The organism is Thiomonas bhubaneswarensis (assembly GCF_001418255.1).
Taxonomy (GTDB): Bacteria; Pseudomonadota; Gammaproteobacteria; order Burkholderiales; family Burkholderiaceae_C; genus Thiomonas; species Thiomonas bhubaneswarensis.
Map to the genome: position 1 here is coordinate 1 of NZ_LIPV01000012.1, position 55240 is coordinate 55240.

The window sequence follows — 55240 nt, forward strand, 5'->3', positions numbered from 1 at the left end:
CGTCGGCCGCAGCCTGACCGACCCAGTTGATGATGCTCTGCGCGGTACAGCCGAACTCGCGTGCCAGCTCCGCCGGGGTGCGCCCAGCGTGCACGAGGTCGACCATCTGCTGCCGGAACTCGGCAGGATACGGCGGACGTGACTTGGACATGATGTGGACTCCTTCATCAAAAGATTAGGTGTCCACGAAGCGGGGTCAACTCCAGCCCAACCGTGTTCAACTCGCTAGTTGGTATTACAGGCGGCTGATGGCGATCGGTCAAAGTGGCGGTGGGTCAGGGATTCGAACCCTGGAAGGACTTACATCCTTGCTAGTTTTCAAGACTAGTGCATTCAACCGCTCTGCCAACCCACCTAATTCTGCGAAGCGCTAGGAGTCTGCCAAACGTCGTTAAAGCTACTGCTGAGAGAGTCGTTTTAAGACTTTTTTTATTTCGTTTTTCGCAAATCTGACACCGCCTTAACGCAAGGCTACGAGACCGGTGCAATCGACCACTCTGCCACGCTTCCCTGTGCTTTGGCCCAGCGGTGGAGCCGAAGGTCGCATTCTAGCCAGGACTGGCTTGCGCTCAATCGGGCAGGAACAACTCGAGCGCGTTGTTCAGCATGTCGAAACCCAGCGGAGTCGTCTTCAATCGGGTGGTCGGGTCGACCATCAAGCACTGGCTTTGGGCTGCCTGCAAGGCTCGCTGAATGGCCGACGGCGGCAGGCCGGTGCGTTCCGTGAACAGCTCTGTCGGGACGCCCTCGCGCAGCCGCAGGGCGTTGAGCATGAACTCGAACGGCAGATCGCGGCGTGCCACTTCGACTTCGGTTTCGACAGCGCTGGCGCATTCGGCCTGCTCCATGTAGCGCTGCGGGTGGCGCCAACGTGTCTGGCGCACGATGCGGTGCCCAAAGGTGAGTTTGGAATGCGATCCCGCCCCGATGCCGAGATAGTCGCCAAATTGCCAGTAATTGAGGTTGTGACGGCAGGCATGCCCGGCTGCGGCGTATGCCGAAACCTCGTAACGTTGCAACCCTGCGGCCTCGGCCAGATCGGCTACGGCATGCTGCATGTCTGCGCCAAGGTCGTCGTCGGGCAGGGGCGGCGGCTGGCGGACGAACAGGGTGTTGGGCTCGAGCGTGAGCTGATAGAGCGAGAGATGCGGCGGCTGATGGGCCAGCGCTTCGCGGACGTCGGCCTTGCAGCCCGCCATGTCCTGCCGAGGCAGGGCGAACATCAGATCGAGATTGAAGGTCGCGAAGTGATGCGCGGCTTCGGCCACGGCGTCGTGAGCCTGACGCGCATCGTGCACGCGGCCCAGTGCGCGCAGGGCGTCGTCGTCGAAGCTCTGCACACCGATGGACAGGCGGTTGACGCCGGTCTGTGCGAAAGCCGCAAACCGGTCTCGCTCGAAGGTGCCGGGATTGGCCTCCAGCGTGATCTCGACATCGGCAACGAGGGGCAGCCTGGCGCGCACATCGGTGAGCAGTTGATCGATGGCGTCGGGCGAAAACAGACTGGGCGTGCCTCCTCCGATGAAAACGGAAATGACGCGCCGCCCCCAGACCAGTGGCAAGGCCGCATCGAGGTCGGCACGCAGCGCTGCGAGATAGGCATGCTCGGGAATCGCCCCGCCCGCGCGCCACTCATGCGAATTGAAATCGCAGTAGGGGCACTTCTTGAGGCACCACGGCAGGTGCACATAAAGACTGAGAGGCGGCAGCGACTGGAACTGGAGGGTACCGGGCCGCATGTAGTGCGGCAGAGACTGCGCCGCACGTTGATGCGCCGCGTCGCCTGGCTCGATGGGCGCAGCACCCGCGTCGACGATCGGAATGTGCTTCGGGTTCACCTAGGACGCGCACTTACGAAGAAGCCACCCAGCCCCATTGCGTGCGCAGCAGGGGCAGCAGGGCCTGAAGGGCCTGCCCGCGGTGGCTGATGCGATTTTTTTCGGCGGCATCGCATTGCGCCAGGGTGCGGCCATCGGCCAGGACGAACAAGGGGTCGTAGCCGAAGCCGCCCTGCCCTTGCGCGACATGGCCGATATGCCCGATCAGTTCACCACGAACGATGAGTGGCTCGGGATCGGCCGCGTGGCGCAGCGCCACCACGACGCTGACGAAACGGGCAAGGCGTTGCGTCTGGCCCTCCATGCGCTGCAGCAGCAGTTGGTTGTTGGCGGCATCCTGCACGGCACGCGGCCCTTCAGTCTGCGGTGCGAATCGGGCCGAGCGCACGCCCGGCAGTCCGCCCAGCGCCTCGACGCACAGGCCCGAGTCGTCCGCCAGCGCGGGAAGTCCGGTGTGGAAGCTGGCATGACGCGCCTTGGCCAGCGCATTCTCGACAAAGGTCGGGTGCGGCTCTTCCGCATCGGCAAGATGAAACTCGCTCTGGGCCTGCACATGGCAGCCCAGCGGCGCCAGCAAGGCCGAGAGCTCGGCGAGCTTGCCCGGGTTGCCGGACGCAAGCACGATCCTGCGCTCGACTGGAGTCGAAGAGCCCACTGTCAAATCTCCAGAGCCTGGCGCTGCAGCGCAACGAGTTCGGCAATGCCGCGTTGCGCCAGATCGATCATGCCGTCGAGTTGCTGACGTGTGAACGGTGTGCCTTCGGCCGTGCCCTGCACCTCGATCAACGCCCCGTCGGCCGTGCCCACCACGTTCATATCGGTGTCGCACTGGCTGTCCTCGGCATAGTCGAGATCGAGCCGGTAGTCGTCGCCCAGCAGGCCCACCGAGACTGCGGCCACGAGCTGGCGCATCGGGTTGTGCTGGACGCGGCCCTGGGCGATGAGCCACTGACAGGCATCCCAGGCGGCCACGGCCGCGCCGGTGATGGCCGCGGTGCGCGTGCCGCCGTCGGCCTGCAACACGTCGCAGTCCAGGGTGATCTGCCGTTCGCCCAGCGCGGAAAAATCGAACACAGCGCGCAGCGATCGGCCGATGAGGCGCTGGATTTCTTCCGTCCGGCCCTGTTGCTTGCCGCGCTTGGCCTCGCGCTCGCCTCGGGTGTGCGTCGCCCGCGGCAGCATGCCGTATTCCGCCGTCACCCAGCCCTGCCCGCTGCCGCGCTTGTGCGGCGGCACGCGTTCCTCGACCGAGGCGGTGCAGAGCACGCGGGTGTGCCCGAAAGCCACGAGGACCGAGCCTTCGGCATGATGGGTGAAATGACGTTCGATGGCAATGGCGCGCAGCGCCGAGAGCCCGCGGCCTTCTCGCGCAGGATGGGTATTGTTCATGGATGAGGTAGGAAGCGTTATTTGCGCGCCGCGCCTTGTCGAATGGCGGCGTTGATTTCGGCGATCGAGCGCTCGATGTCGGCCTCGTTCATTTCTTCGACCTGAAGATCGGCCAGCTCGCTCTGGATGGTGGACTTGAAGCCACCTTTCTGCATGGTCTCCGTTTCGATGCGCAGCGAGGTTTCGAGTTCTTCGGGGTCGGCCTCCCATTCGACGCCGAGCGCCGTCACGTTGTCCGAGTCGGCACCGCCTTGTCGCAGCGCCATCTCGACCACTTCGGGGACGGCGTCCGAGAGCACCTGTTGACCGAACTGCCGCACCAGAACCGACTCGGGAATCTGCCCCCACAGGCCATCGGAGCACAGCAGCACGATGTCGCCCCGTCGCATGGCCTGCGGCAAGCCCACCTCGATCATGGGCAACTGCCCCGACCCCAGACAGGTGAACAACATATTGCGCGTCGGGCCGTCCGGCTGCAGCAGGGCCAGACCGTGGATCTGATCTTTCTTGTGCTGTTGTTCGATATGCGAATGATCGCGCGTGCGCGTGAGCATGGCGCCATTGCGCATGAATACAGCCGGGAGTCGCCCACATGCGCCCAGTGCGCGGCGCCGTTTTGCAGCACGCAGACCACCACGGTGGTGCGCGGTGAATCGGTCAGCTTCTGCTCCTGGGCGTAGTGCTGAATCTGCTCGTGTGCGCGAAAGATCGAGCGGCGCAGAAATTCCTGCGGATCGCGCAGCCGAGGCCGGGCCTCTTGCTGAAACAGGTTGGCAATAGTCTGCAACGCCAATTGTGCGGCCACGTCGCCGCGCGGGTGACCGCCCAGGCCGTCGGCCAGCGCGAACAGCGCACTCTCACGCGTATAGCAATATCCCATGCGATCCTGGTTGGTCGCACGGCCGCCGCGGCGGCTGACCTGATACACCGAAAACTTCAATTCCTCTCCCTGTCAGCTGGCTTGCCCCGATCCGGCGTCGGGCTCTGCACGGCCTGAACCGGCGCACCAAAGCGGGTGACGTCACGCACTTTCTGGACTTGCGATTTGGTGTCGTTGACCAGCTCGTCGATATGCAGGCGCAGCTTCTCTCCCATGGTCAGATTGGTGTAGCGCCGGGCATTTTCCGCGCCGAGTTCGCGTTGGAGGTTGAACACACTCTGCGGCCGAGCCATGGCATCCAGCGCCATGCACCATTCGACGATCTCGATCAGATTATCCGAATACACTCCACGCAGCTTGGAGAGCTGCGCCTGCAGCCGGTCTTTCTCCAGGCGCTGTGGAGCCTCATACGGTGGGTAGCCTGTCATGCAGGCGTAGATGCAGGCGCCGATGGCGTAGATATCGGTCCAGGGGCCGAACGATCCTTCGCGCTTGTACATCTCTGGTGCCGCGAAACCCGGGGTGTACATCGGGCGAAAGCGCTTGTCCTGCTGATTGAGCACTTCGCGTGCCGCACCGAAGTCGATCAGGATGGGCTTATTGTCGTCGGTGATGAACACGTTCGCCGGCTTGATGTCGAGGTGCAGCATCTTGTGCTGATGCACCACGCGCAGGCCCTGCAGGATGTCGTCGAACAGCGAGCGGATGGTCGATTCACGAAAGATTTTCTTGCGCTTGAGCTCGCGCGCGGTGATGACGAACTCCTGGAGCGACGCACCCTCCAGGTAATTCATCACCATATAAACCGTGTCGTTCTCGCGGAAAAAGTTGAGCACGCTGACGACGCTCGGATGAGAAATCTGCGCCAGAGAGCGCCCCTCTTCGAAAAAGCTCTTCAAGCCCAGACGATAGAGCGCGAGCTTGTCCGGTGGCACCACCGGGCTCGACTCACCAGGCCCCCGCTCCACCAGCGAGGCCGGCAGATACTCCTTGATCGCCACTTTTTGCCCGTCCGGGCTCAACGCCAGGTACACCACGCCGAAGCCGCCACTGGCCACCTTGCGCACGATGCGATAGCCGCCCACCTGCGTTTCGGGCGCGAGTGGGGCGGGCTTGGTTTTGTGCTGGGTTGCCATGAGGCGAAGACTAGCAGTCTGCGGGCGAGACGAGTGTGGAAAAATACACGCAAAAGGGGATGCGATTGAAGCCAATTTATAGCATGACTGGCTACGGCCAAAAGAGTGCGCAACTGTCGACAGGAGCCAAGATCCATATCGAGTTGCGCTCGGTCAACAGCCGCTTTCTCGACATCGCCTTTCGGCTTCCGGAGGAACTGCGCGGTGCCGAAGCTGCCATGCGGCAATCCATCACCCAGGCGCTGCGCCGAGGCAAGATCGATTGCCGTGCCACGTTCGAGGCACCCCAGAGCACGCCAGCCCTGCCCGACCCGGCCACGGCTGCGCCCTTGCTGGCAGCGGAAGCCGCTCTGCGCGGCATGGCCCCGCACCTCACCCCGCTCTCGGTCGGCGAGGTGCTGCGCTTCATCGGCGGGGCTCAGGAAGAGCATGCCGACGCCGCCGAGATCGCGCAGATCACCGGGCAGGCGCTCGACCAGGCGCTGGCTGCGCTGATCAAAGCGCGTGCCCAGGAAGGTGACCGTCTGCGCGCCCTGCTGCTCGATCGCATCGATCAGATCGCCCAGCATGCCGCTCGCGCCCGGGCCATCGTGCCCCTCGCGGTGGAGCGGCAGCAGGCGCGCTTCACCGCTCGCTGGGAAGAGGCTCTGAGTGCGCTGACCGGCTTGGAAACCAGCGCCGAGACGCTCAACGAGCGCCGCTTGCAGGAAGCCGCCAGTTTTGCCATCCGCATCGACGTCGCCGAAGAACTCGACCGCCTGCAGGCCCACCTCCAGACCTTGCGAGATCTGCTCGACCAAGGCGGCGAACTCGGCAAGCGACTGGATTTTCTCATCCAGGAACTCCACCGCGAAGCCAACACCCTGGGCTCCAAGTCCGCCGCGCTCGAACTCAGCGAAATCTCCCTCGAACTCAAGGTACTGATCGAGCAGATGCGCGAGCAGGTGCAGAACATCGAATAAGCCAGGCTCAACGTGTCCACCCACTTTCCCGGAAATCTCTTTGTCGTCGCCGCCCCCAGCGGGGCGGGCAAGTCCAGCCTCGTCAACGCGCTGCTGGCCGAGGACTCTCGCATTCAACTCTCGGTGTCCTGCACCACGCGGGCGCCGCGCGGCGCCGAGGTCGATGGCGTGCACTACGTTTTCATTGATGCCCCGGAGTTTCAGCGTCGCATCGACGCGGGCGAATTCCTTGAATGGGCCGAGGTGCACGGCAACCGCTACGGCACCTCGAAGCGCTGGCTCGAAAGCCGCATGGCCGATGGCATGGACGTGCTGCTCGAAATCGACTGGCAGGGCGCCGCCCAGGTTCGCGCGCAGTTCGACAATGCGGTGAGCATCTTCATCCTGCCGCCCTCGTTCGAGGAGCTTCGCCAGCGTCTCACGCGCCGCGCCGAAGACGCGCCCGAGGTCATCGAACAGCGGCTGCGCGAGGCTCGCGTCGAGCTGGCGCAGGCGAAGAACTTCGACTTTATAATTGTGAATCAAGACTTTACGCATGCCTTGCGCGATCTCAGGCAGGTCGTGGCCGCCCAGCGGCTACGCTATGCCGCGCAACGCCTTTCCCACCCCGAGGTCTTTCGTGCCCTCGGCATCCTCTGAACTGGAACTCTGACATCATGGCCCGCATCACCGTTGAAGACTGCCTGGAAAAAATCCCCAACCGCTTCCAGCTCGTTCTGGCCGCAACGTACCGCGCCCGCATGCTGGAGCAGGGTCATTCGCCTAAGCTCGAATCGAAGGACAAGCCCGCCGTCACCGCCCTGCGCGAAATCGCCGCCGGTCTGACGGGTATCGAGATGCTGAAAAAAGTACCCACCTGATCGTTGACGATGCCCAGCAGCCCTACCGCCGCCACCGGCCCGAAATCTTCGGCCGTGGGGCGGTCCGTGCCTGCTGCGGGCAAGCCCGAGGCGATCAAGCGGCCGCGGGCGCGCTCCAAGAGCGCCGCCGCAGAACCTGAGCCCGCCTCCGTGGCCTCTGCGGCTCCCGAGGCGAACCTGGATCATCCCAGAATTCCTGCGGCTCCGGCGGCTCTCGAAGAGGGTTCTGCCGCGCGCTATGTGCCGGTGAGTCTGGCGAGCCTGCTGAGCAAGCTGCAGGCCTATCTTCCCGAAGCCGATCTGCAAAAAATCCGCGAGGCCTACCGCTTCGCGGATGCCGCGCACCTCGGCCAATATCGCGCCAGCGGCGAGCCCTACATCTCCCATCCCGTGGCAGTGGCGGAACTGTGCGCCGACTGGAAGCTCGACACCCAGGCCATCATGGCCGCACTGCTGCACGACACTGCCGAAGATAAGGGCATCACCCAGGCCGAACTCATCGAACATTTCGGCCCCACGGTGGCCGATCTGGTCGATGGGCTGACCAAGCTCGACAAGCTGCAGTTCTCCAACCGCGAAGAGAACCAGTCGGAGAGCTTTCGCAAGATGTTGCTGGCGATGGCCCGCGACATTCGGGTCATCCTCGTCAAGCTAGCCGACCGTCTGCACAACATGCGCACCCTGGGCGCGATGGCGGCAGCCAAGCGGGTGCGCATTTCGCGCGAGACGATGGACATCTACGCGCCCATCGCACACCGTCTTGGCCTCAACCTGGTGTACCGCGAACTGCAGGAGCTCGGCTTCGCCAACAGCCACCCCAACCGCTATGCCGTGCTGTCACGCGCGGTGCAGGCGGCGCGTGGCAACCGGCATGGTCTGGTGGAAAAAATTCTTGCGGCAACGCAGACCGCACTGAAAGACGCGCAGATTCAGGCGCAGCTCTTCGGCCGCGAAAAGACGCTGTACTCCATTTACCGCAAGATGCGCGGCAAGCACCTGAGCTTCGCGCACATTCAAGACATCTTCGGCTTTCGCATCCTGGTGCCCGAAGTGCTCGACTGCTATCGCGCTCTGGGTGTGCTCCATGGCCTGTACAAGCCCATGCCCGGCAAGTTCGAGGACTACATCGCCATCCCGAAGGCCAATGGCTATCAGTCCTTGCACACCACGCTGATCGGGCCCAACGGCAACCCGATCGAGTTCCAGATCCGCACCGAGGCCATGCATCGCATCGCCGAAAGCGGGGTGGCCGCGCACTGGCTCTACAAGACGCAGGACGACAAATCGGCGCCCCAACAGGCGCTGACCAACGCCTGGCTGCAGTCACTGCTCGACATCCAGACCGAGAACCGCGACTGGGCCGATTTTCTCGAAACCGTCAAGGTCGATCTGGCGCCCGATGCGGTGTATGTGTTCACGCCCAAGTCGCGCATTCTGGCGCTGCCGCGCGGCGCCACGCCGGTGGACTTCGCCTATGCCATTCACACCAATCTTGGCGACCAGACGGTGGCCGCCAAGGTGAACAACGCCCTGGTGCCCCTGCGCACCGAACTGCGCAGCGGCGACGTGGTGGAGATCATCACGGCACCAACGTCGCGCCCCAATCCGAGCTGGCTGAGCTTTGTGCGCACCGGGCGGGCACGTTCGAAGATCCGACACTCGTTGCGCACCACGCAGCAGGCCGAGTCGATCGAACTCGGCAGGCGCCTCATGCAGAGCGCGCTGCGGCACGAGCATCTCGACCTGGCCGCGCTCGACGACGGGGTGTGGGACAAGCTGCTGCGCTGGACCGGCTTCAAGGCGCGTGACGATCTGTTTGCCGACATCGGCCTGGGCAAGCGGGTGGCCGACATTCTGGCCAAGCGCGTGGTGGCGCTGGTCTCGCCTCAGGATGCGCTTTCTGCGCCGCTGCTCGACACCATCGAGCGCCTGGAGAGCCGCGCCGGACGCGATTCGCAGTCCACCCTGCAGCTCGACGGCAGCGAAGGCATTTCGGTGCGATATGCCACCTGCTGCCGCCCGATTCCTGGCGATGCGATCATCGGCTATCTGGGCAAGGGCGAAGGCCTGATCGTGCATCAGCAGGATTGCGATACCGCCCGGCGCCTGTTCCAGAAGGACCCGGATCGCTGGATCGACCTGAGCTGGGCCGACGAATGCACCCGTCCCTTCGAAACCGGCCTGAGCGTGATCGTGCAGAACACCAAGGGCGTGCTGGCCCGGGTGGCCGCCGCCATCAGCGAGCACGACAGCGACATCGCCCATGTCACGATGGACGAGGACACCCAGCAGGCCACCACCGAGCTGCGCTTCGTCGTGCAGGTGCGCGATCGCAAACACCTGGCCGACGTGCTCCGGGCGCTGCGCCGCCTGAAGTTCGTGGTGCGCGCCAGCCGCATGAAAAATCGCGCCAGCGGAACCGCCGCGTGAATCAAGCGCGCGGCGGGTAAGACACCTCCAGAATGTCCAGCGTGGCAAGCCCCCCCGGCGTGGGCAGGCTCACACTGTCGCCTTCGCGCGCCTTGAGCAGCGCGCGCGCCACCGGGGAAATCCAGCTGATTCTCCCCTGCAGCGGTTCGGTCTCGTCGATGCCGACGATGGTGATGGTGTGCTCGGCGCCCTTGTCGTCGGCATAGCGCACAGTGGCACCGAAAAACACCTGATCGTTGCCATGTTGCAGGCTGGCATCGACGACTTCGGCAATATCGAGGCGCTTGGTGAGAAAGCGGATGCGCCGGTCGATCTCGCGCAGGCGCTTCTTGCCGTAGATGTAATCACCGTTTTCCGAGCGATCGCCGTTCTTGGCCGCCCATGACACGGTCTCGACCACCTTCGGACGCTCGTCCTCGACCAGCGTCTTCAGCTCGGCGCGCAGCCGGGCGTAGCCTTGCGGGGTCAGGTAGTTCTTGCCGCCCGGCGGCAACGGTGGAAGCTGGGCGCCGTCGTCGTCGTCATCGGCGTCCGAGGGCTGTTCGCGGACAAAGGCCTTGTTCATGAGGAGCTCAGTTTATCGATACGCCAGAGCAATCCGCTGGCGCGGCGCGTGACGCGCTCGATCCCTTCGCGCAGGATCTGCACATCGGCGCAGGCCAGGGTGAAAGCCTCTCGTGCGCGGGTGATGCCGGTGTAGATCAGCTCGCGGCTCAGTCCGGCATGGTGCTCGGGCAGCACCAAGACGGTGTGCTCGAACTCCGACCCCTGCGACTGATGCACCGTCATGGCAAACGCCGTCTGCACATCGGCCAGTCGGCTGGGGCTCACCGTGCGCAGCGCCTGTCCTTGCAGAAACACCACCCGCAGGTCATGCCCGGCCATGGGCAGAGCGATGCCCACATCGCCGTTCAGCACGCCCAGATCGGGGTCGTTGCGCGTGACCATGACCGGACGGCCCGCGTACCACGTGCCCCGACAACGGAGCTGACCAAGCGCATCGAGCTGCGCGGCAATCGCCTCGTTAAGGGCGCTCACCCCCCAAGGCCCTTCGCGCACCGCGCACAACACCCGGCAGCGGTCGAAAGCCCGCAGCACACGGCCCGCCCAGTCGTCCCACTTCTGCGGATCTGCGGGCGGCTGCTGCTGCAACAGCTCGGCATAGGCGGCATACCCGGCCGCATGCGCCCGCCCCCTGACAGCCAGCTCGGCGACGATCTGCGCCACCGACACCGCGGGCGAAACCGCCACGGGCAACAGCCGCACGGCAGGGTCGTGGCTGGGCTGCAACAAGCGCAGCGCTGTGTCAGCATCGCCGTTTTGCACCGCAAAAGCGAGCTGACCGATGGCGCCGCCGAAGCGATGGCTTTTGCGCAGCATCACGACCTGCTGCGACAGCAGCGGGCCTTCGGGGTCGATGAAACACGCAGGCAACGCCGTGCCGGCCAGCGCCTCGAGGGCCTGCGACGTCTCGGGGGTGTAGCGCCCCTGCTCTGCCCCGCGACACAATTCACCGAGCACCGCACCGGCCTCCACCGAAGCGAGTTGATCCTTGTCGCCCAGCAGAATGAGGCGCGCGGCAGGCGGCAGGGCTTCGAGCACCGCCGCCATCATTTCCAGATGAACCATGGAGGCTTCGTCGATGAGCAGCACATCGACGTCGAGCAGGTGCGCGGCGTTGCACGCGAACCGGCGGGTATCGGGCCGTGCGCCGAGCAGGCTATGCAGGGTGCGGGCCGGGCCCAGGCTGTGCGACAGATCGCTCATACCCTCTAGCCCAGAGAGCTTGCCGAGTTCGCGGTCGATGGACTGCTTGAGCCGCGCAGCGGCCTTGCCGGTGGGCGCTGCCAGGGCCACTCGCAGCGCCTGAGTGGCTTCGTCCCGGTTCGCCCACAGCAAGGCCAGCAGGCGTGCCGCGGTGTGCGTCTTGCCGGTGCCAGGGCCGCCAGTGATCAGGGTGAAACGTCCGCGCAGCGCCACGGCACAGGCGAGCTTCTGCCAGTCCACCTCATGGTCGGGCGCAGGGGGAAACAGCCGCGCGAGCATGGCCGCGGCCCGCGAAGCATCGAACCCGGTCTCATACTGCAGGCGCTCATGGATGCGCGCCGCCACGGTGCATTCGTCGCGCCAGTAGCGGCGCAGATACAGCCGTCCAGCGCTGACGACCAGAGGCGCGCCCGCATCCTCCTCACCCTCGACATGGACGACCGCGCAGGCGCGGAGCATGGGCATGGCATCGAGCGGCCAAACGACATCGGGCGCCAGGCTGCACGTCGAACCCGCCTGCAGCGCGCGCTCCTTCAAGGCTGCGAGATGCTGCGGCATCTCGTCGAGCATCACGCAGGTGTGCCCGCGTCCCTCCAGATCGGCCAGAATCGCCACGCCCACCACCAACGCCGATGGCATCTGCGGGCAAAGTTCGTGCAGGAAGCGGGCCAGCGCCACATCCAGGCGACGCAACACGCCCTGCTGCGCCCAATCGTGCAGAACCTCGAACACCTCCTGCTGGGTCATGCCGTCTCTCCCTGCCGGGCAAAGATTGCATCGAGGCCTTCGAGAAGGGCCGCATCCGGTGCAAGGTGCACGCAGCCCGAAACGGGCCCGCCGATGCCGCGCAAAAACAGCACCAGCCCTCCTCCGAGGTGAGTCTCGGGGTCGTAGTCCGACCGCAGACGGGCACGCAGCAGACGATGCAGGGCCAGCATGTAAAGCGCGCTCTGCACGTCGTAACGATGGTCGAGCACGGCAGCCTCCAGCGCGTCCTTGGTGTAGTCGGCGTCGTCTGCGCCGAGGGCGTTGCTCTTGTAGTCGAGCACCCAATAGCGCCCGCCGTGGGCAAAGACCAGATCGGCAAAGCCCATCACCATGCCGTGCAGCACGCGCTCGGTCAGCGCGGGACGCGCGCGCCCCGGCAGGATGTGGCGCTGGCATAGGGCGTCGATCTCGGCCGCGCGTGCCCGCGTCACCGGCAGCCAAAACTCCATCTCGGCCAGGGCGGCACCGATCTCGGGTAAGGCCACACCCAGCGGCGGCAGGCGCGTGGCCAGAATCTCGCTGAGCCATTGCAGCAGGTCGTTTGCGCGCGCTTCGTCCCACCCCTGCCCCGCACAGCGTTGCAGCAGGCGTTGCCGCATCTCGGGCGAGGCCAGGTCGAAACCGTTTTCGCCCAGCCAGGCCAGTTGCTCGTGGACGAACTGGCCCATCAGCGCCCCGCGCGGAAAGCGATGACGCGCCGCGGCCGATACGCTCACCGGCTGGGTGAGCGGCTGCGCGGTCCACAGTTCGTCTTGCAGCATGACGGGCACGGCGGTCTGCTGGGTGGAGCGCGGCGTGAGGTCGCGCACCAGCGCCGAGAAGCTGCCTATGCTCCAGTCGCGCTCGAAGGTGGCGTGATAGACCAGCGGCTCGACCAGCGCCGCAGTCTCGCTCGCGCGCTGCAGCCTGCGAAACTCGGGCGACGCGGCGGCATCGACGATGTGCACGGCCGAGTCATTGCCAAAGGTGTCGCGCAGCAGATCGCCCAGCGCCTGGCCCTCGAAGGGCGTCTCGCCGCCGAGCAGATAGCCGATGGCACTTCGGTGCAGCACGCAGGCTTTGGCGTTGCCGATTTTCAATGCACCGAGCCCCACCCACAGCGCATGTCGTGCGCGGGTCAGCGCCACATAGAGCAGCCGCAGATCTTCGCGCAGACGGTCGCGGTCTTCGGTACCGTCGCGTGGCTCCTTGAACGCGGTGGCAAAAGGCAGGAACACCACGGGATATTCCAGCCCCTTGGATTTGTGGATGGTGACCACGCGCACCAGATCGGCCTCGCTCTCCAGCCGTACCACCTGTTCTTCGTTCCCCTCCTCGGTCATCTGCTGCTGCAGCCATTGGATCAGCGCCTGTTCGCCGTCGAGGGTGCTGCTGGCGGTCTGCAGCAGCTCGGCCAGATGCAGCACATTGGTCAGGCGGCGCTCGCCATCGGGCTCGTTCAGCCAGTCTGCGGGAAGATCGAGCCGGTGCAGCATCCGGCGCACCATGGGCAGCACACCCTGGCGCAGCCAGATGCCGTGCAGCTCGGCGAGCAGTTCGAGCCGGTCTTCGAACACGGCATCGTCGGTGGCGAGCGCGGCCATTTCAGGCAGCGAAGCACCCAGGGTGCGGGTGGCAAAAGCGGCACGGGCCAGGCGCCCATCGCGCGGCGCTGCCACCGCCCGCAGCCAGCGCAGCAGATCGGCGGCCTCCGGCGAGGCGAACACCGAATCGCGGTCGGAGAGATAGACCGAGCTCACGCCCCGGCCCTTGAGTTCGTCGCGCACCGCCTGGGCCTCGCTGCCATCGCGCACGAGCACGGCGATGTCGGACGGGCGCAGCCGCACGAAGCCGCCGTCGGCCTGCTCAAACCCCGCTTGCGCATCTTCGAGCAAGGCGACGATGCGCGCAGCGGCGTGCGCAGCGAAGCGCTCGCGGGCCGCGTTCTTCGACTCGGCCTCGGCGTGCACTGCGCAGGTCAGAGCGGGTACCGCGCCTTCGGCGCAGACGAGTCGTTCGGCCCGTCCCTTCGCTGCGACCGCGATGAAGGGCAAGGGGTTGGCATCCTCCGAGTCATCCGCGCGTCGGTAGAGAAACGCGCCCTCGCCTGCGGCCTGCTCGCGTCTGCCGAACAGACGGTTGATGCATCGCACCACCGCCTCGGTCGATCGATGGTTGGTGGCCAGCGCGACATGCCGTCCCTGCGTCGCCAGCCGCGCCTGCAGATAGCTGTCGATGTCGGCCCCGCGAAACGCGTAGATGGACTGCTTGGGGTCGCCGATGAGCAGCACGGCGCTGTCCGCGGCGGGCGTGCCCCTCAGCCCGTAGAGGCGATCGAACAGCCGGAACTGCAGGGCCGACGTGTCCTGAAACTCGTCGATGAGCGCCACCGGATATTGCTGCAGGATGCTCGTGCGCAGCCGCTCGGCGCGAGGCCCGGCCAGCGCGGCGTCGAGACGTTCGATCTGATCTTGAAAGCTGAACTGGCCCGACGCTGCCTTGAGTGCGCGCAGCCTCGTCTCGACCTGCGCTGCGGCATGGTCTTGCATGGCTGCGGCGAGGTCGGGAAGTTCGGCCAGCGCATCGCGCAAGGTCTCGATCGGGCCAAAGACCTCGGGCACGTCGATGGTCTTGCCCTTGTTGCAACCCGCCCGCAGCGCTTCCGGGGTGAGCTTGGAACAGACGTCTGCTTTGAGGTTGGGCTGCGCCAGGGCCGGGTCGTTCGCCCAGCCCTCCAGCGTCTCGAACCAACCGCAGACCTTGGCTGTGGGGTATTTCGTTTTGCTGAGTGGATTGTCCGGGTGCTGCAACAGAGTGCACAGCCAATCGCGCATCTCGAGGATGCGCGGCTTCCACTGCGACTTGAGTTCGCTGGCCTTGGCCTGACGTTGCGAGGCCACGCGCTGCCAGAGCGCCAGCAGCGACTCGTCCGCAGGTGCCTGCCGTGGCGCCACCTCGGGGGCGGCACGTAGCCGCATCCTTCGGGCGGCCTGCACCGTGGCGATGACCGCTTCGACATCGGGCCACACTTCGAGCACGCCGTCGAGGGCCTCGCCTGCAAGGGGATAAACCTGCTGCCGCCAGTAGTCGTGCACCGCCTGTTGGATGAGCGCGTTCTCGTCGGCGACGAGATCTTCGTCGAAGGCATGGCCACTGTCGAAGGCATGTTCGCGCAGCATGCGCTGGCACCACGCGTCGATGGTGAACACGGCGGCATCGTCCATGCCCTGCGCGGCCACGGACAGGCGCCAGGCCGCCGCTTCTCGGGTGGACCCAGGCGGGTAATCGGCCAGCAGGCGCTGCAGATATTCATCGTCGGCCTTCGGCTGCGCTTCGCCCTGAAAGCAGCGCGCAGCCTCGACCAGGCGGCGGCGGATGCGGTCGGTCAGCTCGCGCGTGGCAGCCCGGGTGAAAGTCATCACCAGAATGTTCTCCGGCATGAGCGCACGCGAGAACGCCGCTCCATTTGCGCCATGACCGAGCACCAGACGCAGGTAGAGCGCGGCGATGGTCCAGGTCTTGCCGGTACCCGCGCTGGCTTCGATGAGGCGGCTGCCCTGCAAGGGCAGGCTCAGCGGATCGAGCAAGGGCGTCGTCATGGCGTGTCCCCGTCACCCACGTTCGTATCGTGGACGAACACCGTCGCTTGCTGCGCCCAATCGAACAAGGGCTTGAACAAGGTGGCGGTGTAGGCGGCCAGACGCCCGTCGGCGGCGAGCGCCGCATAGCCGGGAAACATCCGGGCCAGACAGGGTTCTTGTACTTCAGGAGCGTTGTTGAATCCGCCGTCGTAAGCCTGCTGGCCCTTGCCGTCCTTCAGATCGGCCAGCGCGGTTCGGGCGGTGAAGGGCAAGGGCTCGCGCATGCCGTCATGCCAGGCTTGCAGCAGCGCGAGCAGATGCCCGGTCGCTTCATCCTTTCCGAGCGGTGGCACCTCGATGCGCGCATCCAGGCCGACCAGCACACCGCCGACCGAGTGGCCGCAGGAGCTGGCGACGATCTGGCGCACCCAGGCCTCGAGCAGCCGATCCGCCCGCACCTTCCCATCGCCATCGCAGAGTTTCGACGCGCTCAGTTCGAGCCACACCTTCTTCCGACCGCCCGAGCGCAGGCCTTCGAGCCAGTCGTCGATCTGCAGGCCGAACAAACCGAGGTTCAGACGCAACTTGTCAACGGCTTCGGGGTAGGCTTGCGCGAGGGTCTGCCAGCAGGCGAGTGCGGGTTGCACATCGCGCACCAGCGACACCGCGACGCGCTCGCCCAGGTGGCGCATGGGGAGCACCCCGCTGCCCAGCTCCCGCTGGGCGCGTCGCGCCAGCACGGCTTGCGCATCATCGCAGGTGAGGGCATGAGGGTCCTCGATCAGGCGGTCTCTCAGCGCGTAGCGGTCCAGGGGGTCGAGGCTGAAGACCTCATCGTCGTCATGCGTTTGCAGCTCGTCGAACACCACGTCGAGCCTTGCCCGGAAAAAGGTCTTGACCGGGTTTTTCAGAAAGCGGGCCAGCTGCTGCACCGTCAGGGGTTCGGTCCAGGGCTCGAACTTCGGTGACTCTTGCGCGGTCGCAGTCGGCCCAGTGTGAGCCTGCCGCCATTCGCGGGCATAGGTAAAGAGTTGTGCATCGCCCTCGAAATAGCGGCGGCTGAACGGCTGCAGCGGGTGCACCGTGGTGCGCTGCGCGAGCAGGTCGCCCGGCTTGCCATGCGCATCGGCCTCGCCCTGCCAGCCGGCGGCGAGGTAGTCGCGCAGCTGCGCCACTAGCACCGAGGGCGGCTGCTCGGTGTTGTCACGCGCGCTGCGTCCTGCCCAACTGACGTAGAGCATGCGCCGCGCCGAGAGCAGCGCCTCGAGCATGAGATAGCGATCGTCCTCGCGGCGGGCGCGGTCGCCGGGGCGATACTGGCCCGGCTGATGCAGCAGATCGAAATCGCTGCGCGGGCTCTGGCGCGGATAGTCGCCTTCGTTCATGCCCAGCAGACAGACCACCTCGAACGGAATCGACCGCAGCGGCATCAGGGTGCAGAAGGTCACGCCGCCGGCCAGGAAGCGGCCACCCGAAGCGGCTTCATCCAGGCCGCTGAGCCAGGCCTCGCCCAGCACTTCCAGCGGCACTGCTTCATTGAATCCGGCCGAGGCGCAATGCTCGACCCAGCTCGACAGGGCATCGTCAAGACTGGCGCGGGTTTCGCGCTCGCGCAGGTCTTGCGGCTGGCTGATGGCGTCGAGCAGGTCGCGGGCACGCTGCGCCCATTGCAGCGGCGTGGCGCCTTCACGGGCCGTGCGCCACCAGTCCTGCAGCACATCGAGCAGGTCGGCCAGCGGCCCCACCAGCGCGGCGTCCAGCCCACCGATTTCGTCGAAGGGCACGATGCCCGCAAACCCGTCATCCCCCGCGCCGGTGTAGCCCAGCAGCATGCGGCGCAGGCCGAAGCGCCAGGTGTTCTGCTCGCCGCAGGCACCAAGGCCGAGACCGGCGCGCTGCTCGGTATTCAGCCCCCAGCGCACCCCCGCCCCGGCGATCCACTGCGTCAGGCGGGGCCGGTCTTGCGGTTCGATGCCGAAGCGCCGGGCAATGGCCGGTACGTCGAACAGGGCGGCGACTTCGGAGGCCAAGATGCGCTCCTGCGGCAGACGCAGCAGCCAGTCCAGGGCGACGAGGAAGGGCTCGGTCGTGCGCGCAGAAAGGTCGGCGATGTCGAAGGGAATGAAGCGCGCATCGCCCGGTGGATATTGGCCGAACACCGCACGGATAGCGGGCGCAAAGGGGGTGATGTCGGGGGTCATCACCACGATGTCACGCGGCCGCAGAGGTCTGTCCCCCGGCTGCGCCAGCAGATGCAGCAACTGATCGTGCAGGATTTCGACTTCGCGCTGGGCACTGTGCGCGATGTGAAAGACCACCGAACGATCCGCCGCAGGCATGACATGCCGCGGATGTTCGGGCAGGGGCAGCAGGTCGCGGATGGCGGCCTGCACCTGTTCGAGCAGGGTGTCGCCCGGCGCTTCGTCGAACTGATCGAGCCGGGGCAGACCGGGGCTGTCGTTCGCTGAGGCCCGGTCATCGAAGGCATCGAGCTGGCGCATGAAATCGCGCCCCTGACGTCCCCACGCGGCCAGCAGCGGGTGGGCGTGGGCATGCATCGCCTCCAGGCTCACACCAGCCAGGTCTTCGGCACGCAGGGGGCGGCGCCGGGGAGCGTCGCGCAGCAGTTCGCGTCCATCGATGATGTCGGCCCAGTGGTAACGGCAGGGATTGGGCAGCGCGATCAGGACCTGCGCATGGCGCGACAGCGCCACGAGAGCGTCGAGCACCACCGCAGGCAGATGCGAGGCGCCGAACAGCACCACGCGGCGCGGCAGCTTGCCCGCAGCCAGGGGTGACTGCAGGGCCTGCACAAAGGCTCGCTGCACCTCGGCGCGGGTGCCCGCGCGTTCAGCCTCGCTCAGTTCGCCGAGCACGCGGCGCCACAGCCAGGGCTGCCAGCGTTGATCCTCCGGAAGAGGCGTGGTCTGGCCACGGGCATCGATGAGCACGTCGCGGTCGCGCGCCCAGGCGTCGAGCCAATCACCGCGGTAGATCTGATACTGGTCGTAAAGATCGGCCAGCCGTTGCGCCAGTTGCAGCCGCCGCTGCGCACCCTGCCCCTGAAGGTACTGGCGCAGCGGTTGGCACACGGTCTCGTCCGGCAGATCGCCCAATAGCCGCATGAGCCGCCAGACCAGCAGTGGCTTGTCCAGCGGCGACTGCGAGGGCGTGGCCGCACGCCCCAGCACCTGCCGGTAGATGCGCCAGAGAAACCGTCCTGGCAGCTCCACCCTCGTGGCCGCGCAGATGCCGCCGTGTGCGGCCAACGCCATTTTCAGCCACTCTGCGGCGCCATTGCTCTGCACCAGAACGACCTCTTGCTTCAGAGGCGCCAGCGGCTGCCGCGCCAGAACCTCGAGCACCAGATCGCGCAGCCATTCGAGTCGGTTGCCCTGCAGGATGAACAAGCCGGGGGGAAGATCGTCAGTCATGGCAGGAGCGTACAGGAGCAGGACGGCATACGGTAAGGCGGACGATGAGTCTTGCCAATTTTTGCCAAAAGACCTACCCTTGCACCATGAGCACGATGAACATTTCTCTCCCAGACACCCTGAAATCCTTCGTGGACGAACAGGTCAGCCAGCGTGGCTATGGCACGAGCAGCGAGTACGTGCGCGAGTTGATCCGCAAGGACCAGGAACGTCTGCAACTGCGCAGCTTGCTGTTGGCCGGGGCCGCGTCGGCGCCGACGGCACCAGCCGATGTCGGCTACTTTGACGGGCTGCGGGATCGGGTGCGCAATAACCCCAAGGCCGACGCTCGCGGGTGAAAGCCAAGCCTGTCATCCCGCGTGGGCAGGCCCATCGTGATGTGGAAGAGGCTATTGCCCACTATCTGAGTGAGGCAGGCGAAAGCGTGGCGCTCGATTTCATCTCCGCCCTGGAGAAGGCCTACGGCCATATCGGCCGCCACCCGACCACGGGCTCGCCGCGCTACGCCCTTGAGCTCGCCATTCCGGGGCTGCGCGCCTGGGCGCTGACCCGCTACCCGCACCTCGTGTTTTACGTCGAGCATCCGAGTCACATCGATGTTTGGCGCGTACTGCACGCACGGCGCGACATCCCCGCGTGGATGCAAGAGCCCGACGAAGTCTGACGGTCTGTCGCCTGGGTCCTTGACCTCTGCAGATGACGCATCAGGACATTTTGACCCGCATTCGACGTCTTCTAGTATTTGCTATAAGGTATGTTCATGCAGTCGTTCCCGACCAAGCGCAACAAGGCTTCGGTACAAAAACCATGACAACTTCCACCCATATGCCCGACGCCGTGCCGCTGGGCTCAGCCGACGACATGCGCAGCCGCCTGCGTCGCAAGAGCAGGCTCAAGGGCCGTCAGGCCGATCCTGTGTCGATCGCCGAGGTTCAGGCGCTCATCGGTCTTGCCCCCCATCGCCGCGACATGCTGATTGAGAATCTGCACAAGCTCAACGACGCATGGCACGGTCTGCACGACCGCCACCTGGTTGCGCTCGCGCGCGAGATGAACATCCCGATGGCCGAGGTGTTCGAGGTCGCGACCTTCTATCACCACTTCGAGGTGCTGCGCGGCGACGATCGACCGGCCGCGCTGACGGTGCGTGTCTGCAATGGCCTGTCGTGCGAGCTGGCGGGTGCGAAAGACCTGCTGCAACGCTTGCCAGCGCTGCTCGGCACCGAGGTGCGCGTGGTAGCCGCGCCGTGCGTGGGCCGCTGCGAGCAGGCGCCGGTGGCCGTGGTCGGACAGGCACCCGTCGTCCACGCGAAGACGGTGGACGTTCAAGCCGCGGCGCAAGCGCGCGCCGTGCTTCATCGCGCGGCGACCGACGACGCGGTCTTCGACCCTGCCGCCGCCGGCCCTTGCGCGATCACCACTTCGCCTGACGAGATTTCGCCCGCCTACGTTGGCTTTGATGCTTACCGCGCCCGGGGCGGCTACCGGCTCGCGGCGGCGGTTGCCTCGGGCGCCAGGCCTGCCGACGAGGTGCTCAAGGCGATGACCGACTCAGGGCTGCGCGGTCTGGGTGGCGCGGGCTTCCCCGCAGGGCGCAAGTGGAGCATCGTGCGCGACTATCCGGCTCCGCGCCTGATGGCGGTCAACATCGACGAAGGCGAGCCCGGCACGTTCAAGGACCGTACCTATCTCGAGCGCGACCCGCACCGTTTTCTCGAGGGCATGCTGATTGCCGCAAAGGTCGTCGGCATCGATGCCTGCTACATCTATATGCGCGACGAGTACCACGGCTGCCGCGCACTGCTGACCAAGGAGCTCGAACGCCTGCGCGCCGATCCGCCCTTCGAGCTTCCGCTAATTGAACTGCGTCGCGGCGCCGGTGCCTACATCTGCGGTGAAGAGTCTGCGATGATCGAGAGCATCGAGGGCAAGCGGGGCGAGCCACGCATGCGCCCGCCGTACATCGCGCAGATCGGTCTGTTCGGCCGACCGACGCTGGAGCACAACTTCGAGACCCTGTACTGGGTGCGTGACATCGTCGAGCGTGGCCCGGCTTGGTTCAGCGGTCACGGGCGCAACGGCCGCAAGGGGCTGCGCTCCTTCAGCGTCAGTGGCCGCGTGCGCGAGCCTGGGGTCAAGCTCGCGCCGGCAGGCATCACCCTGCGCGAACTCATCGACGAATACTGCGGCGGCATGCTGGCCGGGCATGAGCTTTATGCCTACCTGCCCGGCGGCGCCTCCGGCGGCATCCTCCCGGCCTCGATGGCCGACATTCCCCTCGACTTCGACACCTTGCAGCCGCACGGCTGTTTCATCGGCTCCGCGGCAGTAATCGTGCTGAGCGACAAGGACCGGGCGCGCGACGCAGCACTCAACATGATGCGCTTCTTCGAACATGAAAGCTGTGGTCAGTGCACGCCGTGTCGCGTGGGAACGGCCAAGGCAGCGCAGTTGATGCAAGCGTCGCACTGGGATCATGCAACGCTGGAAGACCTGAACCAGGTGATGATCGACGCATCGATCTGCGGTCTCGGCCAGGCCGCGCCGAACCCGGTGCGCTGTGTGCAGAAATACTTTGCGAAAGAGGTGGTCTGAATGAACGCACCCTCCCCCACATTCGCGCCGCCGAGCACGATCGACTTCGAGCTCGACGGCAAGCCGGTGCAGGCCTTCGAAGGTGAGACCATCCTCGAGGTGGCCGACCGCCACGGCCTGTCGATCCCGCGGCTGTGTTTCAAGCCGGGTTATCGCCCCGACGGCAATTGCCGCTCCTGCGTCGTCGAGATCGACGGTGAGCGCACGCTCGCGCCGAGCTGCTGCCGCGCCCCCGCCGCCGGCATGAAGGTCAAGGCGACCAGCGAGCGTGCCCTCAAAAGCCAGAAGATGGTGCTGGAGATGCTGCTCTCTGACATGCCGACGCAGGGGCACAAATGGATCGGCGACGATGCAACGCTGCAGCACGGCGAGCTGAGTGACTGGGCGCAGCGCATGCAGGTCTCGGTTCGCCCGGCGCTGGCGGCGATTGCGCGCACACAACCCGCGCCTGATCTTTCGCATCCGGCGATGGCGGTCAACCTGGATGCGTGCATCCAGTGCAATCGCTGCGTGCGCGCCTGCCGCGAAGAGCAGATGAACGACGTGATCGGCTACGCTTTCCGCGGGCATGAGAGCGCGATCGTCTTCGACTTGCAGGACGACATGGGCGACAGCACCTGCGTGGCCTGCGGCGAGTGCGTGCAGGCCTGCCCCACCGGGGCGCTGATGCCCAAGAGCCACATCGGTGCGCAGGCGGTCGACCGCAAGGTCGATTCGGTCTGTCCGTTCTGCGGCGTCGGCTGCCTGCTTACCTACAACGTGAAAGACGAAGTCATCGTCAGCGTCGACGGCCGCGATGGCCCGGCGAACCACGGCCGTCTGTGCGTGAAGGGCCGGTTCGGTTTCGACTACGCACACCATCCGCAGCGACTGACCAAGCCCCTGATCCGCAAGCCCGGCGTGCCGAAGAATCCTGACGCGCTCGGCGACCCGACGAACTGGCGCGAGATGTTTCGCGAAGCGAGCTGGGATGAAGCGCTCGATCTGGCGGCAGGCAAGCTCAAGTTCTTGCGCGACACACATGGCCCCAAGGCGCTCGCCGGCTTCGGCTCCGCCAAGGGCAGCAACGAAGAGGCCTACCTGTTCCAGAAGCTGGTGCGCACCGGCTTCGGCAGCAATAACGTCGATCACTGCACGCGGCTTTGCCATGCGTCCAGCGTCGCCGCGCTGCTCGAAGGCGTCGGCTCGGGCGCGGTCAGCAACCAGGTCAACGACGTCGAGCACGCGGGTCTCATCCTCGTCATCGGCTCGAACCCGACCGCCAACCACCCCGTCGCCGCGACGTGGATGAAAAACGCCGCCAGGCGCGGCACGAAGATCGTGCTCGCCGATCCGCGCGTCACCGACATCGGCAAGTACGCATGGCGCACGCTGCAGTTCCGCGCAGACACCGATGTGGCGCTGCTCAACGCCATGATCCACACCGTGATCGACGAAGGCCTGGTCGATGCCGATTTCGTCGCGCGCCGCGCCTCCAACTTCGAGGCGCTCAAGGAGAACGTCAAAGGCTACAGCGCCGAGGCGATGGCGCCGATCTGCGGCATTCCGGCCGAGACCATCCGTGAGGTGGCGCGCGAGTTCGCGACCAGCAAGGGTTCGATGATTCTGTGGGGCATGGGCATCAGCCAGCATGTGCACGGCACCGACAACGCCCGCTGCCTGATCGCGCTGGTCACCGTGACCGGCCAGATCGGCAAGCCTGGCAGCGGCTTGCATCCGCTGCGCGGGCAGAACAATGTGCAGGGCGCGAGCGACGCCGGGCTGATCCCGATGATGTACCCGAACTACCAGCGGGTGGACAACGCGAAAGCGCACGACTGGTTCGAAGCGTTCTGGAACACCCGACTCGACAGCCAGCCCGGCTACACCGTGGTCGAGATCATGCACAAGGCGCTCGCGCCTGACAGCGACCCGCACAAGATTCGCGGCATGTACATCATGGGCGAGAACCCGGCGATGAGCGACCCCGATCTGAACCACGCGCGCCACGCGCTAGCATCGCTCGAACATCTGGTCGTGCAGGACATCTTCATGACCGAGACGGCACTTCTGGCCGATGTCGTGCTGCCAGCCAGCGCGTGGCCTGAAAAGACCGGCACGGTCACCAACACCGACCGCATGGTGCAGATGGGTCGCCGCGCGCTGAACCCGCCCGGCGATGCCAGGCCCGATCTCTGGATCATCCAGGAAATGGCCCGACGCATGGGCCTGGCATGGAACTACCAGGGCCCCGAGTGTGGCGTCGCCGAGGTGTATGAGGAAATGCGGCAGGCGATGCACGAGGCGATTGAAGGCATCACCTGGGAGCGCATCGAGCGCGAGCAGAGCGTGACCTACCCGTGTCTGTCGGCGGACGATCCTGGCCAGCCGACGGTGTTCGTCGACGACTTCCCCACCCAGGACGGACGCGTCAAGCTGGTGCCCGCAGACCTCATCCCCGCCAACGAACGCCCCGATGCCGACTATCCCTTCGTGCTCATCACAGGGCGGCAACTGGAGCACTGGCACACCGGCAGCATGACCCGACGCGCTACTGTGCTCGACGCGATCGAGCCCATCGCCACGGCATCGATGAATGGCGCCGACCTTCAGAGGCTGGGCCTGCAGCCCGGCGACACCATCACCGTCAAATCACGTCGCGGCGAGGTGGTGATCACCGTTCGACGTGACGACGGCACGCCGACCAACGCCGTTTTCATCCCCTTCGCCTACTACGAAGCGGCGGCCAACCTGTTGACCAACCCGGCACTGGACCCCTTCGGCAAGATCCCGGAGTTCAAGTACTGCGCGGTTGCCGTCACGCCCGGCGGCACGCCGGTTCCCACGGTGGGCTATCGCCGCGAAAGCCCATCGCCCGCAGAGGCAACGCCCTTCTAACCAAGAAACCAAGGCTTGCCGCGCATGGCTCTACTGCCTGCAGACCTGCTCGAACCGCTGGCCTACGACGCGGTCGATCTGCCGCGTTCGGCAGGTGCGCCGCGCCTGAGCAGGGCCAAACGCCCGCTGTTGCGCCACATCGTGATCGTCGACGAGCGCGGCAAGCGGCGAACCATCGACATTCCCGCCGAAAGAGCGCTGACCGTCTTCGTCGACAAGCGCGAGCTGGTCACCCTGATGACGCTGGGCGCATGCCCCGAGTTGCTGGTCCTGGGCTATCTGCTCAACCAGGGTCTGATCGCGAGGCACGCCGATGTCGACAGCATCGACGTGGACTGGGACGTGAACGCCGCCGCGGTGAAGACACGCGCGGGCATCGAAGACTTCGACGCCAAGACCGCGCACAGGGTCGTGACCACGGGGTGCGGACAAGGCACCGTGTTCGGCGAAGCGATGGCCGAGGTGGATGCCATCGAGCTGCCTGCGCCGACCGAGGCGCGCATCTCCCATGCCACGCTCGCGGTCGTCCTGGAACAGATGCGTCAGCGCCACAGCGTTCACAAGCAAGCTGGCTCCGTGCACGGTTGCGCCCTCTTCAAGGGCAGCGAGATGCTGGTGTTCGTCGAAGACGTGGGTCGTCACAACGCGATCGACACCATCGCAGGCTGGATGGCCGTGCACGATGTGGCCGGGGGGGACAAAATCTTCTACACCACCGGGCGGCTGACCAGCGAAATGGTGATGAAGGCAGCCAAGATGGGCATCCCGATCGTCGCCTCCCGAAATGGCGTGACGGCCATGGGGCATGAACTGGCGACAAGGCTCGGCATGACCCTGTTCGGCCGGGCGTCGGCTCGACGCTTTCTTTGCTACAGTGGGGCCGATCGCTTCGAGCCCGAAGACGGCGCAGGCGACGTCCATGCACAAGCCGTGGCAGCCTCCGCCTCGCAGTAGCGTTGCAAAGGGAAAGTAGGGACGAAAAAAAGCCCAACCTTTCGAGTTGGGCTTTTCCTCAAATCTCCTGATTTCTCAGGAATGATGGTGCGCCCGGCAGGATTCGAACCCACGACCCCTTGGTTCGTAGCCAAGTACTCTAATCCAACTGAGCTACGGGCGCTAAAGAAAAGAAATTATAGACACACTTTTGCGGGCGCGTAAAGCCCCCTGGTGTTTCGCTTCGGCTTGGCTCTGCCGCGCAGGCACAATGCCCGTCCATGTCAATGTTGCGCATTTTCTCGCTCAGCCTGCTGCTTCTGGCCGCCAGCCGCCTGCTGGGGCTGGTGCGGGACGTGGTGGTGGCCACGCAGTTCGGCCTCTCCGGGCATGCCGATGCCGCATTGGTCGTGTTGTCGTTTCCCGACCTCGCGGTGAGCCTGCTGTGGGGGGCGGCCATTCCTGCGGTGATGGTGCCGCGCATGGCCGGGCGCGATGCCGTGCATATCGCTGCCGAGGGCGCGCGCTGGTCGCGGCTGGCGACCGTGCTCTTCATCCTGGCGGGCATGGTCGTGTGGTGGGGGCAGCACCTGATCGTGCATCTGCTGGCCCCGGGGCTGGATGCGTCTGAAGCCGCTCTGGCGGCGCAGGCGCTGGGGTGGTCCGCCCTTGTCGCCCTGCCCGCGGGCGCGGTGGCCATGGTGGGCAACGCCATGCTGCAGGCGCAGGGGCGGCTGCAATGGCAGTACACGGGGCAGGTGGTGTTCAACCTGAGTCTGATCGGCGGGCTGATCGTTGCGGCGCATACAGGTCAGTTCACCTGGGTGACCCTGGGTGTGGCCGTCGCCGCGCTGGCGCGGCTCGTGCTGATGCGACGGGCCAGCCGAATGGCAACGCCGGGCGCGGTGTCGGGCCAAGTCTGGCCGGACATGGCCAGTCTGCGCGCCCTGGTGCTGGCGCTCGCGGCTTCGGGGCTGACGGTGCTCTACACCCTGGCCGCCCGCGCGCTGATGTCCGATGCCGGGCCTGGGCAGCTCGGCGTGTTTCAGTATGCGCAGCGCGTGGGCGAGTTGCCGCTGCACACGGTGTTCGCCGTCGCCTCGGCGCTGGCGCTCGCCCGACTGAGCGCTGCGGAGAGTCAAGGCGATTCTGCCCGCGCACAGTCGGAGACGCGCCAATGGCTGCAAGCGATGCTGTGGCTCTCTGCCCTCATCGCGCTGGCAGGCATGGTGGCCGCGCCCGGCATCGTCCGGCTGCTGTTCGGCTGGGGCCGGATGACCGCCGAGGCCCAGCAGCAGGTGACCGAGGCGATGCGCTGGATCCTGCTGCTGCTGCCACTGCAGGCAGCGCAACTGGTGCTGGCCACGCGGCTCAACAGCCACCGTCGCATCGCCGATCAGGTGCTGGGTTACGGCGCGGGGCTGGCGGCGCTGGCTGCGGTCGGCACGGTGCTTGCCGCCCAGCCCTGGCGCGGGCTGGCCGCCTACGGCGCCGCCTGGGCGGTGGCGGTGGCCGTGCTGTGGTGGCGACTGGCGCGACATCAGCGCGATGCCCAGTGGCGCAATGCCGCCGTGCTGCTGGGGGTGCTGCTGATTCTCGCCGCCGCGGGTGCGGCGCTGCACGCCGCAGCCCTGCCCTGGGCGGTGGCTCTGGTCGCGGCGGCCTTGCTGTTTGCGGCGGGCGTGGCGGCGCTGCTGCGCTTCGATCCGCTGGGGCGGCTGGTGCGCGATCGCTACACTTCCCGTCGGCTGCGCCGCGCATCCTGACCCTTTCTCACACGATGGACTTCATCCAGATCACCAACGACCCCGACTTTGCCGCTTTTGCCGTGAGCTGTGGCGTGGCGCGCATCATGGTGGACCTGGAGCAGCACGGCAAGCAGGAACGGCAAGGGGGGCTGGGCACCTTCATTTCCGATCACGTCCCGGCCGACGTGCCCAAGGTGCGGCGGGCGGTGCCGCATGCCGATTTGATTGTGCGCATCAACCCGCTGCACCGCGACAGCGGCGCAGAAATCGACCGCGCGATCGCCGATGGCGCCAGCCACCTGATGCTGCCGATGTTCCGCAGTGCCGAGGTGCTCGCCCAGTTCGTTGCGCTGGTGGCCGGACGGACACGCACCATCGCCCTGCTGGAAACGCGCGACGCGTTGCAAACCCTGCCGGAGTGGGCAGGTCTTGCCGGTCTGGACGAGATCTACGTGGGCCTCAACGACCTGCACCGCGAACTGGGGCTGAGCTTCATGTTCGAGCCGCTGGCCGACGGGGTGGTCGATCGCGTCGCGGCGGAGGCGAAGCAGCACGGCAAACGCTTCGGCTTTGGCGGCATCGCCCGCCTCGACGAAGGTCTGCTGCCCGGACGCGTGGTGCTGGGCGAGCATCTGCGTCTGGGTTCGAACAGCGTGATTCTCTCGCGCACTTTCAACCGCGAGCGCATCGAAGCCCCCGACTCAGACTGGCATGGCATTTACGCCGAAGAGATCAGGAGGCTGCGCCATGCCGCGCAGGTGCTGGCGCAGCGCGAGCCTGCGGAGGTCGAGAGCGACCGTCTGCTGGCGATGGACCTGATCCGGCGCGTGGCGCAAACCTTGAACGCGCGCTGAACCTCCGTGGCCAAACGTCTGTTCGACATCGTGCTGGCACTGCTGGCGCTGTTGCTGCTTTCGCCCGTGATGCTCGCCGCCGCGCTGGCCGTGTGGCTGGACTCAGGCCGACCCGTGCTGTTCGCACAGACCCGCGTGGGGCGAGGCACCCAGCCGTTTCAGCTCTACAAATTCCGCAGCATGGTGGTGGATGCGCCCCGCCTCGGTTCTCACTCTACGGCGCAGAACGATCCGCGCATCACCCGCGTCGGCCGCATCCTGCGGCGCAGCAGCGTGGACGAACTGCCGCAACTGTTCAACGTGCTGCGAGGCGACATGAGCCTGGTCGGCCCGCGCCCCGACGTGCCGGCGCAGCGCGGCAACTACACCGAGGAACAATGGGCCCTGCGCCATCGCGTGCGGCCGGGCATCACCGGCCTCGCCCAGGCCCTCTACCGCTCGCGCGCCACACCGCAGCAGCGGCTGCAGGCCGATCTCGACTACGCACAGCATCATGGTCTGCTGGTCGATCTGCGCATCATCGGCCTTACTGTGCTGCAACTTTTCCGGCGCAGTGCCAACTGACTTGCGCACCAAAACACGACAATCCCGCCATGTGTGGAATTTATGGATTTTTCGACCGCTCGGCGCAAAACCTGAGCGAGCAGGCCCTCGCCGCGATGGGCACCAGCCTGATCCATCGCGGCCCGGATGACAGCGGCACCTTCACCGCGCCCGGAGTGGCCATCGGCAACCGCAGGCTGTCCATTATCGACATCGCGGGCGGCCACCAACCCTTCGTGAGCGACGACGGGCGCATCGCTCTGGTGCAGAACGGCGAGATCTTCAACCATGTGGAACTGCGTGCCGAAGCGCAGCGCCAGGGCGTGCGCTTTCAATCCGATCACAGCGACACCGAGGTCTTGCTGCGGCTGTTTGAGCGTGAAGGGCTGGCCTTTCTGCCGCGACTCAACGGCATGTTCGCCATCGCCATCTGGGACGGGCGCGACCCCGAACGCCCCCGACTTCATCTGGTGCGCGACCGCATCGGCGTCAAGCCGCTGTTCGTGCATGACGACGGCCAAGGCATCCTGTTCGGCTCCGAGATCAAGGCCGTGCTCGCCGCGCTGCCAGGGCGCTCCGCGCTCGATCTGCCCGCGCTGCAGCACTACCTCGCCTACAACTACGTTCCACCGCCGTTCACCCTGTTCGAGGGTATCCGCCACGTCATGCCGGGCACGGTGCTGACCGTCGATGGCACCGGCAGCCACACCCACCGCTGGTGGAGCCTGTCCGAGCAGACACCCACGCCGCAGAACTTCACCGCATGGCAGGAAGCCTGTCTCGCCCTGCTCGACGATGCCGTGCGCCTGCGCCTGCGCGCCGATGTGCCCTTCGGCGCATTTCTCTCGGGCGGGGTGGATTCGAGCAGCGTCGTGGCGCTCATGGCACGACACATGCGCGAGCCCGCCCGCACTTTCTGCATCGGCTTTCCCGACCCGCGCTTCGACGAATCGCCCTACGCCCGCGAAGCCGCGCAGCGCTTCGGCACCACGCACCGCGAGCGCATCGTGCAGCCCGACATGCTCGACGACTGGGGCCGCGTGCTGTGGCACTGCGACCAGCCGCATGGCGACGCCTCGTTCATGCCCACACGCGAGGTTTCGCGCCTTGCGGTGCAGGATGTGAAAGTCGTACTCACCGGCGACGGCGGCGACGAGTTGTTCGCCGGTTACGACAAATACGCCAGCTTCCAGGCCGACCCCGCGCTCCGCGACCTGCCCGCCGCCGATTTCGCCCGGCACTATGTCGAGCACACAGGTCTGTTCGGCGAGCAGGCCAGAGCCGCGCTGTTCCAGCCCTGGCTGCGCCAGAAGCTGGCCGATGTGGACAGCGTGCGCGACGTCGCCGCGCCGTGGTTCGAGCAGGCCGCGCACTTCGACCGCGTCAACCAGATGCTGTTTCTGGACATGATGTTGCTGCTGCCCGGAAACAACCTCGTCAAGCCCGACCGCATGGGCATGTCGGTGTCCTTGGAGGCACGCACGCCGTTCCTCGACTGGCGCATGATGGAGTTCGCCTTCCGCGCGCCCGGCGACACCAAGCTCAAGGACGGCGACAAGAAGCATTGGTTCAAGCGCGCGGTCGAACCGCTCATTGGCGCCGACCTCGCGCATCGCAAGAAGCAGATGTTCACCGTCCCCATCGGCGAGTGGTTCCGCGGGCCGCGCAAGGCATGGCTGGCCGATCTGCTGTTCGCCCCCACCGCGCTCGGCGCACAACTGTTCAACGCCGACACGGTGCGCAAACTATTCGACGATCATGTCTCAGGCGCGGCCAATCACACCCGCGAGCTGCGCGCGCTGGCCGCGCTGGAGCTTTGGGCGCAGCAGTTCGAGCCTATGTTGCCGACATGAGCAGCCGCCCGTCCATCCTTGCCGTGGCCTATGGCGGAGGTCATATCGCCATGATGCTGTCGGTGCTGCGAGCGCTACGCACGCGGCTTCCCCATCTCGACATCGCCCTGCTGGCCCTCACCACCGCCGCGCGCGTGGCGCGCGAAGCCGGCGAACACCCGCTGGGCTATGCCGATCTGCTACACCTGCTCTCGTCTGAGGAGCAAGCCCGGGCGCTGACGCTCGGCCGCGCGCTGCTGGAGGGCAACTCGCACCCCGACATTCCCGCGGCCGAAAGCGTGGCCTATCTCGGCATCAACGCCTGGGACCTGCAGCAGCAACTCGGCGCCGATGCCGCGCAAGCGCTGCTCCAAACCCGTGGGCGCCAGGTCTTTCATCCCCTGCATTTCTTTCGGCGCATCGTCGCCCACCTTCGGCCCGTTCTGGTGCTGGCCACCAACTCGCCGCGCAGCGAATTTGCGGCGATCGACGCCGCCAGCGAAGCAGGCATCCCGACCTTGGCAATGCTCGATCTTTTCGCCCTGCCGGGCGATGCTTTCGCCGCGCGCAACCGCTACCCCAGCCGGGTGTGCGTCTTGTCCGATGCCGTGCGCAACAACCTCATCCGCGCTGGTTGGCCGCCCGAGCGCATCGCCGTCACCGGCAATCCGGCCTTCGATGCGCTGAGCGCCCCGCAGATCCGCGCAGCCGGGCTTGAGATGCGCAAGCAGCTAGGCGCTCCGCACAGGCGCTTGGTGCTCCTCGCGCTGCAACCCGAGCCCGCCACGCATCCGGCCTCGCCCGGTCGCGAAGGCGACCCGCATCTGCCCGAGCGGGTGCTGCAGGCCTGCATCGACAGCGTGCGGGCTCATCCCGACTGGACGCTGATCGTGCGCCCGCACCCTTCCCAGCTCGCCCCCGCTCTGCCCGACGACTCGCAACTGCGCCTGTCGCCATCCAGCGAGCCGCTGCACCCGCTGCTGCACGCCGTGGACGCCGTCATCACCGGCACATCCACTGTCGCCCTCGAAGCGCATCTTGCAGACAAGCGCGTGCTGCAACTGCTCGATTCCATCGCCGCGCCCGCCATGCCTTATGTCGCGCTGGGCGTGGCCGACGCCGCCTGTCACCTCAGCGATCTGCCGCAGGCGCTCGCCGCCCTGCTCGCGCTGCCGGCAAAAACGCCCACCACGCGGGTAAGTGCACACGCCGCGGCAGACCAGGTGAGCGAGCAGGCGCTGGCTTTGCTCGCATCCCGCAATCGTCCTGTGCCCTCTGCCCTTGGCCTGAACCCATGACCACCATCGCCACCATCTGCGCCCGCGGCGGCAGCAAAGGCCTGCCGGGCAAGAACATCCTGCCCTTTGCGGGGCTGCCGCTCATTCATCACAGCATCCGCTATGCGCTGCAGCATCCAGTCATCGGCGCCGTTTATGTGTCCACCGACGACGCCAAGATCGCGCAAATCGCCCGCGAAGCAGGCGCCATCGTTCCCTATCTGCGTCCGCCCGAACTGGCGCGCGACGACAGCCCCAAGCTGCCGGTTATCGAACACCTCGTGGCCCATCTCGAAGCGCAGAGACAAATCGTCACCCGCATCGTCGATCTGCAACCCACCTCACCGCTGCGCGCGCCCGAAGACCTCGACGGCTGTCTCGCCCGCGCCGAAGCGCCGGACGCGCCGGGGCTGGTGGTCAGTGTGTTCGACAGCGGCTTCAACCCCTATTTCAACCTCGTCGAGGAGCAGCCCGACGGCAGCGTCAGCATCAGCAAGGGCGGTGGCTTGGCCACCCGCCAGAGCGCGCCGAAAGTCTGGGCGCTCAACGGCTCGATCTACGTCTGGCGCCGCGAAGCCCTGGCTCATGCCGCGCAGCACGGACTGTGGAGCGTGAGCGTGGCCGCCCATGCCATGCCCCCGAAGCGGTCGGTGGACATCGACACCGCCGACGATTTTGCTCTTGCCGAATGGTTGCACCATCGGCAGCCAACATGAACTTAACGTCCGCCATGCCCCGCGACCGCGTCTTTCTCATCGCCGAAGCCGGCGTCAATCACAACGGCCAGCTCGACCTGGCGCTGCAACTCGTCGAAGCCGCCCGCGAAGCAGGAGCCGACGCGGTCAAGTTCCAGACCTTTCGCGCCGAAGACCTCGCTCTGCCCGGCACCGCCACCGCCGCCTACCAGCAGGGCGCCACTGGCGAGACCGATCAGTTCGCCATGCTGCGCAAGCTCGAACTCAGCGCCGAACAGCACCGCATCATCGCCGCGCATTGCGAGCGGGTCGGCATCGAGTTCATGTCCACCCCGTTCTCCGAAGATGCGGTCGATCTGCTGACTAGTCTTGGCGTGCGGCGGCTCAAGCTGTCGTCCGGCGAGATCGTCAATAGATCTCTGTTGACCAAGGCCGCTGCCACAGGTTTGCCGCTCATCCTTTCCACCGGCATGGCGACCCTGGCTGAAGTCAGGCAGGCCGTCGGCTGGGTGCGGGCGGCCTGGGCAGAACGCGGGGGAGACACACCGGCGCTCACCTTGCTGCAATGCACCTCCGCCTACCCCGCGCCCGACGATGCGCTCAATCTGCGCGCCATCGCCACGCTGCGCGACGAAACCGGCCTGCCCACAGGCTATTCCGACCACAGCCTGGGCAACGTCGCCGCTCTCGCTGCCGTGGCGCTTGGGGCCTGCGTGATCGAAAAGCACATCACCCTCGACCGCGCCCTGCCCGGCCCCGATCACAAAGCGTCGAGCGAACCTGCCGAGTTTGCCGCCCTGGCGCGCGACATCCGCCGCATCGAAGCCATGTTGGGCGACGGCATCAAGGCGCCGCGTCCCGACGAGATCGACGTGCTCAAGGTCGCACGCCGCAGCGTGGTGCTGGCCACCGCCCTGCCCGCAGGCACCGTGTTGCAACGCGAACATCTGCAACTGCGCCGCCCGGCCAGCGGCATCCCCGCCGCCGATCTCGACAACGTCATCGGCCGACGTCTGCTCGCCGACGCCGCTGCGGGCACGGTGCTGCAGTGGGCGCACCTTGAGCGCTGAACCGGCGCTAGGAGCCTGTCGGGCTTGGCGCGCGTAAGGCGAAAAATGGGCATGCGGATGCCATGTGGCGGCGCAGGGCCATTTTGCAGCCCGCGATCTTCAAGCCCGACAGGCTCCCAGTCTCCTCCCCGCTTACCCCGCCATGCCAGCCGCCCCGAGAGCTCGGGCCAGATCGTCGATCAAGTCCTGAGGATCTTCCAGGCCGATGGCCAGTCGCACCAGACCGCCGGCATGCGGCCAATGCGACGAGGGCCGCATGAGCTGTACGTCGTAGGGCACGGCCAGACTGACCGGCCCACCCCAGGAGTAGCCGATCTTGAACAGCCTCAGCGCGTCGACGAAGGCATCGATCTGCGCGGCGGTGTAGCGCGGCTGGAAGAGCACGCTGAACAAGCCACCTGCCGCGGTGCAGTCGCGCTGCCAGAACGCATGTCCGGGACTTCCCGGCAGCGCGGGATGAAGCACCTGCGCCACGGCGGCCTGCTGCTGCATCCAACGGGCGATTTGCCGCGCGCTGGCATCGTGCGCGGCATAGCGCAGCGCCAAGGTGTGCAGGCCGCGCAGCACGCGTGCCGCATCGTCTCCGCTCACCCCCAAGCCGAGCCGCATGTGGGTGAGCAGCAGACGTTCGTGCAGGGCGTCGTCGCGGGTGGTCACGCTGCCCATGAGCACGTCGGCGCCGCCGCTCTGATACTTGGTGAGCGCCTGCATCACCACATCAACGCCGAGATCGAAGGGCTTCAGCGCGATGCCCGCAGCCCAGGTCGCGTCGATGGCGGTGAGCACGCCATGCTGCCGCGCCACGCCGATGAAACCGCGCAGGTCGGGCATTTCCATCGTCACCGAACCGGGCGCCTCCAGCCAGAGCAGCTTGGTCTGCGGGGTGATGAGGGCGGCGAGTTCGTCCGGCGTGCAGGAGGCGTCATAGAGCCGGTGCTCAATGCCCCAGGCGCCGAGAAAACACTCGGCGAGTTCGCGGCTCGGGCCGTACACGTTCGACGGCAGCAGCACGGTGTCGCCTTGCTGCAGCAAGGCCAGATCGACCAGTGCGATGGCCGATAGCCCCGAGGGACAGAGCACGCAGTGACGCCCGCCATCGAGCGCGGCCAGTCGCTCTTCGAGAATGAAGGTGGTGGGGGTGCCGTGCAGGCCGTAGGTATAGCCGGCCTTGCTGCGCCAGTCGCGCGCGCGCATGGCCGCCACATTGGGGAAGATCACGGTGGAGGCGTGGTGCACACCCGGCTCCACCGCATCGAAACCGGCTGGCGCCTGATACGGATGATGTTGCAGCCGGGTGGACAGTGCGAGATTTTCGGAGGAAGGCAGGGGTTTTTGGTCTAATTGGGGCTCTTGTTGACTCGACATGGAATGGGCTCCGGGCAGTTTCGATCTTGTTTTCGTGGCCTTGCGCGGGCTGTCACGACTCGCGCAAGACTGTGAGAAGCATAGGCCGATTGCCCGATCCGTTCCGACACCCCTCCTTGGACCCTGACCCTGCGTCTTTGTTGCCCGGCTCATCGTTACCCAACCCCTGTGCCGGGTCTGCCCCCACCGCCCTGCGTTCTGCGCCGCTCTCGCGCCGCGACCGCAACGCCCGCCCGATCTTGCCACGGGGTTCTGAGTGCGTCCGCCGGGCCGTCACGCCGCCTCGTGTTTTCCGTGTTTCGTCCGCCCTGGAGCGCCCGTCATGGAAGTGCTGATTCTCTTCGGCCTGATTCTGCTCAACGGCTTGTTCGCCATGTCGGAAATCGCGCTGGTCACGGCGCGGCGCGCACGGCTGACGGCGCTGGCCGAAGCCGGCAACGACAACGCCCGCACCGCGCTGCATCTCTCGGAGCAGCCCACGCGCCTGCTCTCGACGGTGCAGATCGGCATCACCTCGATCAGCGTGCTCAACGGGATTCTGGGTGAGGCGGCGTTTTCCGAGCCGGTGGCCAACTGGCTGGTCTCGCTGGGCATGCTGCCCAGGTTCGCCGGGGCCACGGCCACGGCCATCGTCGTGGTCGTCATCACTTTTGCCTCCATCGTGATCGGTGAGCTGGTGCCCAAGCGGCTGGGGCAGCTCGCGCCCGAGCGCATCGCCATGGTGATGGCGCGGCCGATGACCTGGATCGCCCGCGCCGCCTCGCCCTTCGTCAAACTGCTGTCGATCTCCACCGACCTGCTCCTCACCCTGCTGCGCGTGCGGCACGACACCATGCCGCAGATGACCGAAGCCGAGATCAACGAGGTGCTCGAAGAAGGCTCCGACGCCGGGGTGATCGAAGAACAGGAACACGAAATGGTGCGCAATGTGTTCCGCCTCGACGACCGCCAGATCGCCTCGCTGATGACGCCGCGCAACGAGATCGAGTTCCTCGACGTCGATCAGCCGCTGGCGGAAAACCTCAACAAGATCGCGCAGTCCACGCACTCGCGCTTTCCTCTGGTCAAGCGCGGGCTGGAGGAAGTGGTCGGGCTGGTCTCGACCAAGGAACTGCTGGGCCGCTTCATCCGCCGCGAAGGCATCGACGATCTGAGCAAGGCCGCCACGCCGGCGACCTTCGTGCCCGAAAGCCTGACCGGCCTGGAGCTGCTGCAGACTTTCCGCCAGAGCGCCGAGCACACCGCTATGGTGATCGACGAATACGGCCAGACCATGGGCATCGTCACGGTGCAGGACCTGATGGAAGCCATCGCCGGAGAGTTCAAGTCGCATCCATCCGAAGAGCCCTGGGCGATACAGCGCGAAGACGGCTCCTGGCTGATGGACGGCCTCATCACCGTGGACGATCTCAAGGCCCGCCTCAACCTCGGCCACCTGCCCGACGAAGAGAAGCAGCGCTACAACACCCTCTCGGGCATGCTGATGCTGCTGCTCGCGCGCCTGCCCGCCACCGGCGACATCGTGCACTGGGACGGCTGGACCTTCGAGATCGTCGACATGGACGGCAAGCGCATCGACAAGGTGCTGGTACAGCGCAAGCCCGAAGAAGCGCCTGACGAATTTTCCGAGCCCACTGACGCGCGCGAATCACGGCTTTGATCGCGCGCCCGGGCGCTGCGCCCAAAGCCTGCTTGTCCCATGCTGCATGACGCCCTGCTGCTCCTGCCCGATTTCACGCTGATCGCGCTCGGGCTGGTGCTGGTGCGCCTGCCCACCCTCAACCGCAGCGTTTGGGACGGGGTGGAGCGTCTGGTGTATTTCGTGCTGTTTCCGGCGCTGCTGTTTTCCACCACCAGCCGTGGCCACGCCAGCCTGAGCGACACCCGCGATCTGGTCATGGCGGGTGCGGCCATGCTGCTCATTGGCATCGCGCTGGCGTATGCCGCATTCTGGGCGCGCAAGGCCGATCGTCGTTGCGTGGCCAGCGGGGTGCAGACGGCATTCCGCTTCAACTCGTACATCGCCCTGGCGGTGGCCGACCGCGTCGGCGGTGCGCCAGCAGTGTCGCTGGTCGCGGTGCTCATCGCGGTAGGCGTGCCGTTGTGTAATCTCGCCGCGGTCTGGGCGCTGGCGCAGCACGCGCAGAGCAACGTCTGGCGTGAATTGCTGCGCAATCCGCTGCTCATCGCCACGGTGGCCGGGCTGACGGTGCATGCGCTGGGCTGGTCGCTGCCCGAGCCGGTTGTGCCGGTGCTCGACCGGCTCGGGCAGGCCTCCATCGCGCTCGGGCTGATGACTGTGGGCGCGGGGCTGCAGTGGCGCGGGCTGCACCGCGAGTTGCCGGTGGGCCTTTGGTTTCTGTCCATCCGCCATCTGCTGCTTCCCTTGGTGGCGATGGCGCTGGCGTGGGGTTTCGCCTTGCCGCCTCTGCAGGCGCTGGTGCTGGTGCTGTTCGCCGCCATGCCCACGGCATCGAGCGCCTATGTGCTGGCCGCACGCATGGGGGGTGACGGCCCTTACGTCGCCGGCCTGGTCAGCCTGTCCACGGTGCTGGGGGCCGTCTCGGTGCCCCTGTTTCTCGCGCTCATGCGGCCCTGAGTCCGGCCGCGGACAATGCCGACGAAATCGTGGTGGCTTACTGACGGCTGACATATACGCCGTGTATCCTTCGTCACTTCCGACGTCACACGAACGAAACTCCCTAATATGTCGAATTTCAATGTCATTTTCTGGCGTCATGCCGAGGCGGAGGACGCTTTGGGATCGACCCAGGGCGACGAGACCGATCTGCGTCGCAACCTTACCAAGCAAGGCCGCCGCGACGCGGCTCAGGTCGCAGGGTGGATCAAGTCGCAACTGCCCAAGCCATGGACGGTCATCTCCAGCCCCGCGCAGCGCGCACGCCAGACCGCGCAACACCTCAACGACTATGCCGGCACCGATGCACGCTTGCGCCCCGACGCCTCGATGGAGGAACTGCTCTCGATCGTGTCGGAGTTTCCGCGCGACGGCGGCGGCCTGATTCTGGTCGGCCACCAGCCCACCCTGGGCCGCGCCGGGCTTTACTGGATCACCGGCTGTGACCAACAGTTTTCCATGCGCAAGAGCGGCCTGCTCTGGGCCGTGGAGCGCAGCCGCGAGGTGGGCATCAAACGCAGCCTGCGCGCATGCATCAGCGCCGATCTGCTCGCGGACTAAAGCGCGCGAACACAACTCGTCAGCACAGTTGCACTGTCACACCAAATTCACAAGACCTTCACTGAACTGTCACCCGGCTTTTCTATCTTTCTTTCCAGATACTCTGGAGGAAAGACCATGTTCGATGACGAACATCCGCATCAGGCTGCGATGCGGGCACCGCATGACCCGGCCCAGACCTGGGCCACCGCGACGAAGGCCGCGCCTGCGCTCACGGTCGCCTGGGCGCGCCATGCGGACGAAGTGCGCGAGGCTCAACGTTTGCGCTACAAAGTGTTCGTCGAAGAGATGGGCGCGCAGATCAAGACCCCAGAGCCCGACCTCGACATCGACCTGTTCGATGCCTACTGCGACCATCTGCTGGTGCGCGACGCCGATGGACGCCTGATCGGCACCTACCGCGCCCTGCCGCCCCATCAGGCCAAGCGCGTGGGCACGCTCTACACCGAAACCGAGTTCGACCTAACGCGGCTCTATCACCTCAAACCGAGGCTGCTGGAAATCGGCCGTTCCTGCGTGCACCGCGACCACCGCAGCGGCGCGGTCATCATGGCCCTGTGGAGCGGCATTGCCACCTACATGCAGCGCCACGGCCTCGATGCCCTCATCGGCTGCGCCAGCATGTCCATGCACTGTGGCGGCCATACCGCAGCCAGCCTCTGGGCGCAGTTGCAGCGCAGCCATCTGGCCGCGATCGAAGACCGGGTGCATCCGCGCCTGCCGCTGCCGGTGCAGCACCTGCGGCAAGACCTCGCGATAGAGCCGCCGCCGCTGCTCAAGGGCTATCTGCGCGTAGGCGCCAAGGTGTGCGGCGCCCCGGCCTGGGACCCGGACTTCGGCGTGGCCGACTTTCCGGTACTGCTGCGCCTGAGCCAGGTCAACCGCCGCTACGCGCGGCATTTCCTCGGCGAGTAACCAGGCGCGAACCTCTATCCTGCCCGCCCGGGCAGCCCATCTGTGGCGTCTATCTCGACGCAACTTTAGCGGGGTCGCGTTGTAACATGCACGCTTTCGCGGCAATGCCACTGCCTCCCCGGGCACGGGCGGACACCTTCGGTGGACCGCGACATCCGCCCACCGGTGCCCATGCCCGCCTCCCTCACCCAACGCAGCCTGCAAGCCGTCTGGCATCCCTGCACTCAGATGCATCGGGCCACGCACGTGCCGCCGCTGGGCATGGTGCGCGGCGCAGGCCCCTGGCTGTTCGATGAGGCCGGAAGGCGCTACTTCGACACCAGCAGTTCGTGGTGGGTCAATCTGTTCGGCCATGCCGACGCCGACATCAACGCCGCGCTCAAAGACCAACTGGACCTGCTGCCGCACGTCATGCTGGCGGGCTGCACGCACGCGCCAGCGGTGGAACTGGCCGAACGCCTGTCGCGACTGACGGGCGATGTGCTGGGGCACTGCTTCTTCGGCAGCGACGGCGCCTCTGCCGTGGAGATTGCGCTGAAGATGAGCTTTCATTACTGGCGCAACACCGGCAGGCCCGACAAGCAGGAGTTCGTCTGCCTGCGCCAGAGCTATCACGGCGAGACCCTGGGCGCGCTGGCCGTCACAGACGTGGCCGTGTTCCGCGATGCCTACGACCCACTACTTATGCGCGCGCACCTGGTGATTTCGCCCGACGCGCGTCAGGCCGTGGCGGGCGAATCCACCGCCGATGTGGCGCGCCGCGCCGTGGCCGCGCTGCGCGCGCTATTCGAGACCCGCGCAGAGCGCATCGCCGCCTTCATCCTGGAACCGCTGGTGCAGGCGGCCACGGGCATGGCCATGTACGACGCGATTTATCTGCGCGAAGTCCGTGCGCTGTGCGACGAGTTCCAAGTGCTGCTGATCGCCGACGAAATCGCCGTGGGCTGCGGCCGCACCGGCACATTTTTCGCCTTCGAGCAGGCCGTGCAGCCAGGTGCTGCCCCCATCTGGCCCGACCTGTTGTGCCTGTCCAAGGGCATCAGCGGCGGCTATCTGCCGCTGTCCGTGGTGCTATCGCGTCCGGCTCTCTACGCCGCCTTCCTCGACGACGACGTCGCCCGCGGCTTCCTGCACTCGCACTCCTACACTGGCAACGCGCTGGCCTGCCGAGCGGCCCTCGCTGTGCTCGACCGTTTCGACAGGGCCGACGTTCTGCAGGCCAACCGCCAACGCGCCGCGCAGCTCACCGAGGCGCTGGCGCCGCTACGCGAAGATACGCGGCTGGAACATGTGCGACAGATCGGCATGATCTGGGCCTTCGACGTGCGCGAGCCCTTTGTCGGCGCGCGCTTTGCCGAGCGTTTTCATCTGGCGGGTCGGGCGCGCGAGCTGCTCATCCGCCCCATCGGCCGCACCGTGTACCTGATGCCGCCGTATGTGCTCGATGCCGCACTGTCGGCCTGGCTGGCACGGCAGCTGCGCGCCACGCTCGACGACGTGCTTCAAGCAAACCATCCCGGTGCTGATCGACCATCTGAACCAGCAGTTGCTTGAGCGCGCCGCCGAGGGCCTACAGCGCCAGCGCCGCACCGCGCACACCGCCTGCGCCCCGCGGCAGCAGGTGAGGGCTGGCGACGGCGCGCCCCCGCGCGACCTGCTCGGCTTCTGCAGCAACGACTATCTCGGCTTGGCCAATCACCCGGCACTGATCGAGGCCATTACCAGCGGCGTCCACCTCTACGGCGCGGGCAGCGGCGCCTCGCACCTGGTCAGCGGCCATTCGCAAGCACACGAGGCGTTGGAGAGTCTGCTGGCGCAATGGATGGCGCCTGCCATTCCCCAAGCCCGCGTGCTGACCTTCAGCACCGGCTATATGGCCAATCTGGCGCTGCTGACTGCGCTGGCTGACGAGCAGGCGACGCTGTTCTGCGACAAACTCAATCACGCCTCCCTGATCGATGGCGCCCGGCTGTCCAAGGCTGAGGTGCGGCGCTATCCGCACGGCGACCTGGCCGCCCTGGAGCGGCAGTTGAGCACCTGCACCACGCCGCTGCGGCTCATCGTCACCGACACCGTGTTCAGCATGGACGGCGACCAGGCCGACCTGCCCGCCCTGCTGGCGCTGGCCGAGCGCTTCGACGCCTGGCTGATCCTCGACGATGCACACGGCTTCGGCGTGCTCGGCCCGCAGGGCCAGGGCAGCCTTGCGCAGGCGGGTCTGCGTAGCGAGCGCTTCATCCTCATGGGCACGCTAGGCAAGGCCGCAGGTGTGAGTGGCGCCTTCGTCGCCGCGCACCCCATCATCATTGACTGGCTGATGCAGACGGCACGCACCGCAGTATTCACCACGGCTTCGCCTCCTGCGCTGGCCCATGCTCTTTTGACCAGCCTTCAGCTCATCGCCAGCGAGGAAGGCGTCCAGCGTCGCGCCAGGCTGCAGCAGCACATCGCCCAGTTGCGCAGCGGTCTGCAGACCTTGATCGCCCAGTTCCTCGAACTCGGCTGGAGTATGGGCGCGTCCGATACGCCTATTCAGCCCCTGATCGTTGGGGACAATGCGCAGGCGCTGAGCCTGTCCAGCGCGCTGGATGCGCAGGGGCTGTGGATTCCCGCCATCCGGCCGCCCACCGTGCCGGTGGGCAAGGCGCGTCTGCGCATCACCCTAAGCGCTGCGCATACTTCTGACGACATCCAGCGCCTGCTTGCCGCACTGCACGAAATTGCACGAGACTTTCGATGAAACAACCGATCGCACCGCGTGGATGCTTCGTCACCGGCACCGACACCGAAGTCGGCAAGACCCGAATCAGCGCCGCTCTGCTGCGCTGGTGCACCGACCAAGGCTGGCGCAGCGCCGGGTTCAAGCCGGTGGCCGCCGGCCTGGAGCAGGTGGACGACCAGTGGATCAACGCCGACGTGCAGGCGCTGCGCCAAGCCAGTTCGGTGCCGCTCGCCGAGGACGAAATCTGCCCCTGCCAGTTCAGAGCCGCCTGTGCACCGCATCTAGCCGCCGCACAGGAAGGGCGGGTCATCGACTTAGACGCCGTGCTGCATGCCGCTAGGCACCTCGCGCGAAAGTCAGACGCGCTGGTCGTCGAAGGTGTAGGCGGATTCGTCGTGCCCCTGGACGCGCAGCGGGATACCGCCGATCTGGCGCAGGCACTCGGCCTGCCAGTGGTGCTGGTCGTCGGCCTGCGCTTGGGCTGCCTCAATCACGCCATGCTCACCGCACAAAGCGTTCAGGCGCGCGGGCTGCGACTGGCCGGCTGGGTGGGTAACACCGTCGATCCGGCCATGCCCTGGAAGGACGACAACTTCGCCACCCTGCAGAAGATGCTGTGGACACGGCATGGTGCGGTCGCTCTCGGCCATGTTCCCCGCCTGCCCGACCCCAGCCCACAGGTCATCCTGTCCCACCTCGACACAGCCGGTCTGCGTCAGGTCTTCGCGCAATGAAGGCGCTGCTGCAGCCGCCACTGGTCGATGCCGCCTTTCTGGCCGACCCCTACCCCACCTATCGGGCGCTGCGCGACGCCGGGCCGCTGCACTGGAGTGAGGAATTCTTCGGCGGTGCCTGGCTGCTGACGCGGCATGCCGACGTCGAAGCTGTGCTGCGCGACACGCGCTTCTCCGCGCAGCGCACTGGCGGCTGGATCAACGACGTGGAGGTGCAACGTGGCGAGTTCGCGCCCTTTCAGCGCCTGTTCTCGCGCGCCCTGCTGTTTCTCGATGCACCAGAACACACCCGGGTGCGCGGGCTGATGCAGGCGGCCTTTCGCCCCGATGCCCTGGCAACGCTGCGGCCGCGCATCGAGCGCATCGCCGACACCCTGCTCGACGCCATCGACCCCGGCGTCCCGTTCGATTTCATGGCCAGCGTGGCCAGAGTGCTGCCGGTGCGCGTGATCTCGATGCTGCTGCTAGGCACGCCGCAGGCTGCTGGCGCGCCGCTGATGCACTGGTCGGACGACCTAGCCGCCTTCATCGGCGCGCCGCAGCCCACCCGCGCCCTGGCACAGCGCGCGCAAGCCAGCCTGCTGGCCATGACCCGTTACTTCACGCGGCAGCTCGACTGCCCGCGCGCCGATCGAGTCGGCACCGAGCCACCGGCCCTGCTCGACGAGCTGCGTCAGGCCCGCGCCCGCGGCGCGCTCAAGGACGACGCCGAACTGCTGTCGCAATGCGCCATGCTGCTGTTCGCCGGACACGAAACCACCCGCAACCTGCTTGGCAACGGCTTGCTCGCCCTGCTCACCCATCCCGAGCAATGGCAGGCCTTGCAGAGCGACCCTGAACGCGTACCGGGCGCGGTGCGCGAACTGCTGCGCTACGACAGCCCGGTGCAGTACAGCGGGCGGCGTGTGACCACGACGCTGACGCTGCACGGCAGACAACTCAAGCGCGGCGATCTGGTGTTACCGCTGATCGGTGCGGCTAACCGCGACCCGGCTCGCCACCCGCACCCCGACCGCCTCGACATCCTGCGCCCCGACCCCGGAGCGCTGTCCTTCGGCTCCGGCACGCACGCCTGCCTGGGTGCCGCGCTCACCCGCATGGAAGCCGACATCGTGCTGCGCCGCCTGCTGCAGCGCTGGCCGCATCTACGACTGGCGCAGGCGCCGCGCCAACTGCGGCGGTGCGCCAACCCGGCCTATCGCGGACTGACTGCGCTACCGCTGCACACGCGGTAGACAGGCCCGGGCACGTTACTCCGCGTTGCGCACCATGCTCTGCGGCCGCACCCAGCGGTCGAAGTCTTCCGCGCTGACCAGGCCCGACGCGAGCGCGGCCTCGCGCAGCGTGGTTCCGTGGTGATGCGCCGCCTTGGCAATGGCCGCGGCTTGGTCGTAGCCGATGTGCGGCGCCAGCGCGGTGACGAGCATCAGCGAACGCTGCATCAACTCGGTGATGCGCGTGCGGTCGGCTTCGATGCCACGCGCCAGATGGTGGTCGAAACTGGTCATGGCGTCAGTCAGCAGACGCAGGCTTTGCAGCACGTTGTGCGCGATCAACGGCTTGAACACATTGAGCTCGAAGTTGCCCGATGCCCCGCCGATGTTGATCGCCACGTCGTTGCCGAAGACCTGTGCGCACACCATGGTGAGCGCCTCGCATTGCGTGGGGTTGACCTTGCCGGGCATGATGGAGCTGCCCGGTTCGTTCTCGGGAATGCGGATCTCGCCCAGGCCGCTGCGCGGCCCTGAGGCCAGCCAGCGCACATCGTTGGCGATTTTCATCAGCGCTGTGGCCAAGGTCTTGAGCGCGCCGTGCAGGAACACCAGGGCCTCGTGGCCGGCCAGGGCGGCGAACTTGTTGTCGGCGCTGGTGAAGGGCAGGCCGGTCTGCCGCGCCAGTTCGGTGGCCACGCGCACGCCGAACGAGGCATGCGTGTTCAGCCCGGTGCCCACTGCGGTGCCGCCCACGGCCAGCGCATAGGCCGGGCCGAGCGCGGCGTCGATGGCCCGACGAGAGATATCGAGCTGGGCGACATAGCCTGAAAACTCCTGCCCCAGCGTCAGCGGCGTGGCGTCCTGCAGATGGGTGCGGCCGATCTTGACGATGTCGGCGAACGCGTCGGCCTTGGTCTGCAGCGTGGTGCGCAGGGCGATGAGCGCGGGCAACAGATATTGCGCCGTCTGCGCGGCGGCAGCCACGTGCATGGCCGTGGGGAAAATGTCGTTGGACGACTGCCCCATGTTCACGTGGTCGTTCGGATGCACATTGCGCGCCAGGCCCACGCTGGCGCCGAGCAGCACCGAGGCGCGGTTGGCCAGCACCTCGTTCATGTTCATGTTCGTCTGCGTGCCCGAGCCGGTTTGCCAGACCGACAGTGGAAACTCGTCGGGATAGCGCTCGGCGATGACCTCGTCGGCCGCTTCGATGATGGCCCGTGCGGTGCGCAGATCGAGCTTGCCCAACTCGGCGTTGACCCCGGCGCAGGCGCGCTTGACCAGGGCCAGGGCGCGGATGAGTTCGCGCGGCATCTGCTCGGTGGAAATGGCGAAGTGCTGCAGCGAGCGCTGCGTCTGCGCGCCCCACAGATGCGCCTCGGACACTTCGATGGGACCGAACGAATCGGTCTCGATCCGCATGCCCTCGGCGGGCTCGATATCCGTTTGGGCGCTACTTGCTTGGTTCATGGCTTTTCTCCCGCTAGGAGTCTGTCGGGCTTGGGGCGCGGAAAGCGAAAAACGGGCATGCGGATGCCATGTGGCGGCGGGTTTGCAGCCCCATAGCCGTAGCGATGGGGCAAAAAGCCGCTGCCGCAGGGCGCCGCAGGGCCATTTTGCAGCCCGCGATCCTCAAGTCCGACAGACTCCCAAGTTTTCCGATGTTGTAGTGCCTGCGGCGCAACAATGCCACCGACGCAGTTGTGACCGCGTCATTCCGTGACAGGCGATGGGTCAGGTTTGGTCATGGTGCTTGCATCTGGATACGCCCGTCAGCTTGACCCAGCTTGGGGCAAACTCCTAGACTGGTTTCAACAAATACGGCGATGGAGTTCGCCAAAACCGCGCGGGGCTGTCCCGTAGCTAATGACTCCTACCTGCCGCAAGACTCGTTGCAGTCTTGCGCATCACGACAGGGAGGAACCATGCGCGGTGACGTCATCTTGCAGCAGATTGCCCAGGTTCTGGCTATTTTGTTGCTCTCCCCGCTGTTGCACGGCTTCATCGCCAAGATGGAAGAGATCGTGCAGCGCGGCAGCGGCCCGAGCCTTTTTCAGCCGTACCGCGATCTGTTCAAGCTGTTGCGCAAGGAAATCGTGGTGCCGCAGACCGCCTCATGGGTGTTCTGGGCGGCGCCGGTGGTGGCCTTCGCCTGCATGCTCACGGTGCCCATCCTCATCCCGGTGCTCACCGACTATCCGCTGCCGCTGTCCGACATGGGCGACATTCTGGGCGGTGGCCTGATCCTCACCCTGGGGGGCTTTGCCATCCTGCTCGCGGGTCTGGACAGCGGCCATCCCTACGGCGGCCTCGGCTCCAGCCGCGAGACCATGCTTTCCATCCTCGCCGAGCCCACGCTCATCATGGTGTTCGTCGGCATCACCCTGCTGGCGCAAGCCATGTTGCCCTTCGTCGTCAATCATCTGCTGGTGGCGCAGCCTGCGGTGTTCTGGAGCCCGGCGCACCTGTTTCTGGTGGCGGCGTTTTTCATTCTGCTGACGGTGGAAACCGAGCGGCTGCCGATCCATTCGAGCATTCACTACGAGATCTACATGATCGGCGAGGCCCGCATCCTCGAATACTCGGGCCCGCTGCTGGCGCTGCTGAAGTGGGCTTCGTGGATGAAGCAGGCCATTCTCTACACCATCTTTCTCAACGTGCTGACCATCCCGTGGGGGCTGTCGACCGAGGGCACGGCGCTGGGCATGCTGGGGGCAACCCTCGCGCTGCTGGGTAAATGGGCCATCGTCGCGCTGCTCATGGTGTTCGTCGATACCGCGCAGTCGCGGCTGCGCTTCTACCGCTATCAGGAACCGCTGGCGCTGTCGTTTCTGATGGCGATTCTCGCCATCGTGGCGCGGCAGGTTTGAGAGATTGTGAACAAATCCGCCATGACCGCTCATCGCGCCCCAAACGCCCCACTCGGCGTTGCAAATGCTCGCCGTGCCGACGGGCACAGCTGTGCTTTGCGCCTTGATTGGAACCTTTCGGACGCGCTGCTCGGCCACGCCGGATTCATTCACAACCTCTGGAGGGCCCAGCCATGCTGATCTTCCACCTCGGCGGCGTGCAGGCCTCGTTGTTCAGTCTGCTGACCATCATCGCGCTGATCCTGGCCTTCGTGATGCTCGGCTCGCACTGGATCAAGAACCACATTCTGGCCTTCGCCGCCGAGTCCTGGGTGATCGCGGCACTGTCGGCTGCCGTAGGCATCAGCGGGCATTACCCCGAGCTGATCTTCATCGCCGCCCTCACCGCTTTGTTCCGCGGCAGCCTGCTGCCGTATCTGCTGCTGCGCATCGTCAACGACCTGAAGCAGAACCGCGAGTTCACTCCCCTGCTGCAGCCAGCGTCGAGCGTGGTGCTCGGCGGCTTTCTGGTGCTGTTTTCCTACGCCGTGGCCGAGAAGCTGGGCATGCGCATGCATCTGGTGGACAACATCGCGGTGCTTGCGCTCACGGCCATGTTCTCGCTTAAGCTCATCGGCTTTCTCATGCTGGTGCTGCGCGCGGAGGCGGTGAGTTCCATCCTTGGTCTGCTGGTGATCGAAAACGGCATCTTTCTCGGTTCGCAGATTCTGGTGCCGGGCATGCCGCTTTTGCTGGAAATGGTGATCCTGTTCGACTTGCTGATCATCGTCTCGACCTTCGGCCTGCTCATCCGCTACCTGCACAAGGAAGTGGGCACCACGAGCAGCCGCGAACTGACGCGACTGGTGGGGTGACGCGATGATCTGGAACGTGCTCTACGCGATCTGGATCGCCACCGCCGTGGCGATGGTGGGCAGCTGGGTCTCGCGCAATAGCCGCGTGGCTGAGGCGCTCAACCTAGCGGCGGCAGTCATCGATTTCGTCCTGGTCATCGTGTTGCTGATCGCCACGCCCGACCAGGGCGCCACCGCGCTGAACCACTATCTGCTGCTCGACGATTTCGGCGTGTGGGTGATGTTCTGCCTGGCCATCGTCTATCTGCTGGCCAGCGTGTACGCCATCGGCTATATGCGGTGGATGCGCGGCGAGCAGGCGCGGCTGCATCGCTTTTACGCGCTGTTCGCGGCGTTCGCGCTGACCATGTTCTTTGCCCCGGCGCAGAACAATCCGGGGCTTTACTGGATCGCCATCGACCTCACCACCATCGTCAGCGCGTTTCTGGTGGGATTTCAGCGCGCGCCCGAGAGCATCGAGGCGGCGTGGAAATACATTGTCATCGTCTCGGCCGGGCTGGGCCTGGCGCTGCTGGGCACGGTGCTGTTCTACTGGGGCGGCACCTTCATTCTCGGGCCGGTGTACGACATGACCTGGGCCAATCTCGCGCTCATCGCGCCCAAGGCCGAGCCGCTGCTGTTGCTGCTGGCCTTTCTGCTGGTGCTGGTGGGTTTCGGCACCAAGGTGGGCCTGGCGCCGATGCACACCTGGCTGCCGGATGCGCACAGCGAAGGCCCGGCTCCGGTGTCGGCCATGCTGTCAGGGGCGCTGCTCAATTGCGCCATGCTGGGCATCGTGCGCTACCTGCAGATCGTCGAGCACACCTCCATCGAGACCACGGCACGCACCGCGCTGGTGGTGCTGGGCGCGTTCAGCCTGCTGGTGGCCGCGCTGTTCATCAGTCGGCAGACCATCGTCAAGCGCCTGGCCGCGTATTCGAGCGTGGAGCACATGGGCGTGATCGCGCTCGGTTTCGGCTTCGGCGGGCCGCTGGGGGTGATCGGCGCGCTCTATCACATGCTCAATCACTCGCTGACCAAGTCGCTGGTGTTCTTCGGCGCGGGCAACATGATGCACGCCTACGAGAGCAAGGAAATCGGCAGCATCCGCCGCGTGCTGCGCTACTTTCCGCGCACTGGCGCGATCTGGCTGGCCGGTGCGGTGGCCATCACCGGCGCGCCGCCGTTCGGGCTGTTTCTGTCGGAGCTCACCATCCTGCGCGGCGGCATGCAAAGCGCCAACCCTTGGGCGGTGTGGTGGATGGGGGTGCTGCTCATCGTCATCTTCATCGGCTTTCTCAACCATTTCCGCGCGATGTTTTTCGGCTCTCGCCCCGAGCATGCACCGCACTTGAAGCTGAAGTTCGTCCACGTCGCGCCGATGGCCGTGGCGCTGGCCGCCATCCTGCTGCTGGGTCTATGGTGGCTGCCGCCGATCTGGGCCCATCTGGCCGCCATCGCCAACCAACTTGGAGGCGTGTGAGATGCGTCATTGCGACACCACCCGCCTGAATCCCGCCGAACTGCCGACAGCGGCCGATAGTCTGCTCACCGCACTGGGCGACGCGCCCAGCGCCCATGGCCGCATGCAGATGGCCTATGCGTGCGGCTGCGCCGACGACAGCGTGGACGTGGTGTATGTGCTCAGCCAGGGCCCCGGCCTGCCTTACAAGGTCTGGCGCGTGCGCCCAGAGCATCACACCCTGCCCTCGCTGGCGAACAAGCTGCCGTTGCTGGGCTGGTACGAACGCGAAATGATGGACCTTTATGGCCTGCGTTTCGAGGGTCACCCCGAGCCCCACCCGCTGGTGCTGCACGAAGGCATGCCGCGAGAGCCCGCGCCGTTGCTCAAGCCTTTTGACCCGCAGGCCGCCGCGCTCGACTTCTCGCCGCAGCCGCCCACCGTGCCCCAGGTGCTCGGTCCGGACATCCAGCGCCTGCCTTTCGGGCCGGTGCGGGCCGACATTGTCGAATCGGCGCAGTTTCTGTTCTTCTACATCGGCGAAGGCATCCTGCACTATCACCCGCGGCTGTTCTACAAGCACCGGGCGATGGAGGCACGGTTCCAGGGCCAATCGCTGCGCTCGGGCGCGGTGCTGGCCGAGCGCGTGAGCGGCATCGACTCGGTGGCGCACGCCCTGGCCTACGCCCAGGCGGTGGAAGGCGCGATGGGCTGGCGCGCGCCCGCGCGTGCGCGGTATCTGCGCGTCATCCTGGCCGAGCTGGAGCGTCTGTACAACCATCTGCACTACCTCGGCCATCTATCCAAGACCACCACCCTCAAGGTCGGCGAGGCCGAGGGGCATTTGCTCGAAGAGCGGGTCAAGCAGATCAATGGCAAGCTCACCGGGAGCCGCTTTCTGCGCGGCCTCATCACCCCCGGCGGCCTGCGCCGCGATCTCGACATTGCCGGTCTGGACAAGGCGCTCGACGCGATCAGCGACGACATAGCCCGCTATCTCGACCGCCTTGAATCCACCCGCAGCTACCTCGACCGCCTGATGACGACTGGGGTGCTGGCGCGCCAGGTGGCGTTCGACCAGGGCGCCACCGGCCCGATCGAGCGCGCCAGCGACCTCGACCGCGATCTGCGGCGCGACCACCCTTACGCCAACTACGAGAAGGTGCGCTTTGCCGTTCCCGTGGAGACGGTCGGCGACGCCTACGCGCGCTCGCGGGTGCGCATGGAGGAAATCCGCGAGTCGCTCGCCATCATCCGCCAGACCATCGGTCGCACCAAACCAGGCGAGGTGCTGCGCTTCGATGTGATGGAAGACGCCGACCTGCGCGGCGAAGGCCTGGGCTGGGTCGAGGCCACGCGCGGTGGGCTGCTCTATGCCGTCCATCTGAGCGAAGACCGCACCCTGCTGCAGCGGGTGAAGATCAAAGAGCCGTCGTTCTCGAACTGGCGGGTGTTTCCCTTCACCGTGGAGGACAGCAACATGATGGACTACGCCATCAACGAAGCCAGCTTCGGCCTGTCCATCGCAGGCGCCGATCGCTGACAAGGAGCAAAACCATGCCCGTGTGGACCTGGTTGGGCCTGCAGAAAGGCCGCGCCACAACCCCTTGGCCCGAGCGCCCCGGCCCCGATGGACAGGACGGCGTGCTCGGCCTGCCGCGTTTCGATGCGGCTCGCTGTTCGACCGCGCAAACCGGCTGCACCGACTGCGTCGCGGCCTGCCCAGCGTCGGCCATCAGCCGCGGCGCAGCAGGCGGGGTGCAGCTCGACTACGCCCGCTGCGTCGGCTGCCAGCTCTGCACCGAGGTCTGCCCGGAGCCCGCGTTCACCCCGAGCCACGACTGGGCTTTCGGCGTGCGCGACAAGGCCGATCTGCTTCATGTAAGTAGCGAGCAAAACGCTCTACCGAGCGAGAAAGAAGAACCGATCACCGCCGAACTCGAGCAGGAACTCAAAGCCTTCGGCAAGAGCCTGCACATCCGCCATGTGGACGCCGGTTCATGCAACGGCTGCGAAAGCGAGCTGCAAGCGCTGTTGAATCCGTTTTACAACCTGCACCGGCTGGGTATCTTTTTCACGCCCTCGCCTCGGTTTGCCGATCTGCTGCTGGTCACCGGCCCGGTGACCGCCGCGATGCGCGAGCCGCTGCTGCGCACCTATGAAGCCATGCCGCAGCCGCGCTGGGTCATGGCGGTAGGCACTTGCGCCACCGGCGGCTGCACGAATGGCGGCGGCTACGCCTGCCATCAGGGGCTGGACGGCATCCTCCCCGTGGACGTGTGGCTGCCGGGTTGTCCGCCCAACCCCGCCGCGCTGATCGAAGCGCTGCTTCTGCTGCTGCGGCGACGTCCGCAACGGGTGCACGGAGGCCGGTATGAATCTGCCTGATGCCATGGGCCTCGCCGCCTTCGTTCTGGCCGCGCTGGCCTGGGTGCTGGCGCTGCTGGCCGATCTGTTCCTCGGCTCGGCACTGCCGCGCGGGCTGCTGGCGCTGGGCTGCGCGCTCGCGGCCTTGGGCGCGCTATGGGGCCTGCCCTCGGGCGTTGTTGGCCAGAAGCTGCTGGTGCTGGGCGACGCGCCCGTGGTGTTCCAGCCCGATGCCGCGGCTCTTTGGCTCATGCTGCCCGCGCTGCTGCCCGCGTTCTTCGCCAGCCTGCTCGGTAGCACGGCGCACGCGAGGGGCTGGGCCGCGGGCGCGGCGCTGTCGTTGCTGGGCGCGCTGGGGGTTTACGGCTTGCAGGACGGGGCTAGCTTTCTCATCGCCTGGGAGGTGATGGGCTTCGGCGGCGCGCTCATGCTGCTAGCCGATCACCGCAGCGTGCAGGCCGGGCATGACAATCTGTTCATGCTCGCTCTGCTCGAAGTCGGTGGCGTGGCGCTGCTGCTGGCGGTGCTCATGCTCGGCCAGAGCCTGGCCTTTGGCACCTACGCGCTGCAGTGGACCGGATGGAGCGTGGCCTCGGCGTTCTTCCTCGGCCTGCTGTGGCTGGTGGGCTTCGGCGCCAAGCTCGGCCTGCTGCCGTTCTACGAGTGGTATCCCGGCGCCTATGGCAGCGGCAGTGGGGCCAGCGGCGCGCTGATGTCGGGCGTGGTGATGAACGCGGCCTACTTCGCCTTGGGGCGGGCGTTGCTGCAGTGGATGGGTGATCCGCCCTGGCTGGCGAGCTTTGGCGTGGTGGTGCTCATCGTCGGCACCTTCACCGCGATTCTGGCCATTCTGTATGCCTTTCAACAAAGCGACTGGCGGCGGCTGCTGGCATTTTCCTCCTCCGAAAATGCCGGTGTGGCCGTGACGGCGCTGGGAGCGGCGCTGGTGTTTCGCGCCGGGGGCGAAGACATGCTCTCGGCCCTGGCCTGGACGGTGGGCATGCTGCACCTCATGGGCCACAGCCTGGCCAAGGGCACGCTGTTCCTCAGCGCCGATGCCGCTGCCGCGCTGCAGGGCAGTCACCATCTGCGGCAGAGCGCCATCCTGCGCCATGCGCCGCTCACCCTCGGCCTGGGCGCGGTGTTCGGCGCCATGAGCCTGGCCGCCATGCCGCCCACGGCCGGCTTTGTCAGCGAGTGGTATCTGTTCCAGAGTCTGTTCCACGACTTCACCCTCAAGACCGATGGCTCGCGCATCGCCCTGGCACTGGCCGGAGCCGGCATGGCGCTGACGGCGGCGATCGCGCTGGCCACCATGGTCAAGGTCTTCGGCGTGGGGCTGCTGGGGCAGAACGAAGCCCACGCCGCGCACCACCGCAAACACCAGACCACACTCTCGCCCTTGCAGCGCTGGTCGGTGCTCGTCACCGGGCTTGCCGTGCCCGCGTTTGCGATGAGCCTGGTGTTCTGGCTGCCGGAGATGTCGGCGTCGGCTTGGCCTGCGACGCAAACGCCGGGGCAGATGACGCACGGCTGGCTGCTGGTGCCGCTGTCGGCTGGCTTTGCCTTCATCTCGCCCGCGATGCTAGTGATCGTCGTACCGCTGCTCGCCCTCATTCCACTGACTCTGGTGTGGGCACGCCGCCGCCACCCGGTACGCCGCGCGCCGCTGTGGTGCGGTGGCGAAGACTATGCCGCACACGCCGGGGCGACGACCGCGCTGTCGTTCTCCAACGCTCTTCGGGTCTTCTACAACTTCGTCTACCGGCCGCGCAACGCCGTGGCTCGGCAGTTCGAAGGCAAGCCGTATTTCCTGAAAGAATTGCAGTTCGACTATTCGCAGGCACCCATCTTCGGCCCGCTGTTGTTTACCCCGTCGATCCATGCGTTGCAATGGCTGGCGCGCAGGCTGCGCTTTCTGCAGAACGGTCTGATGAATGCTTACCTGGCCTATATCGGCATTCTGCTGATCGTGATTTTCGGCCTGGTGCTGGTATGGCAACCGGGCTGACCACCAAGGGAGAACTCGACACAACATCTTCACCCAGACTCCCCAAACGGCCGCCCAAGCGGCAGCTCTTTACCTCCGACCTTTCTGGATGTACCGAATGACCTACGTTTTCATCGCCCTTTTCGCCATCATTGGTGCGTTCGCGCGCTACGGCCAGACCCTGGTCGTGCAAAGCGTGCTGGGACGCTCCTTTCCCTTCGCCACGCTGTCGATCAACGTGCTCGGTTCGTTCCTGATGGGTTTCCTGTTCTTCGAAACCCTGGAGCGCATCAACCTCAGCCCCGAACTGCGCACCGGCATCCTCACCGGCGGCCTGGGTGCCTACACCACCTTCTCGACCTTTTCACTCGAATCGCTCAACCTGATTGAAAACGGCGAGATGGTGAAGGCCGGGCTGTACATCGGCGCCTCCGTGGCGCTGTCCGTCTCGGCGGCCATCTTCGGCGCCTATCTGTCACGCAATATGGGAGTCTCGACATGAGCGCCAAATCCGTCACCATGGTTCGCGTCTACATCAAGGAAGGCGACAAGGACAGCGGTCATCACGACCTCATGCGCAGCATCTTCAAGCTGCTGCACGAACAGCACAAGGTGCATGGTGTGACTGTGTTTCGCGGCGTGGCCGGCTTCGGCAGCAAAGGCGAAGTGCATGCCGACGATCTGCTGCGGCTCAACGTGCACCTGCCGCTGGTGCTGGAGTTTTTCGATGAACCGGAAGTGGTCGAGGCCGTGCTGCCGCGCATTCAGGAGATGGTGCCGCCCGGGCACATCGTCTATTGGTCGGCGCAGTGCGGCTGCGCCGTGGATTGATCGTTTTCAGCCTTGCGACCCGGCACCGACCGGGTCGCTTTTTTCCTCAATGCCGTCACACCCAACCCGGCTCATGCCGCGATAGCCATGAACCCATCCAAACACGCCGCCGTCTGGATCGATCACAACGAAGCCCATGTGTTCTTCATCGATCCCGAACATGTGCGCGAATCCATCGTGCACTCCCCTCACCCGCACCAACACCTGCACCACAAGGCCAACACCATCGGCTCGGGCAAGGTGCAGGAAGATCAGCATTATTACCACGCGGTCGCCGAGTCTCTGCGTGATGCGCATGAAATCCTCATCACCGGCCCAGGTCAGGCCAAGCTCTGGCTCATCAAACACCTGCACCACCACGAACCGGACGCTCTGGAGCATGTGATCGCCGTCGAGACGGTGGACCACCCGTCGAACAACCAGCTCGTAGCCCACGCCCGACATTACTTCGACGTCACCGACCGCCGCATCACTTTCTGAAATGCGAGAGTGCCATGGGCGAGCGCAGTTCATTCCAATACTGCACTTGGTGCTTTGCCGAGATACCTCTCGATGCCAAGGTCTGCCCCGACTGTGGCACCAATCTGGACGACTACGCCAGGCACACACCCTACGCAGACCGCCTGATCCACGCCCTGCGCCACCCACTGAGCGAAACCCGCATGGGCGCGATCATCGCCCTGGGCAAGCAGGCCCAACCCAACACTATTGGTGCCCTCACCGAATGCGCCATGGACAACCGCGGCGACGTCATCGAATCCCTGGAAATTCTGCACAGCCTCGCGCAGATGCCTGCCTGCCCAGCGCTCAAGCAAGCCCTGCAACACCTTGCCCAAAACCACCCGGCACACGCCGTTCGAGTCAAAGCCACCGAAATGGCGCAAAAATCCGCCCCGCTGCCCACTGCGAGGAGCCGATAGAGTCGTGCGCAAACCAGAAATTTCTGTGACCTGCCCCCTGTAGACGTACCAATCAAAAGTGGAAGTCCGGGTTCAAGGTTACTCGATAGGTATCGGGGTTGATGGGGATTGAGCTGCATCGCCAGCGCGCTGGCGATGCAGCTCGGCGAAGCGAGCCGGTGGCATGCGTCCCAGGCTGCTGTGCGGCCTGACCTCGTTGTAGTCCGTTCGCCAGACCGCCACGGCCCTCCTGGCCTGATGCAGGGTCTCGAACCAGCCCTCGTTCAAATGCTCGTCACGGAACTTGCCGTTGAAGCTCTCAATAAAGCCGTTTTGCATGGGGCGTCCCGGCTGGATCAGGATGTGGCGAATGCCATGCGCCTGTGCCCAG

At 66.1% G+C, this 55240-nt stretch carries 45 protein-coding genes, 2 tRNA genes, 2 pseudogenes and 1 riboswitch; of the genes and pseudogenes, 34 read left to right on the plus strand and 15 right to left on the minus strand.

The features are described 5' to 3' along the window. From ASC45_RS13790 to ASC45_RS13820, 7 genes and pseudogenes are all read right to left on the minus strand, one after another. A partial coding sequence (locus ASC45_RS13790) for a transposase (protein WP_141655802.1) occupies positions 1 to 151 on the minus strand: 151 nt, incomplete at its 3' end. Between the two features lie 114 nt (positions 152 to 265). Further along, positions 266 to 355, minus strand: a tRNA-Ser gene (locus ASC45_RS13795). A 214-nt stretch (positions 356 to 569) separates the two neighbouring features. Continuing rightward, positions 570 to 1838 carry a radical SAM family heme chaperone HemW gene (gene hemW, locus ASC45_RS13800; RefSeq protein ID WP_072243081.1) on the minus strand — a complete coding sequence of 423 codons (1269 nt, stop codon included), beginning with the start codon at positions 1836 to 1838 and terminating at the stop codon, positions 570 to 572. A gap of 13 nt (positions 1839 to 1851) precedes the next feature. After that, positions 1852 to 2493 (minus strand): RdgB/HAM1 family non-canonical purine NTP pyrophosphatase, encoded by a 642-nt coding sequence (gene rdgB, locus ASC45_RS13805; RefSeq protein ID WP_055451617.1) that lies wholly within the window; start codon positions 2491 to 2493, stop codon positions 1852 to 1854. 2 nt (positions 2494 to 2495) lie between these two features. Continuing rightward, complete coding sequence (gene rph, locus ASC45_RS13810) at positions 2496 to 3227, minus strand: ribonuclease PH (RefSeq protein WP_055451618.1); 732 nt, start codon at positions 3225 to 3227, stop codon at positions 2496 to 2498. A gap of 17 nt (positions 3228 to 3244) precedes the next feature. After that, positions 3245 to 4167: pseudogene (locus ASC45_RS13815) on the minus strand (PP2C family protein-serine/threonine phosphatase). Then, positions 4164 to 5243, minus strand: a complete 1080-nt coding sequence (locus ASC45_RS13820) for a serine/threonine protein kinase (RefSeq protein ID WP_055451619.1) — start codon at positions 5241 to 5243, stop codon at positions 4164 to 4166. Before ASC45_RS13820 ends, ASC45_RS13815 begins: the two are co-directional and overlap by 4 nt. Positions 5244 to 5326: 83 nt before the next feature. On the opposite strand from ASC45_RS13820, the gene ASC45_RS13825 reads away from it, so the two are divergent. The 4 genes from ASC45_RS13825 to ASC45_RS13840 are packed head-to-tail and all read left to right on the plus strand — an operon-like array spanning position 5327 to position 9495. After that, a complete protein-coding gene (locus tag ASC45_RS13825) occupies positions 5327 to 6205 on the plus strand; it encodes a YicC/YloC family endoribonuclease (RefSeq protein WP_055451620.1) in 879 nt (292 codons plus the stop codon). A 12-nt stretch (positions 6206 to 6217) separates the two neighbouring features. Continuing rightward, a complete protein-coding gene (gmk, locus tag ASC45_RS13830; RefSeq protein ID WP_055451621.1) occupies positions 6218 to 6844 on the plus strand; it encodes a guanylate kinase in 627 nt (208 codons plus the stop codon). A gap of 17 nt (positions 6845 to 6861) precedes the next feature. Next, complete coding sequence (gene rpoZ / locus ASC45_RS13835) at positions 6862 to 7065, plus strand: DNA-directed RNA polymerase subunit omega (protein WP_013107045.1); 204 nt, start codon at positions 6862 to 6864, stop codon at positions 7063 to 7065. Between the two features lie 9 nt (positions 7066 to 7074). Next, complete coding sequence (locus ASC45_RS13840; protein ID WP_055451622.1) at positions 7075 to 9495, plus strand: RelA/SpoT family protein; 2421 nt, start codon at positions 7075 to 7077, stop codon at positions 9493 to 9495. A 1-nt stretch (position 9496) separates the two neighbouring features. Here the strand turns inward: ASC45_RS13840 and greB are convergent, their stop codons facing one another. From greB to recC, 4 genes are read right to left on the minus strand one after another with little or no spacing between them, the layout of a single operon-like run. After that, positions 9497 to 10060, minus strand: a complete 564-nt coding sequence (gene greB, locus ASC45_RS13845; protein ID WP_055451623.1) for a transcription elongation factor GreB — start codon at positions 10058 to 10060, stop codon at positions 9497 to 9499. Further along, positions 10057 to 12009, minus strand: a complete 1953-nt coding sequence (gene recD / locus ASC45_RS13850; protein ID WP_055451624.1) for an exodeoxyribonuclease V subunit alpha — start codon at positions 12007 to 12009, stop codon at positions 10057 to 10059. Before recD ends, greB begins: the two co-directional genes overlap by 4 nt. Continuing rightward, positions 12006 to 15608, minus strand: a complete 3603-nt coding sequence (gene recB, locus ASC45_RS13855; RefSeq protein WP_055451625.1) for an exodeoxyribonuclease V subunit beta — start codon at positions 15606 to 15608, stop codon at positions 12006 to 12008. The genes recD and recB overlap by 4 nt, the downstream gene beginning before the upstream one ends. Next, a complete protein-coding gene (gene recC, locus ASC45_RS13860; protein WP_055451626.1) occupies positions 15605 to 19024 on the minus strand; it encodes an exodeoxyribonuclease V subunit gamma in 3420 nt (1139 codons plus the stop codon). The genes recB and recC overlap by 4 nt, the downstream gene beginning before the upstream one ends. A gap of 86 nt (positions 19025 to 19110) precedes the next feature. Here recC and ASC45_RS13865 point away from each other — a divergent pair, with 86 nt between their 5' ends. From ASC45_RS13865 to ASC45_RS13885, 5 genes are all read left to right on the plus strand, one after another. After that, the gene (locus tag ASC45_RS13865; RefSeq protein ID WP_055451653.1) at positions 19111 to 19362 is read left to right on the plus strand and encodes a type II toxin-antitoxin system ParD family antitoxin; all 252 of its coding nucleotides are present in this window, start codon (positions 19111 to 19113) and stop codon (positions 19360 to 19362) included. After that, positions 19359 to 19688: a type II toxin-antitoxin system RelE/ParE family toxin gene (locus tag ASC45_RS13870; protein WP_055451627.1), complete on the plus strand. Its 330-nt coding sequence runs from the start codon at positions 19359 to 19361 to the stop codon at positions 19686 to 19688. The genes ASC45_RS13865 and ASC45_RS13870 overlap by 4 nt, the downstream gene beginning before the upstream one ends. Before the next feature lie 143 nt (positions 19689 to 19831). Beyond that, positions 19832 to 21619: an NADH-ubiquinone oxidoreductase-F iron-sulfur binding region domain-containing protein gene (locus tag ASC45_RS13875; RefSeq protein ID WP_055451628.1), complete on the plus strand. Its 1788-nt coding sequence runs from the start codon at positions 19832 to 19834 to the stop codon at positions 21617 to 21619. Beyond that, positions 21620 to 24496: a formate dehydrogenase subunit alpha gene (gene fdhF / locus ASC45_RS13880; protein ID WP_055451629.1), complete on the plus strand. Its 2877-nt coding sequence runs from the start codon at positions 21620 to 21622 to the stop codon at positions 24494 to 24496. It abuts the gene before it with no gap. Between the two features lie 24 nt (positions 24497 to 24520). After that, positions 24521 to 25450, plus strand: coding sequence for a formate dehydrogenase accessory sulfurtransferase FdhD (locus ASC45_RS13885; RefSeq protein ID WP_055451654.1), 930 nt, complete (start codon positions 24521 to 24523; stop codon positions 25448 to 25450). Between the two features lie 85 nt (positions 25451 to 25535). On the opposite strand, the gene ASC45_RS13890 is transcribed toward ASC45_RS13885, so the two are convergent. Continuing rightward, positions 25536 to 25613 (minus strand) — tRNA-Arg (locus ASC45_RS13890). A 97-nt stretch (positions 25614 to 25710) separates the two neighbouring features. Here ASC45_RS13890 and ASC45_RS13895 point away from each other — a divergent pair. The 7 genes from ASC45_RS13895 to neuB are packed head-to-tail and all read left to right on the plus strand — an operon-like array spanning position 25711 to position 33448. Then, entirely contained in the window at positions 25711 to 27195 is a 1485-nt protein-coding gene (locus ASC45_RS13895) for a lipid II flippase MurJ (RefSeq protein ID WP_055451630.1), read from the plus strand. Between the two features lie 14 nt (positions 27196 to 27209). Further along, entirely contained in the window at positions 27210 to 28031 is an 822-nt protein-coding gene (locus tag ASC45_RS13900) for an aldolase/citrate lyase family protein (RefSeq protein WP_055451631.1), read from the plus strand. 6 nt (positions 28032 to 28037) lie between these two features. Further along, the gene (locus tag ASC45_RS13905; protein ID WP_055451632.1) at positions 28038 to 28595 is read left to right on the plus strand and encodes a sugar transferase; all 558 of its coding nucleotides are present in this window, start codon (positions 28038 to 28040) and stop codon (positions 28593 to 28595) included. 29 nt (positions 28596 to 28624) lie between these two features. Beyond that, positions 28625 to 30427: an asparagine synthase (glutamine-hydrolyzing) gene (gene asnB / locus ASC45_RS13910; RefSeq protein WP_055451633.1), complete on the plus strand. Its 1803-nt coding sequence runs from the start codon at positions 28625 to 28627 to the stop codon at positions 30425 to 30427. Next, positions 30424 to 31704 (plus strand): UDP-glycosyltransferase, encoded by a 1281-nt coding sequence (locus ASC45_RS13915; protein WP_072243083.1) that lies wholly within the window; start codon positions 30424 to 30426, stop codon positions 31702 to 31704. Before asnB ends, ASC45_RS13915 begins: the two co-directional genes overlap by 4 nt. Beyond that, the gene (locus ASC45_RS13920) at positions 31701 to 32399 is read left to right on the plus strand and encodes an acylneuraminate cytidylyltransferase family protein (protein WP_055451634.1); all 699 of its coding nucleotides are present in this window, start codon (positions 31701 to 31703) and stop codon (positions 32397 to 32399) included. The genes ASC45_RS13915 and ASC45_RS13920 overlap by 4 nt, the downstream gene beginning before the upstream one ends. Further along, positions 32396 to 33448 (plus strand): N-acetylneuraminate synthase, encoded by a 1053-nt coding sequence (gene neuB / locus ASC45_RS13925; RefSeq protein WP_245610071.1) that lies wholly within the window; start codon positions 32396 to 32398, stop codon positions 33446 to 33448. Before ASC45_RS13920 ends, neuB begins: the two co-directional genes overlap by 4 nt. Before the next feature lie 132 nt (positions 33449 to 33580). On the opposite strand, the gene ASC45_RS13930 is transcribed toward neuB, so the two are convergent. Beyond that, positions 33581 to 34813 (minus strand): cystathionine beta-lyase, encoded by a 1233-nt coding sequence (locus tag ASC45_RS13930; RefSeq protein ID WP_055451636.1) that lies wholly within the window; start codon positions 34811 to 34813, stop codon positions 33581 to 33583. A 322-nt stretch (positions 34814 to 35135) separates the two neighbouring features. On the opposite strand from ASC45_RS13930, the gene ASC45_RS13935 reads away from it, so the two are divergent. From ASC45_RS13935 to ASC45_RS13970, 8 genes are all read left to right on the plus strand, one after another. Next, a complete protein-coding gene (locus ASC45_RS13935) occupies positions 35136 to 36473 on the plus strand; it encodes a hemolysin family protein (RefSeq protein WP_055451637.1) in 1338 nt (445 codons plus the stop codon). Positions 36474 to 36512: 39 nt separating this feature from the next. After that, on the plus strand, positions 36513 to 37412 hold the full coding sequence (locus tag ASC45_RS13940) for an AEC family transporter (protein WP_055451638.1): 900 nt from the start codon (positions 36513 to 36515) through the stop codon (positions 37410 to 37412). A gap of 108 nt (positions 37413 to 37520) precedes the next feature. Next, the gene (locus ASC45_RS13945) at positions 37521 to 38012 is read left to right on the plus strand and encodes a SixA phosphatase family protein (protein WP_055451639.1); all 492 of its coding nucleotides are present in this window, start codon (positions 37521 to 37523) and stop codon (positions 38010 to 38012) included. A gap of 117 nt (positions 38013 to 38129) precedes the next feature. Beyond that, a complete protein-coding gene (locus tag ASC45_RS13950) occupies positions 38130 to 38927 on the plus strand; it encodes a GNAT family N-acetyltransferase (RefSeq protein ID WP_055451640.1) in 798 nt (265 codons plus the stop codon). A 171-nt stretch (positions 38928 to 39098) separates the two neighbouring features. Then, positions 39099 to 40481, plus strand: coding sequence for an adenosylmethionine--8-amino-7-oxononanoate transaminase (bioA, locus tag ASC45_RS13955; protein WP_072243084.1), 1383 nt, complete (start codon positions 39099 to 39101; stop codon positions 40479 to 40481). Continuing rightward, positions 40447 to 41667, plus strand: coding sequence for an 8-amino-7-oxononanoate synthase (bioF, locus tag ASC45_RS13960; RefSeq protein ID WP_055451656.1), 1221 nt, complete (start codon positions 40447 to 40449; stop codon positions 41665 to 41667). The genes bioA and bioF overlap by 35 nt, the downstream gene beginning before the upstream one ends. Then, on the plus strand, positions 41664 to 42383 hold the full coding sequence (bioD, locus tag ASC45_RS13965; protein ID WP_055451641.1) for a dethiobiotin synthase: 720 nt from the start codon (positions 41664 to 41666) through the stop codon (positions 42381 to 42383). The genes bioF and bioD overlap by 4 nt, the downstream gene beginning before the upstream one ends. Continuing rightward, positions 42380 to 43618 carry a cytochrome P450 gene (locus ASC45_RS13970; protein ID WP_055451642.1) on the plus strand — a complete coding sequence of 413 codons (1239 nt, stop codon included), beginning with the start codon at positions 42380 to 42382 and terminating at the stop codon, positions 43616 to 43618. Before bioD ends, ASC45_RS13970 begins: the two co-directional genes overlap by 4 nt. Before the next feature lie 15 nt (positions 43619 to 43633). Here the strand turns inward: ASC45_RS13970 and fumC are convergent, their stop codons facing one another. Continuing rightward, positions 43634 to 45067: a class II fumarate hydratase gene (gene fumC, locus ASC45_RS13975; RefSeq protein WP_174514727.1), complete on the minus strand. Its 1434-nt coding sequence runs from the start codon at positions 45065 to 45067 to the stop codon at positions 43634 to 43636. Positions 45068 to 45410: 343 nt separating this feature from the next. Further along, positions 45411 to 45480: riboswitch (Fluoride riboswitch) on the plus strand. Between the two features lie 42 nt (positions 45481 to 45522). Between fumC and ASC45_RS13980 the strand changes: the two genes are divergently transcribed. From ASC45_RS13980 to ASC45_RS14025, 10 genes are all read left to right on the plus strand, one after another. Then, entirely contained in the window at positions 45523 to 46467 is a 945-nt protein-coding gene (locus tag ASC45_RS13980) for a respiratory chain complex I subunit 1 family protein (protein ID WP_055451643.1), read from the plus strand. A 173-nt stretch (positions 46468 to 46640) separates the two neighbouring features. Next, positions 46641 to 47321 carry a hypothetical protein gene (locus ASC45_RS13985; protein ID WP_055451644.1) on the plus strand — a complete coding sequence of 227 codons (681 nt, stop codon included), beginning with the start codon at positions 46641 to 46643 and terminating at the stop codon, positions 47319 to 47321. Between the two features lie 4 nt (positions 47322 to 47325). Next, complete coding sequence (locus ASC45_RS13990; RefSeq protein ID WP_055451645.1) at positions 47326 to 48783, plus strand: proton-conducting transporter transmembrane domain-containing protein; 1458 nt, start codon at positions 47326 to 47328, stop codon at positions 48781 to 48783. Position 48784: 1 nt separating this feature from the next. Then, positions 48785 to 50305, plus strand: coding sequence for a hydrogenase large subunit (locus tag ASC45_RS13995; protein ID WP_055451646.1), 1521 nt, complete (start codon positions 48785 to 48787; stop codon positions 50303 to 50305). Between the two features lie 14 nt (positions 50306 to 50319). Next, positions 50320 to 51150, plus strand: coding sequence for an NADH-quinone oxidoreductase subunit B family protein (locus ASC45_RS14000; RefSeq protein ID WP_055451647.1), 831 nt, complete (start codon positions 50320 to 50322; stop codon positions 51148 to 51150). Continuing rightward, on the plus strand, positions 51137 to 53140 hold the full coding sequence (locus tag ASC45_RS14005) for a proton-conducting transporter transmembrane domain-containing protein (protein ID WP_082454449.1): 2004 nt from the start codon (positions 51137 to 51139) through the stop codon (positions 53138 to 53140). The genes ASC45_RS14000 and ASC45_RS14005 overlap by 14 nt, the downstream gene beginning before the upstream one ends. A gap of 97 nt (positions 53141 to 53237) precedes the next feature. Further along, positions 53238 to 53621, plus strand: coding sequence for a fluoride efflux transporter FluC (locus tag ASC45_RS14010; protein WP_082454451.1), 384 nt, complete (start codon positions 53238 to 53240; stop codon positions 53619 to 53621). Next, positions 53618 to 53950 (plus strand): DUF190 domain-containing protein, encoded by a 333-nt coding sequence (locus ASC45_RS14015; RefSeq protein ID WP_055451649.1) that lies wholly within the window; start codon positions 53618 to 53620, stop codon positions 53948 to 53950. Before ASC45_RS14010 ends, ASC45_RS14015 begins: the two co-directional genes overlap by 4 nt. 87 nt (positions 53951 to 54037) lie before the next feature. Then, complete coding sequence (locus tag ASC45_RS14020) at positions 54038 to 54430, plus strand: translational machinery protein (RefSeq protein ID WP_055451650.1); 393 nt, start codon at positions 54038 to 54040, stop codon at positions 54428 to 54430. Between the two features lie 14 nt (positions 54431 to 54444). Then, positions 54445 to 54870, plus strand: coding sequence for a hypothetical protein (locus ASC45_RS14025; protein WP_055451651.1), 426 nt, complete (start codon positions 54445 to 54447; stop codon positions 54868 to 54870). A 52-nt stretch (positions 54871 to 54922) separates the two neighbouring features. On the opposite strand, the pseudogene ASC45_RS14030 reads toward ASC45_RS14025, so the two are convergent. Beyond that, positions 54923 to 55240 (minus strand): annotated as a pseudogene (locus tag ASC45_RS14030) (integrase core domain-containing protein); the annotation flags it as partial.

Excerpts from the sequence above, each read along its gene's own strand:
- recB (WP_055451625.1), bottom strand. The coding sequence starts at position 15,608 with ATGACGACGCCCTTGCTCGATCCGCTGAGCCTGCCCTTGCAGGGCAGC.
- ASC45_RS13865 (WP_055451653.1), top strand. The coding sequence starts at position 19,111 with ATGAGCACGATGAACATTTCTCTCCCAGACACCCTGAAATCCTTCGTG.
- ASC45_RS14015 (WP_055451649.1), top strand. The coding sequence starts at position 53,618 with ATGAGCGCCAAATCCGTCACCATGGTTCGCGTCTACATCAAGGAAGGC.
- ASC45_RS13970 (WP_055451642.1), top strand. The coding sequence starts at position 42,380 with ATGAAGGCGCTGCTGCAGCCGCCACTGGTCGATGCCGCCTTTCTGGCC.
- ASC45_RS13990 (WP_055451645.1), top strand. The coding sequence starts at position 47,326 with ATGATCTGGAACGTGCTCTACGCGATCTGGATCGCCACCGCCGTGGCG.
- recD (WP_055451624.1), bottom strand. The coding sequence starts at position 12,009 with ATGACCCAGCAGGAGGTGTTCGAGGTTCTGCACGATTGGGCGCAGCAG.
- ASC45_RS14000 (WP_055451647.1), top strand. The coding sequence starts at position 50,320 with ATGCCCGTGTGGACCTGGTTGGGCCTGCAGAAAGGCCGCGCCACAACC.
- recC (WP_055451626.1), bottom strand. The coding sequence starts at position 19,024 with ATGACTGACGATCTTCCCCCCGGCTTGTTCATCCTGCAGGGCAACCGA.
- ASC45_RS13820 (WP_055451619.1), bottom strand. The coding sequence starts at position 5,243 with ATGGCAACCCAGCACAAAACCAAGCCCGCCCCACTCGCGCCCGAAACG.
- ASC45_RS13995 (WP_055451646.1), top strand. The coding sequence starts at position 48,785 with ATGCGTCATTGCGACACCACCCGCCTGAATCCCGCCGAACTGCCGACA.
- greB (WP_055451623.1), bottom strand. The coding sequence starts at position 10,060 with ATGAACAAGGCCTTTGTCCGCGAACAGCCCTCGGACGCCGATGACGAC.
- ASC45_RS13895 (WP_055451630.1), top strand. The coding sequence starts at position 25,711 with ATGTCAATGTTGCGCATTTTCTCGCTCAGCCTGCTGCTTCTGGCCGCC.
- ASC45_RS13940 (WP_055451638.1), top strand. The coding sequence starts at position 36,513 with ATGCTGCATGACGCCCTGCTGCTCCTGCCCGATTTCACGCTGATCGCG.
- ASC45_RS14020 (WP_055451650.1), top strand. The coding sequence starts at position 54,038 with ATGAACCCATCCAAACACGCCGCCGTCTGGATCGATCACAACGAAGCC.
- ASC45_RS13930 (WP_055451636.1), bottom strand. The coding sequence starts at position 34,813 with ATGTCGAGTCAACAAGAGCCCCAATTAGACCAAAAACCCCTGCCTTCC.
- ASC45_RS13900 (WP_055451631.1), top strand. The coding sequence starts at position 27,210 with ATGGACTTCATCCAGATCACCAACGACCCCGACTTTGCCGCTTTTGCC.
- ASC45_RS13875 (WP_055451628.1), top strand. The coding sequence starts at position 19,832 with ATGACAACTTCCACCCATATGCCCGACGCCGTGCCGCTGGGCTCAGCC.
- fdhF (WP_055451629.1), top strand. The coding sequence starts at position 21,620 with ATGAACGCACCCTCCCCCACATTCGCGCCGCCGAGCACGATCGACTTC.
- ASC45_RS14010 (WP_082454451.1), top strand. The coding sequence starts at position 53,238 with ATGACCTACGTTTTCATCGCCCTTTTCGCCATCATTGGTGCGTTCGCG.
- ASC45_RS13950 (WP_055451640.1), top strand. The coding sequence starts at position 38,130 with ATGTTCGATGACGAACATCCGCATCAGGCTGCGATGCGGGCACCGCAT.
- ASC45_RS13945 (WP_055451639.1), top strand. The coding sequence starts at position 37,521 with ATGTCGAATTTCAATGTCATTTTCTGGCGTCATGCCGAGGCGGAGGAC.
- ASC45_RS13825 (WP_055451620.1), top strand. The coding sequence starts at position 5,327 with ATGACTGGCTACGGCCAAAAGAGTGCGCAACTGTCGACAGGAGCCAAG.
- bioA (WP_072243084.1), top strand. The coding sequence starts at position 39,099 with ATGCCCGCCTCCCTCACCCAACGCAGCCTGCAAGCCGTCTGGCATCCC.
- ASC45_RS13885 (WP_055451654.1), top strand. The coding sequence starts at position 24,521 with ATGGCTCTACTGCCTGCAGACCTGCTCGAACCGCTGGCCTACGACGCG.
- ASC45_RS13980 (WP_055451643.1), top strand. The coding sequence starts at position 45,523 with ATGCGCGGTGACGTCATCTTGCAGCAGATTGCCCAGGTTCTGGCTATT.
- fumC (WP_174514727.1), bottom strand. The coding sequence starts at position 45,067 with ATGAACCAAGCAAGTAGCGCCCAAACGGATATCGAGCCCGCCGAGGGC.
- ASC45_RS13840 (WP_055451622.1), top strand. The coding sequence starts at position 7,075 with ATGCCCAGCAGCCCTACCGCCGCCACCGGCCCGAAATCTTCGGCCGTG.
- ASC45_RS13935 (WP_055451637.1), top strand. The coding sequence starts at position 35,136 with ATGGAAGTGCTGATTCTCTTCGGCCTGATTCTGCTCAACGGCTTGTTC.
- ASC45_RS14005 (WP_082454449.1), top strand. The coding sequence starts at position 51,137 with ATGAATCTGCCTGATGCCATGGGCCTCGCCGCCTTCGTTCTGGCCGCG.
- ASC45_RS13920 (WP_055451634.1), top strand. The coding sequence starts at position 31,701 with ATGACCACCATCGCCACCATCTGCGCCCGCGGCGGCAGCAAAGGCCTG.
- neuB (WP_245610071.1), top strand. The coding sequence starts at position 32,396 with ATGAACTTAACGTCCGCCATGCCCCGCGACCGCGTCTTTCTCATCGCC.
- asnB (WP_055451633.1), top strand. The coding sequence starts at position 28,625 with ATGTGTGGAATTTATGGATTTTTCGACCGCTCGGCGCAAAACCTGAGC.
- rpoZ (WP_013107045.1), top strand. The coding sequence starts at position 6,862 with ATGGCCCGCATCACCGTTGAAGACTGCCTGGAAAAAATCCCCAACCGC.
- bioD (WP_055451641.1), top strand. The coding sequence starts at position 41,664 with ATGAAACAACCGATCGCACCGCGTGGATGCTTCGTCACCGGCACCGAC.
- ASC45_RS13985 (WP_055451644.1), top strand. The coding sequence starts at position 46,641 with ATGCTGATCTTCCACCTCGGCGGCGTGCAGGCCTCGTTGTTCAGTCTG.
- ASC45_RS14025 (WP_055451651.1), top strand. The coding sequence starts at position 54,445 with ATGGGCGAGCGCAGTTCATTCCAATACTGCACTTGGTGCTTTGCCGAG.
- rph (WP_055451618.1), bottom strand. The coding sequence starts at position 3,227 with ATGAACAATACCCATCCTGCGCGAGAAGGCCGCGGGCTCTCGGCGCTG.
- ASC45_RS13915 (WP_072243083.1), top strand. The coding sequence starts at position 30,424 with ATGAGCAGCCGCCCGTCCATCCTTGCCGTGGCCTATGGCGGAGGTCAT.